The following is a 55822-nucleotide window of genomic DNA, read 5'->3' as shown; positions in this document are numbered from 1 at the left end:
GGTCGGCGGTGAGGGGGCTGAGGGTCACTGGGTGGGCGCTGAAGAGGATGAGGGCGAAGCGGTCGTCGGGCCGGCGCTGGACGAACTGGGCCAGGGTGCGGCGGGCCGCGTGCCAGCGGTCCTCGTCGGGCCGGTCGAGGATCTTCATGCTGCTGCTGCCATCCAGCACCACGGCGAAGTCCACCACGGGAGCCTCGCCTCGCACAGGTCTACGCCACTCGGGGCCCGCCGCGGCCAAGCCCAGGGCCAGGGCCAGCACCGGCGGCAGCCAGTGGGAGCTGAGGCGCGCCAACGCGCTGGAGGGCCGCGACGAGGGGATGCCCCAGCGGTAGACCACCCGCCAGGCCCAGACCAGCAGGGGCACGGCCACCAGCAGCAGGAGGGGCTGGCGCAGGGCGATCACGCGTCCCCCTTCTGGTCGCCGCGGGCGTCCAGGGCCGCCACCAGCGGCTCCGGGGCCGGGAAGGGCGGCTCGGTCCGACCGAAGCGGGCCGCATCCAGGCTCCTGGTCCACTGGTCCCAGGGGCCCAGGTTGCGGGCCTGGAACTCCGCGGGACCCCAGGCGCGCGCGGCATCCCCGAAGCGGGCGGCCAGCAGGTCGCGGCCCAGGGCGTGGGCGGCGTCGAGGGCGGTGCGATCCCGCCGGGCCGGGGGCCAGTGCCGGCGGAAGACCTGGGCCGCGTGGTGCAGGCGGCGCTTGGCCGAGCCCTTCCGCCAGCGGCGGATGATCCAGAAGGCCAGCGCGAGGGGGGGCAGCAGCAGGAGGCTGGCCCAGGCCCAGGGGAAGGGGATGGCGGGCAGGAGATCCTCGTTCCCGCCGCCGAAGCCCACCCAGGGTCCGCCATAGGGGATGGTGCGGGGCACGTCCAGCCGCAGCTCCGGAGCCCGCTGGCCATTGCCCAAGTCCAGGGCGGGGATCACCGCCAGCCCCGGCTCCAGGGCCTGCACCTGGAAGCGCCAGCCCCGCCCGTCCGGCAGGGGCTCCATGGAGCGCAGGCGCAGGGGCCCCAGGCGATCCTCCACCGTGGGCCGCGGAGGGGCGGGTGCCGCAGGATCCTCCTCCCGCAGCTCCAGCACCTGGAGTTCACCCAGCTTCAGCGGACCGGCCGACTTCCATGTGGGCGCGGCACCGGCCCACAGGCCCATTGCCAGCAAACATGCGATCTTTTGATATCTCGGAATCCGCGCGCGGATTCCGAGCCAGGACAGGCGAAGGACGGAACCACCCATCTCCATACCTACGCCCCTCCCGCCCGGAGCCAGGCGTTCAGCTTCACGATGGGATCCTCCAGAAGGTCCCAGCGTTGCCGCTCGATGGCGGGGGAGAAGCCGGGGTCGGGCCAGGTCGGGGCCTTGGGCCCCTCGGGCGTCTCCGGCTGGAACCACACCAGCCGGTGTCGCGTGGCCAGGGGCTTCAGGAGGGGCGCCAGGCCCTGCAGGCCCGCGCCGTTGCTGAAGAGCCAGAGGCGGTGCCCCTTGCCATGCTCGCCCCAGTGGCCCAGGGCCTCGCGCCAGGCGGCCTCCGTGGGGATGGAGGGACCGCGCTCGGCCAGGGTCTCCAGGATGCGGAGGCCGTGGATGCGGCCCCGCTTGGGCGCGATGCGCAGGGCCGGGGTGCGGCCGTCGCCGGGGACGATGAGGCCCAGGCGGTCGCCGGTGGCCTGGAGGGTGGCGAAGGCGGCGCCGCAGAGTTCCAGGGCCCAGCGCAAAGGCGAGACCGGATCGCCCAGGAACATGGAGGGCGAGGGGTCCACCACCAGCCACAGCACCAAGTCGCGGCTGCTCTCGAAGCGCTTCATGATCGGCTCGCCCGTCCGGGCGGTCAGGGGCCAGTTGATGAAGCGGGGATCGTCGCCCGGCACGTAGGGCCGGTTCTCCACGAAGGTGAGCCCCGCGCCCTTGAGCTTCGAGGGATGCAGGCCCTCGGTGCCGCCGCCCAGCCGCCCCCGGAGGCGCAGGGGCAGGCGTCGCAAGCGGGCGAGGAAACGGGCGGGGAGGGGCATGGCAGTTCAGTATGGCGGAATTCGGGGTCAGCCCTCAGTCTTCAGTCCTCAGGTAATGCTTTCCGTGGCGGCGCTTCGCGCTGCGCCATCCTTTTCCCTCGGTGTCGACCCATCCCTTTGGAGTGGCCTCATCCAAAGGCAAAATCAAGGCGCGGCCAGAGGCCGCTCCGGGATCTTTTACTGAGGACTGAGGACTGAGGCCAGGAGACTGCCCCTACCACCGCACCCGCACGCGGTACGTCAGCGTGGCCTTGCCTTCGGCGGGGACGGCCACCTGGAACTTACCGGTGCCGGCGGTGGCCTTGGTGCAGGGATGGCTGCTCTGGAGCACCTCCCAGTCGCCGGGCATGGGCTCCAGCACGGTGACGGTGACAGGCTCCTTCTTGGCGTTCTTCAGCTCGATCTCGTAGGCGGATTCGTGCACGAAGCCGAACTTCCCCTGCTTGCCGAGGCTCTTGTAGTCCGTCTGCTTCCGCCGGGCGGTGACGTCGAAGGCCTCGCCCAGCTTCAGGCGCACCAGCTCGTTCTTCGGGGTGTGGTCGATGCTGTCCTCGCCCACGAACTGGGCCCGGCCCTCGCCGTCCCGCTTGTAGACGCGGATGATGCCCTTGGGCAGCGGCATGCCCAGGCGGCTGGCCTCCTTGTTGTCGAACTCCACGAAGACGCCCACCTTCTGCTTGTCGCCCAGGTCGCCGTAGCTGCCGGAGTAGTAGTAGGCCTGACCCTGGAGGAGGTAATCCTTCCGCACCGGCACCGCGCTGGCGCTGAGGAGGGCCACCTGCTTGGTCTGGTTCACCGCCAGCGTCGTGGGGCGGTCCAGGGTGTAGAGGTGGTATTCGAAGAGGCTCTCCTCGGCCATGCGGGGTGCAGGTGGAGCGGCCTTCGCGGCCATCTCCGCCATGGCGTAGACGCGCTCAGGCCTGGGTTGGACCCGGTTCACATCCCCCGCCACCAGCTGCAGGGTGGCGTTGGGGTAGGCGGCGCCGCTCTGGTTGGTGAGGGTCACCCAGCCGCTGAGGTCGAGGGTCTTTTCGTCCGGCGCCAGATTGGCCACATAGTCGGCGCGCCAGGAGAGGCCGCCCGTGAGGTAGCTCAGCTCCAGCTTCTGCTCGCGGTCGGCGCCGCTGTTGAGGCTGATCACCAGGGTGGGCCGGGCCCGGAGGTTGCCGGGAACCTTCGGGAAGACGAGGCGGCCGGGGACGCTGGTCTCGATGCGGTCCGCGAACTGGAGCACCGTGCCGTTGTTGGTGGCCAGCACCGTGGCCTCCTCCCGCACCTCTTTGGCCCCCGCGCCGGATTCGTTGGGCACGCTGCGCACCACGGTTACTTTCTCGCCCACGTACTTCTCCAGCAGCTTCTGGGGCGTGAGCAGGTCGAAGTCGAAGTTCTGCTCCGCCACCCAAAAGTCTTTCGGGTGCGTCAGGTTACGCAGCAGGGCCGTTTCCGGCCGGATCTGGGCGGACACCTCCTGGAAGGCCAGCCGGGACTCGCCCTTGGGCAGCCGCACCTCCCGCGTGTCCTTCACCAGGGCCAGGTTGTCGTTGTAGATCGTGACCGCCAGAGCCTTCTGGTCCTTCAGTGTGGTAACGGCCTCCTGGGCGACCAGGAGCGAGGGCAGGGCGGCAAGCAGCAGGGCGGGGCGCATGGAACCTCCGGGGTCGGGCGCATCAGGGGCCCGGTAACTGGGTGATGCCGGGATTGACTGGATCCTTTCACGGTTTGGTAGAGCAAGCTGGCTCAGTGGCTTTTCGCGACATCTTCCTATGGGCTGGTCTGGACCTCGTAGGTGAGGATCGCCTCGCCACCAGGGGAGATCATGACCGTGAAATCCCAAGAGGTTGCGCCAGATCGGTGGCCAGCGTGATTTGTGCCTACGACTTGCCAATTCGGCAAGAGGGGCTCTCTGACAATCACTTCCGCAGGTTCCCTCAGAACACTTCGGATCCTCACCTCGACTCGGTACCTCCAGTAGAAGCTGGAGGCTCCCCGCAATCCCAGCCTGGTCAGCCAACCTGCCGGTAATCGCTTTTTATCCATGCCTCGTCGTTCCACATGAGGTCCCCGAGCGAGTCCGAAGTCAATCTCGATGCCCCCTCCAGGCGGGGTCTCGGGAAACTCGCTCAGTTCACCCTCCCCGGAGTCCGGCAGAAGGTATCCCAGATGGATGGTCCGCGCCCATCCTCCCGGGCAGCGCCCCGGACCAGGTAGCTGGCTGTGGCCGTGTCGAAGAAGAAGGAACGGGGGAAGCCCCGGATTTCGGCGCGGCGCCTGGTCGCCGGAAAGGGCAGCAGCGTGCCTGCCGCGCCCGTCAGGGCAGCCTTGAGGAGGTCTCGACGACCCAGATCTGGAAGCACGGGATTTCCTTAGTGGGGGCGGGACTATTCTACGAGGGGGAACCTCGGAGGCCCATGGCCTTCAGAACGTCAAAATAAACATCCGTGGCCTCGTCGGAGGTTGATAAATATTTCATGAGTGCCTGGGAACATCGAAACGTGGGAGAAACACCGTCGATGTCAGAGATCTCCAGGTCCCATTGTCGCTTCTGCGATAGCAAGTTGGTGTCGGACGAAATCAATGATCTCTGGGCAGGAACGTCGGCTCAGGTTGGCAATCTTCATCACGAGACCATCCAAGGCATGGCAGAGATTCATGGTGATTTCATCCTCCAGGAGATGGAGGTCATCGATGTCCCAGAAGAACATCCAGCAGTGCTCAGTGTGTGTCCGCAGTGTGGCTGGTGGATGGTTTCAAAAGATATTTTTCTTATTACGCGGAATCAGGACTGGCTCGCCATCTATGGTTCTGCAGCTCTGCTTCGGCCGTTCGACTTGTTAGACATTCGTCTGCCAACCGCCGAGGTACGACAATACTTAGCCGCAAAGTACCAAGATCGCAATAACGTGCACCCACGTCATTTCGAGCAAGTCGTCGCGAGTGTCTTTGCGAGCTGCGGTTTCCGCGCAGAAGCCACCGCCTACTCGGCTGATGGCGGCGTTGATGTCATTCTCAGCGATTGTTCCGGTCAAACCACGGCCGTTCAAGTGAAGAGGCGTAAGGGGGCGATCGAAGTCTCACAGATTCGGGAACTGCTTGGTGCCATGGTTCTGGGTCGACACACCAAAGGCATCTTTGTGACAACATCGCGCTTCAGCGCTGGCGCCTTCCAGGCGGCAAGTATCGCAACATCCCAGGGCCTTCCGATCGAGCTCGTTGACGGGCAGGAATTCCTTCGCCGCCTTCGCCTCGCGCAGGTGACTGACCATGCAAAGTACCGTGAGGACCTGATCGCAAACGTGACGAGTGGGCTTGCCCTTGGAACAGGCATCGAATTCCATCTCAACTCGTTATGAGGGAAAGCCAGATCCTTTTCCCATATTGGCCCATTCGATCAAGGATCCTCGTGATCTGTTCTTATCAAAGGCCCAGCCTCTTAACGAGATCTGTCCCTCGCTCGTCTATGAAATGAGTCGAATCGATGGTGTGAGGTCTGTGCTGGGGATGGCCGGTGGCCCAAAGTGGTGGCAGGCGCGCCTAGGGCTGGTCGCGGGGCTGCCACGGAGTATCGGAGGAAACCCCGGATCCCAGCCCCTTCAAGATCCGACTCCACGCCTGGTATAGCGCCCTCCCGGTGGCCGACAGCTGGTCAAAGAGCACTGCCGTTCGGACTTTGAGGTGTAGAAGATGCGGAATCCCAAGGCCATTTCGGCGTTCCAGGAGGTCATCTCCCTTCGGCCTCTCGCGAACTGAGGCTGGATCAGATCTTTTCTTCGTCCACCAGTTCCCGGATGCGCGCCAGGGCCGTGTCGAGCTGGCCCTGGAGCAGCTTCTCGGCGCCCATCATGGCCATCATCATGGGGATGTCGGCCTCGTCCACGAGGCACAGGGTGCAGCCTTCGCTGCTCGAGGCAATCTCGAAGCGCAGCTCGTGGTCGAACATCTTCTTCGCACCGGGCACCAGCACCACCCGCTGGCCGGGCACGCGCTCCTTCACCACCAGCTCCTGGGGCATCTTCATGCCCATGACCTCGATGACGTAGCTGTGCCGGTCGGCGTCGCCCTGGAAGTTCATGGCGGCCGGCTCCAGGAAGGCCCGGTGCTTCGACAGGTCCGAGAGGAACGCGAACAGCGCGTCGGCGGAGACGGGCAGCGAGGCCGTGGCGGTCTTGATCGTGGTCATGGGGACTCCGGGGACGAAGGAACCATCGAACCACGAAGCGGGCGGGGCCGGGAGGCCCTACCTCCGGACAGGATGGCTCACCGGATGTAGACCCGCTCGCCGAAGAACGCGGTGCCGATGCGGATCTGGTCGGAGCCCGCGGCGATGGCGGCCTCCAGGTCGGCGCTCATGCCCATGCTGAGGCGCAGGGGACGGCCCAGGTCCTGCTGCAGCCGCTCGCGCAGGGTGGTCAGCTGGGCGAAGGCGCCTTCGTCCTCGGGCGGGGGAATGGCCATGAGGCCGCGCAGGGGCAGGCGGGGATCGTCGCCCAGGGCCTCGATCAAGGCGGGCAGATCCGCTTCGGCGCAGCCGCCGAGCTTGGTGGCCTCGTTCCAGAGGTCCACCTGGATCCAGACGGGGCGCACCACGTCCAGCTCCTCCGCCAGGCGCCGCAGGCGCTCGGCCAGCTCGGGGCGGTCCAGGCTCTGGATCTCGGTGAAGTGCTGGAGGGCGGGCTTGGCCTTGTTGCGCTGGAGCGGGCCGAGGAGGACGAAGGCCAGGTCGGGCAGGGCCGCGGCCTTGTCGGCGCCTTCCTGCACGTAGTTCTCGCCGAACCGCGTGAAACCCAGGGCAGCGGCCTCCTGGATCAGCTCAAGGGGCTGCTTCTTCGACACCGGCAGGAGTTCGATGCGTTCGGGATCCCGGTTCCCAGCCTCGCAGGCACGGGCGATGCGGGCCCGCAGGGCTCCGACCCGGTCCGCCAGGCTCACGGCAGGAAGAGGATCCGCTGGCAGGATTCGCAGGCCACGGGACCCTTGGCCTCCTTCAGCTGGAAGAGGAAGGGGCCACGCAGCTTGACGTGGCAGCCGGTGCAGGCGCCGTTCTCCACGGGCACCACCACCCGTCCCTGACGGGCGCCGGCGAGCCGATGGAAGCGCGTGACCTCCGGAGCCGAGAGCTTCGCTTCCAGTTGCGCCTGCTTGGTCTGGAGCTGCTTGCGCCCCTCCACCTGGTTGGCATGCTCGCCCAGGAACACCGAGTGGAGCTCGTCGAACTTCACCTTGAGGGTGGCCCGCTCGGCTTCCAGAGCCTCCAGGGCCTGCTCCAGGGCCTTCGCCTCGGTCTCCAGGGCCTTCAGGGGCTTGGCGATGGAGGCCTTCAGCCGCTCCTTCTCGTCCAGCTCGCGGATGGCCGCCGCGTACTGCACCTTCTGGCTGGTGGTCTTCACGGCGGCGCGGGCCCGGTCTTCTTCCTTCTGGGCTTGGGCCAATTCCTTGGTCTTCACCTGGATGTGGATCCGGGCCGAATCCAGGGCCTTGGTCTTTTCCGCCGTCTGCTTCTCGATGGCTTTGAGCCGAGTGTCCAGGACCGCCAGATCAGGAGGCAGGGCCGACAGGTCGCGCTCAATGGTCCGAAGGTAGTCCAGGGTGGCTTGCAGGTCGCGCAGGATGGCGAGGTGTTCCATGAAATTGAGGCTACACCCTGCCGAGGGTCCTGGTTCGCATTTGGATATCTGACATTTGATAGAAGAAAATATGAATTGAATACACTAAAATTTTGGACAATTCGGGAAGATCCTGCTTGACCAGGTCGTGGGCCGATGACAGACTTGGCACTCGCTGTGGCTGAGTGCTAACAGTCCCATTCGTTTCTTTCTCTTCTTTCCAAGGAGGTCCCATGGCCATCAAGCCTCTTTCCGACCGCGTCGTGCTGAAGCGCGTCGACGCCGCCGAGACCGTCAAGGGCGGCATCATCATCCCCGACACCGCCAAGGAGAAGCCCATGGAGGCCGAGGTGGTGGCTGTCGGCGAGGGCAAGATCAACGAGAACGGCACTCGCAATCCGATGTCCGTGAAGGCCGGCCAGAAGGTGCTGATCGGCAAGTACAGCGGCACGGAAGTGAAGATCGACGGCGTCGACCACGTGATCGTGCGCGAAGACGAGATCCTCGCGATCGTCGGCTAAGACACCTCAGAAACCAAGGAGACACACATGGCCAAGTCCATCATCTATGCCGAAGATGCCCGCCAGGCGATCCTGCGCGGCGTGAACAAGCTCGCCGACGCGGTGCAGGTCACCCTCGGCCCCAAGGGCCGCAACGTCCTCATCGAGAAGAAGTTCGGCTCCCCGCTCATGACCAAGGACGGCGTCACCGTCGCCAAGGAAGTGGAGCTCAAGGACAAGCACGAGAACATGGGCGCCCAGCTGGTGCGCGAGGTCGCCTCCAAGACCTCCGACATCGCCGGTGACGGCACCACCACCGCCACCGTGCTGGCCCGCGCCATCTACCGCGAAGGCATCAAGGCCGTCGTGAGCGGCGCCAACACCATGGAGATCAAGAAGGGCATCGACCTCGCCGTCGACACCGTCGTGGCCGCCATCGATGAGATCAAGAAGCCCGTGGAGGGCAATGCCATCGCCCAGGTCGGCACCATCTCCGCCAACGGCGACGCCGAGATCGGCAAGATCATCGCGGAAGCCATGGCGAAGGTCGGCAAGGATGGCGTCATCACGGTGGAAGAGGCCAAGGGCCGCGACACCGAGCTGACGGTGGTCGAGGGCATGCAGTTCGATCGCGGCTACCTCAGCCCCTACTTCGTGACCAACCCCGACCAGATGAAGGTCGAGCTGGAGAACCCCTACATCCTCGCCTACGAGAAGAAGGTCTCCAACATGCGTGACCTCCTGCCTCTGCTGGAGCAGGTTGTCAACAGCCGCCGCCCCCTGCTGATCATCGCCGAGGACGTGGATGGCGAAGCGCTGGCCACCCTCGTGGTGAACAAGATCCGCGGCACCCTGAACGTGGCCGCCGTGAAGGCCCCCGGCTTCGGCGACCGCCGCAAGGCCATGCTCGAGGACATCGCCATCCTGACCGGCGGCAAGGCCATCAGCGAGGACCTGGGCCTCAAGCTCGAGAACCTCACGCTGGCTGACCTCGGCAGCGCCAAGAAGATCGTCATCGACAAGGAGAACACCACCATCGTCGAGGGCGCCGGCGCCAGCGAGGCCATCCAGGGCCGCGTGAAGCAGATCCGTGCCCAGGTCGAGGTCTCCACCAGCGACTACGACAAGGAGAAGCTGCAGGAGCGCCTGGCCAAGCTCGTGGGCGGCGTCGCCGTCATCAAGGTGGGCGCGGCTTCCGAGACCGAGATGAAGGAGAAGAAGGCCCGCGTGGAAGACGCCATGCACGCCACCAAGGCCGCCGTCGAGGATGGCATCGTGGCCGGCGGCGGCGTCGCGCTGCTCCGCAGCCTGCCCAAGCTCACCGCACTGAAGGCCACGGGTGACCAGGCCACCGGCGTCGAGATCGTCCGCAAGTCCCTGGAGGAGCCCCTCCGCCAGATCGCCAACAACGCCGGCGTCGAAGGCTCCGTGGTCGTGAACACCGTCCGCGAGGGCAAGGACAACTACGGCTACAATGCCGCCACCAACGAGTACGGCGACATGGTGAAGTTCGGCGTGGTCGATCCCGCCAAGGTGACCAAGTCCGCCCTGCGGAACGCCGCCTCCGTGGCCGCCATGATGCTGACCACCGAAGCCATCATCACTGAGCTCCCCGAGCCCAAGGCACCCGCCCCTGCGGGCCCCGGCATGGGCGGCATGGAAGACATGTATTGATCAGAAGCAGCTGTCAGCCATCAGCTTTCAGCTGTCGGAGAAACGCCCCGCGCATGCGGGGCGTTTCTCGTCTCAGGCCGGAATAAAGGGGACTTTGACGTCCCAAGAACACGTTGCGATGTGACAAAACCCCACCCGCAGGGGGGATGAGGGACGGAAGCGGAAAACCTCTCCCGATGGGGTGGGCTGGCGGGAAGATCCGGCAGGCCTAACCCGCGCCGTTCCTGGGAACTGCCTCGCGCAAGTGAGGCTTTTTTCTTATATCAGACAACATCGTCATTTTTAATTGCTACCAAGGGGTTGACTATGGTCCCGACCGAATGGATGCTTCTTCCGAACCCCCGGGAATGTCTCCCGGGCACCTTGAAAAAGCAGGAGAACCCATGGGCATGGGCCTTCTCTTTGACGCGACGCGCTGCATCGGATGCGGCGCCTGCAGCTCCGCCTGCAAGGAGCAGAACAAGCTACCGGGGAAGGTAGAGGAGGTGTTGACGGCCTATACCTGGACCACGGTCCAGGAGCGGGAGGGCCTCAACGTCCGGCGCCTGTGCATGCACTGCGAAGTGCCCACCTGCGCCTCCGTCTGCCCCGTGGGCGCCCTGAAGAAGACGCCGGAAGGCCCCGTGGTCTACGATGCCGAGCGCTGCATGGGCTGCCGTTACTGCATGATGGCCTGCCCCTTCGAGATCCCGAAGTACCAGTGGGACCGGCCCGTGCCCGTGGTCGGCAAGTGCATCATGTGCGCGGGCCGCCTCAAGGAGGGCAAACCCACCGCCTGTGCGGAGGCCTGTCCGGCGGAGGCCACCATCTTCGGGAAGAAGGAGGACTTGATCTGGGAGGCCCGGACGCGCATCCGCCAGAAGCCCGGCGCCTACGTCGACCACATCTACGGGCTCACGGAGGCCGGCGGCACGTCGGTCCTGATGATCTCCAACGTGCCCTTCGACAAGCTGGGGCTGAAGTCCAACCTGCCCGGAGAGCCTCCGGCCATGAAGACCTGGCAGGTGCTGTCCAACATCCCGGACTTCGTCGCGGTATGGGCCGTCTTCCTCTACGGGGTGCACTGGATCACCGCCCGGCGGGAGGAGGTGGCGAAGGCCACGGCCAATGGAAACGGGAACGGTCGCGACGGGCAAGGCCACGGACGGGAGGACCGGTCATGAACACCACGCTCACCACGCCCGCCACGCTGGCCGGACGCCGCTTCCGGCCCGGCTTCTGGACCGCGGTCTTCGTGCTCCTCTTCCTCGCGTTCTGCGCCGTGTCCGTGATCCGCTATACCAAAGGGTTGGGCGCCGTCACCAATCTGAGCGACCAGTTCCCCTGGGGTCTCTGGATCGGCTTCGACCTCCTCTGCGGCGTGGGCCTGGCCGCCGGCGCATTCACCCTCACGGCGGTGGTCCATCTCTTCAACCTGCGCCGCTACGAGCCCATCGTGCGCCCCACCATCCTCACGGGCTTCCTGGGCTACGCCTTCGTGATCGTGGCGCTGCTGCTGGACCTGGGCCAGCCCTGGCGCATCTGGCATGCCATCGTCTACTGGAACACGCACTCGGTCATGTTCGAGGTGGCCTGGTGCGTGATGCTCTACACCACGGTGCTGGCGGTGGAGTTCTCGCCGGTGGTCTTCGAGTACTTCGGCTTCCACGCGCCGGCGAAGTTCATCCACCAGCTCATCACGCCCCTGGTCATCCTCGGCGTGATCCTCTCGACACTCCACCAGTCCTCGCTGGGATCCCTCTACCTCATCGTTCCCAGCAAGCTGCACCCGCTCTGGTATTCGCCGATGCTGCCGCTGCACTTCTACATTTCGGCCATCGGGGCGGGCATCGGCATGATCATCCTGGAATCCTACCTCAGCAAGCGGGCCTTCCACCGCCACCTGGAGATGGATCTCCTGGAGCCCCTGGCCCGGGGCATGGTGGTGGCGCTCGGCATCTACGGCCTCATGCGGCTGCAGGGGATCGCCCGCAACCATGCGTTCGGGACGATCTTCGACCTCAGCTATGAAGGGCGCATGTTCCTCCTCGAGTTCGCGCTGGGCGTGGTGCTGCCTGTGGTGCTGATGTCCTTCCGGAAGCTTCGCACGAATCCCGATTGGCTGGTGGCGGGCGCCTTCCTCGCGGTGCTCGGGTTCGTCATGAACCGCCTCAACGTGAGCATCACGGGCATGGAGGCGGCTTCCGGCACCCGCTACCTTCCCTCGGCCATGGAGATCACCGTCTCCCTCGGCCTCGTAGCCATCGGCATGGCGGTCTTCGCCTTCGCGGTCCGCACCTTCTCGGTCTTCCCCGAGGGTCCGGTCGCTGGCGCCAAGGAGCTCTCCAGGAGGAGCTAGCATGCGAACCCGCATCGGCACGCGGCTCGTCCTGGGCGCTGGCCTCGCGACCGCGGTGGTGATCGGAGGCATGGCCTTCGCCGTCCTCCGATCCCACACGGCGCAGCTCCTCGCTGAACGCACCCGCAGCGCCGACCAGCTCAGCGAGACCATCAAGAGCGCCACCCACTTCGACATGCTGGAGAACCGGCGGGAGAACCTGCACCGCCAGATCCGGGCGGTGGGCGACCTGCGCGGGGAGGGCATCCGGAAGGTGCGGGTGTTCAACAAGGAGGGCCGCATCATGTTCTCTTCCGCGGAGGAGGAGATCGGCACCAGCCTGGATATCCGGGGCGAGGCCTGCTACGCGTGCCATGCCGAGGGTCGTCCCCTGGAGCGTCTCGGCATCCAGGCCCGGGCCCGCACCTTCCGCGCTCCGGATGGGACTCGCGTCCTGGGGCTCATCAACCCCATCCCCAACGAGCCTTCCTGCTCGACGGCGGCCTGCCACGCCCACAGCGAGAAGCAGAGCTTGCTGGGGGTCCTTGATGTGAACGTCTCCCTGGCCGAGGTGGATCGCGAGATCAGCCACAGCCGGACGCTGATGTTGCTCTCGGCCACCGTGGCCATCCTGGCGGGCGGCCTGATCCTCTGGTTCCTCAACCGGAGCCTGGTGGTCAAGCCCGTCGCGGCCCTCGTGGCGGGCACCCGCCGGGTGGGCGAGGGGGACCTTGGCACCACCATCCCCGTGAGCGGCAACCACGAGCTGGGCGAACTGGCCGGCGCCTTCAACACCATGTCCCAGCGGCTGGCGGAAACCCAGCGCCAGCTGGCCCAGGCGGACAAGCTGGCCTCCGTGGGACGGCTGGCCGCCGGCGTGGCCCACGAGATCAACAACCCGCTGACCGGAGTGCTGAGCTACGCCTCCCTGCTCCGCAAGCGGCTGGACGGCGACAAGGACTCCTGCGATGACCTGGATGTGATCGTGCGGGAGACCGTCCGGTGCCGCGGAATCATCCGTGGGCTGCTCGACTTCGCCCGGCCCACGCCGCCCGCCCGCAAGCCCATGGATCTGAATGAGGTGGTGCGACGGGCCGTGTCCGTGGTGATGACCCAGCTGTCCCTGAACCAGGTGGATCTGTCGCTGGACCTGGCTCCCCAGCTCCCCGTGGTCCACGCGGACGCGAACCAGATCCAGCAGGTGGCCGTGAACCTGCTGCTGAATGCCGGGGATGCCATCAACGGCGAGGGCGGCACCATCAAGCTCACCACGCGGGCCGGCGCAGAGGGCTCCGTGGAAATGCTCGTCCAGGACAACGGCCGCGGCATCCCGGCGGAAGACCTGCCGCGCATCTTCGAGCCGTTCTACACCACCAAGGGGAGCCATGGCACAGGCCTGGGCCTTGCCGTGAGCTGGGGCATCGTGGAAGCCCACGGTGGAACCCTGGAGGTCCACAGCGACCCGGGCCAGGGCACCTGCTTCACCCTCCGCATCCCCGCGTCCGCCGGCTCCGGCGAGGGCACCGGCCCACTCCCCATTCCCACCACCACCTAGGAGGTTCCCATGACCGCCCTGCTGATCCTTTTCATGTTCGTCGCCTTCGTGGGCATCGACTTCCTGGTGCGCACGAGCCTCCGCCGCATGCGCGAGAAGCGCGAGCGTCAGGCCCGGGAAGCGGTGCTGAACACAGCCATCCACCTCGACTTCACCTACGAGGCCAAGAGCCTGAAGCGCGTGGAGGTCCCCAATCCCAAGGCCAGGATCCTGGCGGTAGACGACGAGGCCGTGGTGCTTGACTCCTTCCGGCGGATCCTGGTACTCGAAGGCTTCAGCGTGGACACCGTCGAGCACGGCCCCGAGGCCCTGGGCCTGATCCAGCGCCACGACTACGACTTCCTCTTCACGGACCTCAAGATGCCGGACATGGATGGTGTGGATGTGGTGAAGGGGGCCAAGCACCTGCGGCCGGACCTCGACGTGGTGGTGATCACCGGCTACGGCAGCATCGACACCGCGGTGCAGACTCTCCAGTTCGGGGCCTGCGAGTACGTCCAGAAACCCTTCACCGCCGACGAGCTGGCCGAGTTCGCGAAGAAGATCCTCATCAAGCGCGAGGCCCGCATCGAGGCCCAGCGGCGCCCGAACGTGCGCGTGGTGGCGCCTGAGATGGCCGAGGTTTTGTCCGCCAGCGAGTTCTGCGTGCCCGGCGGCGCGTTCCTGTCCACGGGCCACGCCTGGGTGCGCATCGAGCCCGAGGGCCAGATCCGCGTGGGCATCGATGACTTCGTGCGGAAGGCCCTCGGCTCGGTGAAGGGCGTGGTGCTTCCGGAACGCGGGAAGACGGTGCGGCAGGGCGACATCCTGTTCACCCTGAAGGGCGCCTCCGGCGAAGTCCACGTGGCCGCGCCGCTCAGCGGAAGCGTCGAGCACCACAATGAGGGCCTCCTCTCCACGCCTTCCGACCTCATGCACAGCCCCTACGATCGCGGCTGGGTCTGCCTGATGACGCCCAGCGACCTGGCCGGCGAGCTGGCGGACCTCAAGATCGGGCAACCCGTCATCGACTGGTACCAGGACGAGATCACCCGCTTCAGGACCGCGGAGACGCCTCTGGCGGCCGGCACCCTGGACTGGTCCACCTTCGAGAAGCAGTTCCTGGGACAGAGCGAGCACGCCCGGGCCTGAGCCTCGGCCGCCTGCCGGGGAGAGCCTGTCGGGAGAGCTTCGGGGCCTAGCCCTCGAAGCTCTCCTTCGCGTGGTAGCTGGACCGTACGAGCGGGGCGGACTCCACCCGCTGGAAGCCCATCTCCAGGCCCTTCCGGCGGTACAGATCGAACTCGGCCGGTTCCACGAAGCGGTCCAGGGGCAGGTGCAGCTCCGAAGGGGGAAGGTACTGGCCGATGGTGGCGATGTCCACGCGGCTCTTCCGCCAGTCGGCCATCAGCTCGAGCACCTGCTCCGGCGTCTCCCCCAGGCCCACCATGATGCCGCTCTTCACGCGCATGGCCGGGGCGTGGACATCGCGCCACTCCGCCGTCCGGCGCAGCACCGTGAGGCTCTGGGCGTAGTCGGCGTCCGGCCGCACCCGCCGGTAGAGGTGGGGCACCGTCTCGACGTTGTGGTTCAGCACATCGGGCCGGGCCTCCAGCACCGTGAGCAGGTCCGCCTCGCGGCCGCGGAAATCCGGGATGAGCACCTCCACCCCGCAGTGGGGCGACAGAGTGCGGATCCACTGGATGGTGGCGGCGAAGTGCGCGGAACCCCCGTCCGGAAGGTCATCGCGGTTCACGGAGGTGACCACCGCGAACTTCAGGCCCAGGCGGGCGACGGCTTCGGCTACGCGCTGGGGCTCCTCCGGGTCCAGCTCGCCCGGGCGGCCCTTGCCCACGTTGCAGAAGCCGCAGTGCCGGGTGCAGACGTCGCCCATGAGCATGAAGGTGGCCGTGCGATGGACGCCCCAGCACTCGTGCAGGTTGGGGCAGCGGGCCTCCTCGCAGACCGTCACCAGCCGCTGCTCGCGGATGAGCCCCTCGACCTCCGCCACCACCTCTGGCGCTGGAACGCGGATCTTCAGCCAATCGGGACGGGGGCCGGGGAGGACGGGAGGGCGGGCCATGGCCTTCCATTGTCGCTCAAGGGCGCCCGATGGCGAGGTAGAATGGGCCCATGTCCGACACCCCCCAGGAAGTCCCCGAATCTGTGGCTGAAGGTGCGCCCGCGCCGGAGGTCCCGAAGACGTTCGAGCCTCCCAAGGGCTTCGAGACGAAGTTCCGCGGGCTGGCGCTCCATCTGTCGGCCTTCGAAGGCCCTCTGGACCTGCTTCTGCACCTCATCCACGAGCAGAAGCTGGACATCCTGAATCTGCCCATGGCCGAGGTCACGCGGCAGTACATGGAATACCTCAAGCTCATGGAGGAGCTGAATCTGGAGATCGCGGCGGAGTTCGTGGCCATGGCGGCCCAGCTGCTGCAGATCAAGTCGCGCCTCATGCTGCCCCGACCGCCCCAGGAATCGGGCGAGGAGGACCCGCGCGAGGCGCTGGTGCAGCGCCTGCTGGACTACCAGCAGGTGAAGGCCGCGGCCCAGGTCCTGTCGGATCGCGAGTCCGACTGGCAGAAGGTGGCCTTCGCCCCGGGCCTCGACCTGGAGGACCACAAGCGCGTGGAGGACGAGCCCATCCGGGCCACGCTGTTCGACCTGCTCGGCGCCTACCGCGAGGCACTCAAGCGCCTCCTCCCGCCGCCGCCGGTGGAGGTGCGGACCCAGCCCAAGACGCTGGAGCAACGGGTGATGGAGGTGCTCCGTGACCTCCAGGATGGTCTGTGGAAGCCCTTCCAGGGCCTGCTGGGCCCGGCGCGGACCCGGGAGGAGCTGGTGCTGACCTTCCTGGCCCTGCTGGAGCTGGTGCGGACCGGCCGCATCTCCCTGGTCCAGGGGGAGGCGTTCGGGGAGATCCGCGTCAAGGCCTCCGAGGCCGCGTGATCGAGGCGCCCGAGCACCTCCGGACGGCCTGCCGCCAAGCCCGCCTCGTGGGGTTGGCCCTCTGCCTGGGCACGCCCATCCTCATCGGGGCCCTGATCCTGTCAGGCCTCGTGCCGCCCGGGAACCATCCGCCGGAGGGGACGTATCTCCAAGTGGGCCATCTCTTCACTGGCCTGGTCTTCTTCTCCGCCGCCTGGGTGCTCTGGCGGCGCGGAGCCGTGCTGAAGGCCTTTCCCGGCGTCCCCGTCCCGCAGCAGGCCGGCGTGGTCCTCCGGGAGACTCTGCTCTACGCGGCGCTGTTCGAGCTGAGCAGCCTCTACGGACTGGTGTACTGGCTGCTGGTGGGGACCTATGCTCCGCGGCACGTGTTCGGCTTCATCGTGCTGTCCCCGCTCCTGTTCCTGGCCTTCGCCCCCCGGCTCCGCCACTGGGCGAAACCTCTGGAACCGGGTCCCGGGAGGGGCAAGTGAGCCGCCTGGCATTATCCTGAGTGTCGCCAGTCGAGATCCAGGGGGCCCCATGAGTGAACACGAGACGCGGCCAGGCCAGGAAGGCGCCCCGGACCAGACCCACAAGCTGGTCCTGCCTGTGACGTCCGATCCAGTCCAGCGAACGCAGAAGATCTCCATCCAGGCCGGGACCTCCGGGCAGACGCAAATGCCGGGCGCCCCGGAAGGTGCTTCCCGGCCGTGGACCTGGAAACTGCTCCTGGGCTTCGGGGGCATTCTCGCCGTGGGGGGAGCGGCGCTTCTGCTGTCCTCGCGGGGGCCGGAGCTCGGGGTGCCCAAACCCCAGGGTGGGGCTCCGGAGGCGGGGGCGCCGGACGCGATCCGGGCCTACCTGGACCAGGCCCAGGCCGGGGACGTTCACGCCATGCGGATGCTCGGCGTGATGTACTACTACGGCCTCAACGTGCCGCAGGACCGGGAGAAGGGCCTCCATTGGTACCGCCAGGCGGCGGAGAAAGGCAGCGACGCGGCCCGCGAGGATCTCGCCAGGCTCCAGATGGGGGCCGCGAAGTAGGCCTCAGAAGCTGACCACCACCTGTAGGCTGCCGCCCCAGAAGTGGTAGGTCGAGGCCTTTTCGCCCCAGGTGGCTTCCGCCTTCAGGGCCAGGGATGGATTCAGCGGCCAGTGCCCGGAGAGACTGGCGAGACGCTCCTGGGGGCGGACGCCAGGCAGGAAGGCCGCGACACCCGTCGTGCCGCCCATCATGGACGAGCCGGTACCGCCAGATCCGAACCGGCCTCCGTACCCGCTGCCGCCCGTGGTCATGGCCGTGGTCGTGGAGGCGAGACCGCCCCCGGAGGCGGTGCTTTCGATGATGCCCCGCCCCCAGGCCAGCCGCAGGTTGTGCCACATGGCGAGATCGTTTCCGCCGAACCTGAGGTTCAGGATGCAGCCGTCATCGGAATCCCCGTAGGGTTCGTATTGGAGCCGCTGGTACCAGACCGAGGCGCTCCAGGACCGGCCCTGGTAGCCGGGGCCCGCCTGGAGCAGCCGGACCTCCTGGTCCCCATCGAAGCGGCTGAGCGCGCCGGCCAGGTCCACCTTCCATCCGTGGGTGACGTCCAGGTGGAGACCCACATCCACCCGGCCTCTCGGCAGGATGTCCGTGTTGGTGCCGCCGCTGACGCCCAGGTAGACCGAAGAGGCCTTGCCGACGAGCAGGTACTTGCCCACGGAGAAGAGCGTCCCCTTGCCCTCGGGCCGATCAAATCCCACGGCGGCGAGCTGCCAGGGCCCGCCGCGGGTGGGGTAGATGGTGCCTTCGAGCGCCCACCCCTTCCACCGGCCGTAGCCATCGGAAAACGCCTGATCGTATCCCCCGATGGCCACGCGCGTGAGGGTGGTGGGCTGGGGAAGGTCGAAGTCGAACGGATCCTCCTGAGCGGATAGCCCCAGGCAGGCCAGCAGGAGGAGGACGCGTCGGATCATCGGGGCTCCGGATGGGCCTAGATGCTATCGTCCGGGCGAACCTGTTTCCATGCCTCGATACGCGCGGTGGCGGCCGGGCCAACCGCCGCCGCCAGGTCGGCCACGCTCGCTTCCCGAACCCGGGTGGCGCTGCCGAAGGTCTGCAGGAGCTTCTTCGCCGTGGCGGGGCCGATGCCGGGGATCTGCGTGAGTTCGGTCTGGAGGGTGCGCTTCGCCCGCAGGGCCCGGTGGTAGGTGATGGCGAAGCGATGGGCCTCGTCGCGGATGCGCTGGAGCAGCTGCAGCACGGGGGATGACTTGGGGATGCGCAGGGGCTCGCTGGAGACCGGCCGGAAGACCAGCTCCTCCTTCTTGGCGAGGGAGCCCAGCTCCAGCTGGTCGATGCCGAGTTCCTTCAGGGCGGCCTCCGCCGCATGCAGCTGTCCCAGGCCGCCGTCGATCAACACGAGGTCCGGGAATTCCTGCCCCTCGTCCCGCATGCGCTTGTAACGGCGCGTGACGGCTTCGTGCATGTTGGCGAAGTCGTCGTTCTGCTCGTTCGTCATCTTGAAGCGGCGGTAGCGGGCCTTGTCCGGAGTGCCTTCGCTGAACACCACGCAGCTGGCCACCACCTCGCGGCCCTGGCCGTGGCTGATGTCGAAGCACTCGATGCGGCGGGGCAGGTGGCTGAGGCCCAGGAAGGCCTGCAGGCCCTCCAGCACGGCCTCGTTGAGGCGTGCAGGCTCGAACTTGCGCTCCAGGGCCAGCCGCGCGTTCTCCTGGGCCATGGCCAGCAGGTCCACCTTCTCGCCCTTCTTCGGCACCTGGATCTGGGGTCGCGATCCGCGCATGCCGCCCAGCCAGTCCCGCAGCAGCTCCGCGTCCTCCGGCTCGACCTCCACCAGGATGCGGCCGGGCACGGGATCGGCACTGTAGACGCGCTGGAGCACCTCCGCCAGCACGGCGCCATCGAAAGCCTCCACGTCCTGCAGCACGTACTCCTGGCGCCCCATCATGCGGCCTTCGCGCAGCATGAGGCGGTGGACGCAGGCGCGGCCGTCCAGCACGGCGCTGCCGTACACGTCCAGGTCCTCCAGGTTGGGGCTGGCGGCTTTCTGCCGCGTGAACCAGGCGTCCACCTGCTGGAGGGCGTCCCGGTGCTGCGCGGCCTGCTCGAAGGCGGCGGCTTCGGCGGCCTTCCACATGGCCGCCTCCAGCCGCGCCTTCAGCTCGTCGCGCTTGCCCTCGAGGAACAGCCGCGCTTCCTTCGCCTGCTCCCGGTAGGCCTCCTGGCTCACGGCGGCGATGCAGGGGGCCGTGCAGCGGTGAAGCTGGTATTTGAGGCAGGCCCGGCCTCGCTTGCCGTCGATCTCGATGTCGCAGTCGCGGATCTGGAAGAAGCGGTACACCAGCTCCGCTGTGCGGTAGGCGGTGCTGGCGGGGAAGAAGGGGCCGTAGTAGAGGCCGCCGTCCTTCCGCACCTTCCGCGTGACGAAGACCTTGGGGAAGGCCTCCTTCCAGGTGAGCTTCACGTAGGGGTAGCTCTTGTCGTCGCGGAGCAGGATGTTGAAGGGCGGCAGGTGCTCGTTGATGAGGTTGTTCTCCAGCACCAGGGCTTCGAGCTCCGTCTCGCAGACGATGAACTCCAGGTCCCAGATGCGGGCCACGAGGCGCCGCGTCTTGGCGTCCAGGTGCTTGTTCTGGAAATAGGACTTCACCCGGTTCCGCAGCACCTTGGCCTTGCCGATGTAGAGCAGGTTCCCCTTCTGGTCCCGGTAGAGGTAGCAGCCCGGGCGCAGGGGCAGGTCCGAGAGCTTGCGCTGGAGGGCGGGGGACTTGTCGAGGTTGTTCCGGATCGCGGCCACAGTTCAGTGTAGCTATCAGCTATCAGCTATCAGCTATCGGCTATCGGCGAGGGCGGATCTGGGACAATGGGGGGATGCTGAACCTCGAGACCTTCCCCGTGGGCCCGCTGGGCTGCAACTGCTCCCTGCTGTGGGATCCGGACACGAGCCGGGGCGTGGTGGTGGACCCGGGCGGCGATGCGCCGAAGATCCGGAAGCGCGTGGAGGCCCTGGGCTTCCGGGTGACGGCCCTGCTGCACACCCACGCCCACTTCGACCACGTGGGTGCCACGAAGGAACTGCAGGACCTCTGGCAGTGTCCCGCCCACCTGCACGGAGACGACACCTTCCTCATCGAGGCCCTGGCCCAGCAGACGGCGATGTTCGGCATGCCGGCCATCCCCCAGCCCGAGATGACGGGCCTGAACGCCGGGGACCGGCACATGGACCTCGCCACCCTGCACACCCCGGGCCATACGCCGGGTTCCTGCTGCTTCCATGGCACCTTCGAGATGGGCCAGGTGCTGCTGGCCGGCGACACCCTCTTCCGCGGCGGCGTAGGCCGCACGGACCTCTGGGGCGGGAACTGGGACGCCCTGGAGCAGAGCATCCGCCGCGAGCTCTACGTCCTGGAGGGCGCCACGCTGGTGATCCCGGGACACGGGCCCGCCACCACCCTCGGCGAAGAGGCGGCGAGCAATCCCTTCGTTCGGAAATAGACTATCGGCCGAAGCGGAAGACGGCGCTCACGGCCAGCCAGCTGATCGAGTCCATGCCCAGGCCGTCGGCCCCGTTCTTCTCCACCGACACGCTGTTGAGGTGGCCCTCGAGGCTGAAGAGGCGGGAGAAGGTGTAGCCTCCGCCGATGCGGAGGCCGATGCGGCCGGACTGATTCGCCTCCACGTCCGGGAAGCCCGCGAGCTCGTAGGTGGCCTTCACCTTGTTCACGTTCAGGCCCACGAGGAAGTAGCCCCCCAGGGACGGCGAGATGGCGTTGAAGACGTAGTCCGCCCCGAACTGGGCCACGCCGAACGTGTTCCGCTGCGTGCTTCCGAAGATCGTCTGCTCCTTGCTCGCGAACCCGTTCGCGTTGAGGACCAGGCGCATCTGGTGGTGCTGGGTGAAGTTGAAGTCGATGTGCCCGCCGACATGGGCGCCAAGGCCCTGGTTGGCGCCGAGGTAATAGCCCCCCTCCTTCTTATCGGCGAAGTCGCCAACGGGGAAGCCGAGGCCCGCCTGCAACCCCCCGTTCAGGGTGGTGGTCTGCGCCACCAGGCTGGTTCCGGCCGCAAGCAGGAATGCCAGGATCTTCACGCTCATAGCCCCTCCTGGAAGAAACCGCCCAAAGGATAGCCGAGAAGCGGGTTGTCTTTCCCGGCTTTCTCTGGTGGCATGATGGGCATCCCCTCGGAGGCCACTAATGCCAGACCTGTTCGCCACCTCGTTCGGCTGTTTCGGCCCGATCGCGCTCGTCCTGCTGATCTACTTCTTCGCCTGCCTCAAGGTGGTGAACGAGTACGAGCGGCTGGTGGTCTTCACCCTCGGAAAGGTGGAGGACCGGCCCAAGGGGCCCGGCCTCTGCTTCGTGTGGCGGCCTTTCCAGACGGCCGTGACCGTGAGCCTGCGCACCGTCGTGATGGACGTCCCCAGCCAGGACATCATCACTCGCGACAACGTGAGCCTGAAGGTGAGCGCCGTCGTCTACTTCAAGGTGCTGGATCCCAAGGCGGCCATCGTGGGCGTGGAGAACTACTACTACGCCACCAGCCAGATGGCCCAGACCACGCTGCGCAGCATCCTGGGCGAGGTCACGCTGGACGAGCTGCTGGCGGACCGGGAGAAGCTGAGCCAGCGCCTGCGGGAGATCATCGACCGCTCCACCGAGCCCTGGGGCATTGAGGTCACCAGCGTGGAACTCAAGAGCGTGGACCTGCCCGAACAGATCCAGCGGGCGATGGGCAAGCAGGCCGAGGCGGAACGCGAGAAGCGCGCGAAGATCATCGCCGCGGAAGGCGAGCTCATGGCCAGCCAGCAGCTGCTGGAGGCCGCCAACAAGATCAGCGAGAACCCCACGGCCATCCAGATGCGCTACCTGCAGACCCTGGCGGAGATCGCCACGGAGAAGAACAGCACCATCGTCTTCCCGCTGCCCATGGAGTTCATGAAGGCCTTCGAGAAGTTCACCGGGAAATAGGAGCCTTCCAGCCCCGCCAGGCTGCGGCCTCCGCCTTCGCCAGGGCGGAGGCCGCGCTGTTCCGGCCGCCGTAGGCCTCGGCGTCCACCCGGCCCGCGAGCTCCAGCAGGGCCCCGGAGCGCTCGGGCCGCAGGGTGGCGAGCCGCAGCAGCCATGCCCTGGCTGTCTCTCCGGCCAAGGGGGCGGCCACGCGCCGGGTCCGGGCCAGCAGGGGGCGCAGGGCCCGGACGGCCCCCGGGCCCGCTGGCGCAGGTCGCCATAGCCGCCGCGTCCGCCAGGCGATCCAGGCGGCGGCCGCCAGGGCGAGGCCCCAGGACAGGCCGGTCGGCGGCGCCTTCCAGCGCCACTCCCAACCCTGGATCCGCGCCTGGATCCAGGAGAGGCCTGCCACCTGGTCCTGGTCCGAGAAGCGCACCACATGGCGGTCCCACTGGTAGCGCAGCGTGTCGAGCCAGCGCGAGAGAAAGCCCAGGCTGTGCGGGCCTTCCCGGGGATCCAGGCCCGCGGCGGCCGGCGTGGGATCCGCCACATGCCAGCGGCCCTGATCCCAGTACTCCACCCAGCTGTGGGCCTGGTCCTGGCTCACGCGGAAGTAGCCGCCCTCGGGGATCCAGGGACCCAGGCGGAAGCCGTTCACCACCCGGGCAGGCACGCCCCGCGCTCGCAGCATCAAGGCCATGGCCGAGGCGAAGTACTCGCAGTGGCCGGCCTGCGTGCGGTCCAGGAAGTCCTCCAGAGGATTTGCTGCCCGGCCGGAGGGGTTGTCGAGGGTATAGCGGAATCCGCGAAGGGAGCGCTCCAGGGTCCGGGCCAGCTCCGGCGTGGGCAGGATGCCCGGCGCCAGGCGCAGGCTCCAGCGCCGGGCGGCCTCATGCTCGGGTCCCAGCTCAAGCAGGTGGCCGAGCCGCCGGGAGGACAGCGCGGCCTCCGCCGGACCGGCGTTCCCCGGGCTCCAGGTCACCTCCAGGGGCATGGGGCTGCTCCGGGGGAACCGCCATCGGATGCTGCCCCCTCCGCCCCGACGCAGGGGCATGTCGGGGGTCAGGCCGGTGGTTCCGTAGGGCAGGGTGAGGATGCCCTGGGCGCTGGGATAGAACAGGAACTCCGCCTGTCTGGCGCCGGCTCCACCCTGCGGGCTTCTCCCACCGGCGGGCGTCAGGTCCCAGACGCTCCAGCGTGGGCCCTGGACCGTCTCCAGCGCCAGGCCGCGCAACAGGTCCAATCCAGGCACGGTCGCCGGATCCGTGCCGGATGGCGGCGCGATGCGAAGGACCACCTCGGGGTTGGGTTCGATGGGGCCGCCGGCGGCCAGGTCCACCTGGTCGCCGAAGCCCGCCCGGCCCGCGGCCGCCGCGGTTCCCATGAACGCCGCGGGGCGGAACCCGGCCTGGAGGCGGGGCAGGATGAGGAAGAAGGTGGCGCCGATCAGCAGGGTGGCGCCGATCCAGCCGGGGATGCGGGCGTAGGGCGGCGGGGAGAGCACGCCGCGACGCAGGCTGGCGGAGCCTTCCCAGCTCTGCTGGAGCAGGGCCGCCGCGGCCGATCCCAGCCAGAGCAGGGCCCACGCCAGGAACACCAGATCCGTGGTGCTGACGGCCGTGGTGAGGAAGAGCAGGAAGCCCATGAGCACCAGCTGGCGGCGCTGCGGCAAAGCCCTGGGCAGGACCAGCCTCATGCCCGCCAGCAGAAACAGGGTGTGGATGGCCACCGGGAAGATGCCTCGGCCCCGGGCGAGATCGGCCAGGAAGAATACCAGGGCGCCAGCCTCCAGCCAGCGGTGGTGCCGGCCCAGGTCCCAGCGCAGGGCCTCCACCACGGCCGCGGCCACCAGGGGCAGGGCCATGACCGCCAGCTCGCCGGGATCGTAGATGTCCGTGGACACGGCCGCGCCGAAGGCCACCCAGAGAGGCAGGTGGTCGACCCAGCGGGCGAGCCTCACGGCCAGACCCAGCTGCCGAGCACCACGGGCCGCGCGGCGCCGGTCACCTCCGGCAGGTTTCCGGGCAGACCCAGAGCGCTGGCGGCGCCGAGCAGGGCCCAGCTCACGGCCTCCCGGGCGCCGCTGGGGAAGGCCGCGTCGTCTTCGAGGGGCAGCGGCAGGCGGGACGCCAGCTCCGCGCGCAGGCGACCATGCAGGGCCCCGCCGCCGCTCACCAGGCCGCGGGCATCCGCCGCCAGGGGCTTGAGACGCGCCGCTTCCCGAGCCACGGCCTCGGCGCTGAAGGCGGCGAGCGTGGCCAGGCGATCCGCCATCGGAAGGGATTCCAGTCTCCCGGTCTCCGCCTCGAGCCAGGCCTCGCCGAAGACTTCCCGGCCGGTGGACTTGGGGGGCATCGCCTGAAAGTACGGATGCGACAGCCAGCATTCCAGCAGCTCGGGATGCGCCTCTCCGGTGGCCGAGGCGCCTCCGGGATCGAAGGCCAGGCCCAGCCAGCGCCGGGCCGCGAGATCCAGGAGGGACATGCCCGGACCCGTATCCCAGGCCCGGAGCCGATGGCCGTCCCAGTAGGCCAGGTTCGCGATGCCGCCCAGGTTCAAGGCCAGCCATGGCTCCGGGCCCCGCAGCCAGCGCTCGGGCAGGGGCACCAGCGGAGCGCCCTGACCGCCCAGGGCCATGTCGCGGCGGCGGAGGTCCCACACCACGGGGCAACCCAGGACCTCGACCAGCACGTAGGGGTCTGCCAGCTGAAGCGTGGCGCCCTCCGCGGGCCGGTGCTGGACGGTCTGGCCGTGGAGCGAAGCCAGGTCGGGTTTCAGGCCCAGGTTCGCGCAGAGCTCTGCCGCCGCGCGGGCGTGGTGGTCCCCCAGGCGCCGCTGGAGGATGCAGAGTTCCGCGGGAGCCAGCCGGTTCGAGGCGGCCGCGAGGACCAAGGTTTTCAGGCCCTCGGGATAGGGTGTCGCCTGGTGGCCCAGCAGGGCGCGGAAGGGCCGTCCGGCTTCGAAGCCCCGGGGGTCCACCTCCACCGCCGCCACATCCACGCCGTCGGCGCTGGTGCCGGACATGAGGCCCAGCACGCGCCAGGGGCGGTCCTCCGGGAGCGGGATGCGGGAAGGCATGATGCTGATCATGCCAGCAAGTACCGCCTTGGGGTTTCGAGGTACCCTTGAGGTTCCCCGGGGGTTCCCATGTTCTGGATCATCCTCATCATCGGCATCGTGCTCTTCTTCGTCCTCCGCGGGAAGAAGGACCGCCCCGAGCAGCTTGGCGCCTCCCGTCGGGCCCTCCCGACGGCGCCGCTGGAACCCCACACCTTTCCGTGCCCTTATCCCAAGTGCCCCGCCTGCGGCGCGACGGGAGACAAGATGGTCCAGGAATGGGATGGTCTCCGGGCTGTGAAGTGGACCTGCGGCTACTGCGGCGCCCTGGCCGGCGTGCAGACCCTCAAGGATGAGGAGTTGCCGCCCTCCGCGCGGCGGCGTCTGGGCCTTGATGCGCCCATGCAGGGAGCGGCCCCCATGCAGCAGGGCGGCTACGGCCAGCCGGGCGGAGGCATGGGCGGCCTGCTCACCGGCATGATGATCGGGAGCATGATGGGCGGCGGAAACCACCACCATCACGATGGGCAGAGTGGCGATGACGGCTGGGGCGGCGGCGCTTCCGGCGGCGGCTCCAGCGACTGGGGCGAGTCCAATGGGGGCGACTGGGGCGACTCCGGTGGCGGAGGCGACTGGGGCGGCGGGGATTCCGGCGGCGACTCTGGCGGTGATTGGTAATACGGAACCAGGGATCAGCGCACAGATCAGCGCACAGATCAGCGCATGGAAACCCGGACGGCCGGGTTGGCTGATCTTGTCTTTATTCAACTAGATGACTGTACCGGCATAAATAACGATCTTTGTATCGCTAATGGATGTTTTGGAAATTTTCCTTGATGCAGACATTCAAATGTCCATGATGAAGCCACTTCTTTTTTTGAACCTGGCCATCCGATGGTGGCCATTCCTTTTGGAGCGGCCATGGCCAGCCGTCGCATGCGCTATCTGACCCTGCTTCTAGCCTCCGGGGCCATCCTCTCGGCCCAGACCACGGGCGCCCTCCAGGGCCGGGTGCTGGACACCAAGGGACGGCCGGTTGTCGGGGCGCGCGTGGTGCTGAGCGGCAACACCATGCAGGGCGGACGTTCGGCGGTGACGGATGAGACTGGATCCTACCGGTTCGGGCTGCTGCCTCCGGGACCCTGTGTCGTCACTGCCACCAAGGAAGGCCTGAACACCGCGAAATCCCAGCTCCAGATCGGCCTGGATCGCACCGCCACCGTGGATCTGACCATGAATCCCGTGGCCACCGCGACGGTGGAAGTGACGGATGCCACCACCAACGTGGACATGAAGGCCACCACCGTAGGGGCAAACTACACCACGGACACCCTGGCGAAGCTGAACGTCTCCCGCGACTTCGCGAACATCGCCCTGCTCGCCCCCGGTGTCAGCCAGGACAACGCCGGCTTCAAGGTCTATGGCGCCACGGGCGCGGAGAACAACTTCGTGGTGGACGGCATCAACGCCACGGACGTGGAGTTCGGGACCAAGGGCAAGAAGGTGCCCATGGAGTTCATCCAGGAATTCCAGGTGAAGACAGGCGGCTACGAGGCCGAGTACGGCAAGGCCATGGGCGGCATTATCAACGTGATCACGAAGTCCGGCGGCAACGACTTCACCGGGGATGTGTTCGTCTATTCCGAAGGCGCCCTCCTCAAGACCGGCAACAAGCACCAGAACGACGGCAACCTCTCCAAGCCGCTGGTCCTCGAGGACAAGACCCTGGAGTTGGGCTTCGACGTGGGTGGGGCCATCATCAAGGACAAGCTCTGGTACTTCATCGCCTATGACCGGCGGAAGGAGGACCAGACCTACGGCATCCGCATCGGGCCCGAGGCCGGCCAGCAGGCTCCCCAGAACTCCAAGCGTGACCTCTTCGCGGCCAAGCTCACCTGGCGGGTGACCGAGAGCCAGAGCCTCATCGCCTCCATCGTCGGCGACCCCGAGACCATCACGGGCGCCGTGAAGTCGCCCCAGGGCAGCGTGGGCACCTGGGACGGCGAGAACAAGGTGGGCGGCACGGACCTGAGCCTGCGCTACGAGGTCACCGGCGAGAAGTGGTTCGGCCAGCTCCAGGTGAGCCGGCACCAGCAGACCAGCTCCATCCTCCCCGGGGTGGGCGGAAGCCAGACCCAGCTGGTGGATCAGGTGGGCGGGGGCGCCCAGAGCGGCGGCTTCGGGCGCTGGGACGACAAGAAATTCACCCGCGACAACATCACCGGCTCCCTCACGGGTTTCCTTGGTTCCCATGAGGTGAAGGCCGGCTTCGACCTGCAGTACGACAAGGCTGACATCCACCGGAGCTACACCGGAGGCCAGCTGGTGACGCTCCTCCAGGACGATGGCTTGGGGACGGCCACCTCGAAGGTGTACTCCCACTACTGGTGGACCACGGCCGCGGGCCAGCTGACGCCGACCTTCGACGCGCCCAGCATCGTCTTCGCCTCCAAGCCCAAGCACGAGAGCCAGGCCTTCTTCATCCAGGACAAGTGGACCGTGATGCCCACGCTGACCGTGAACCTGGGCGTCCGCACGGACCAGACGGACATCAAGGACCAGTTCGGCGCCAAGGTGATCTCGCTCAAGGACGAGTGGGCCCCACGCGTGGGCGTCATCTGGGACTTCCGCGGAAAGGGCCAGGACAAGGTCTACGCCAGCTTCTCGCGCTACTTCGAGCAGCTGCCCCTGGACCTGGTGATCCGCTCCTTCAGCGTGGAGCGCAACCCCACCACCTACAACTACAGCCCCACCAGCTACGCGCCGGATCCCGCCGCCGAGGCTGCCATCGGATCGACCTCCTCCATCGTCGGGTCCTACGTCGAGCCCGTGGACAGCAACCTCAAGGGCTCGTACACGGACGAGATCATCGTCGGCGCCGAGTCCACCTTCCGGAACCTCTACGTCCTGGGAGCCAAGTACATCCGCCGCTACCTGGGCCGGGCCATCGAGGACGGGCTGGACGTGAACTCGCCCCTGGGCGACTACTTCATCATGAACCCCGGCGTCAGCTCCCCGGCGGGCGTGACCTATCCCAAGGCCGTGCGCGACTTCACGGGCGTGGAACTGACGGCGCAGCGCAAGCTCGCGGACCGCTACACCTGGCAGTTCAGCTACCTCTGGAGCCAGCTCAAGGGCAACTACGAGGGCGCCTACCAGGGCATCGGCGGCGTGGACGGCACGGGCCAGCTGGATCCCAACATCAACAGCGCCTTCGACCTGCCCGAGTTCATCACCAATAGCTATGGCCGCCTCAGCGGCGACCGCACCCACCAGATCAAGGCGAACGGATCCTACGAATGGGATTTCGGCCTCAGCGCCGGCGCCTCCATCACCTACCAGACCGGCACGCCCATCAGCCGGCTGGGGTACCACGACGGCTACGGGCGCTATGAGCTGTTCCTCGTTCCCCGGGGCACGGAGGGTCGCACCCCCGACAACACGCGCCTCGACGTGAACGTGGCCTACACGATGCAGCTGCCGCGCAAGCAGCGCCTGCGCTTCGTGGCGGAGATCACCAACCTGCTGGATTCCCAGACCGCCACGGTCATCGACCAGCGCTACAACTTCGCCCAGGCGGACGTGGGCCAGACCAACCCGAACTACAAGGGGGCGTTTGCATTCCAGGTCCCGCGCTCAGTGCGTCTCGGCGTTCGCTATAGCTTCTGATCTCGGCAGAGTTTCAGCGGGAAGCGGCTCCTGCGGGGGCCGCTTTCCTTTTGGTCACAGCACCTTGGGGACGACGAAGTGCCCCCGATCCTGCTCTGGCGCGTTGGCCAGGGCTTGGGCCTGCGTGAACGTGTCCCGCGGTTCGTCCTCGCGGCGGGGCAGGGGGTGGGCCAGGGCCTGGAACATCGGTTCCACGTCATCCAGCGGAAGGTCATCCAGGCTGGCCGCATGGGTGAGCATCCGGGCCATGGCCAGCCGCATGGGCTCGATCTCCTCCTCCCGAAGGCTCAGGTGGGCCAGGGTGGCGCAGCGCAGCACATCCTCTCGGGTGACGTCCATGTCAGGCTCCAAGCTTGAGGTCGGCGTCGGCGTTCTGGATCCAGGGCTCGGCGTCTGGCTCCAGCAGGGCGCCGGCGGCGGCGATCATGGCGCCATTGTCCGTGCAGAGGCGCGGTTCAGGGATGGCCAAGGCCAGGCCGGTCCGGGCGGCCACAGCCTCCGCATCGGCGCGCAGCCTCGAGTTGCAGGCCACGCCGCCGCTGATCACGAGGCTCCGGGCGCCATGCTCTTTGGCCAGGGCGGGCACGGGCTTCAGCAGCCAGGTGCTGATGGCCTCCTGAAGGCTGCGGCAGAGGCCCTGGACCTCGGGATCATCAGCGCCCGCCGCGGCCAGGCGCGGGTTCCTCTCCACCCGCAGCTTCACGGCGGTCTTGAGGCCCGAGAAACTCCAGGAGGCCTTGCCGTCGCGGAACTTCGGCGGCGTGAAGGGATCCGCGGCCCTTTTCGCGATGCATGCGCAGGCGTCCACCACCGGGCCGCCGGGATAGCCCAGGTTCAGCATGCGGGCGGCCTTGTCGAAGGCCTCGCCTGCCGCGTCATCCCGCGTTTTCTGGAGGAGCTGGAGCGAGGTCCAGTCCTTCGCCAGGTAGAGGTGGGTGTGGCCGCCGGAGACCAGCAGCACCAGGGCCGGAAAAGGCAGGCCGGGCGCAGAAAAGCGGGTTGCGTTGAGGTGCCCCAGGAGGTGGTGGACCCCCACCCATGGGATTCCTTCCCGCCAGGCCAAAGCCTTGCTGGCGCTGAAGGTGGCCAGCAGGCTGCCGACGAGGCCGGGCCCGCGGGTGACGGCGATGCGGTCCAGATTCTTCAGTCCGATTCCCGCCTGCGCCAGGGCCCCGGCCATGACCGCGCGCACCTGCAGCAGGTGCTCCCGCGCGGCGAGCTCGGGCACCACGCCGCCGAAGGGCCCGTGGATGGCGTCCTGGCTCTCCCGCACCAGCGATTTCAGCACCGGGCCCGCGGCCGTCTCCTCCACCACCGCGGCGGAGCAGTCGTCGCAGGAGGATTCCAGGCCGAGGACCAGCATCCGGATAGTGTAACTTGGCACCTGGAGCCCACCCCATGCGCGGTCTGACGATACTGCTGCTGCCCGCCCTGCTGCTGGCCCAGCGTCCGCCCGCATCTCCCGCGGGCGCCTTCGACCGGGAACTGAAGCGGAACCGGTTCGGCACCTGGGTCGTGCTGGAGGACGATGGGGCCGCCTGGGGCGCCACCATGCGGTCGGCCCTGGACGAGGAACCCATGATCCTGCTCAACCTGCCGCTGAAGGTGGTGGCGGGGGGAAAGAAGGCCGACGCCCTGGCCCCGGTCCTCCGGGAGCGCTTCGGCTGGGCGAAGGGAGCCCACTGGGCCCTGGTGGACGCGAAGGGCCGCGTGAAGGCCGAGGGGGCCGAGACTCCCATGCCGGGGGCTCTGAGCCGGGCCGTGGAGCAGGCTGGGACCTCTTCCCGGGCGCAGGAGCTGGAGGCCTTCCTCCGGCAGAACCCGGACCGCCTGGATGCTCGGGCGGCCCTGGTCCAGGAATACCTCGCCGTGGCGACCCGGCGGACGCAGAAGGCCCTGAATCTCCCCGGATCCAACCCGGCGCCCGCCGAACCGGCGCCCGTGAAGCTGCTCGATCCCGAGGCGGACCTGAAGATCTGGGCCTCGGCGGCCCAGCAACTGGACACCATCCTCCGGGAGGCCAGCGGCTCTCCCGATGGGTCCCTGGGGTACATGCTCGGACCTCGGATCCGGAGATCCGCGGCGGAGTTCTCCCCAACCACGATCGCTGTGCTGGCGCGCCACAAGGCGGACCTGGAGGAGATGCTTCGCCGGTCGCCGGAGAGCTTCGCGACCTGGCAGGTCTGGATCGCCGCCTCCCAGAAGTGCGGCGGGTGGCCTCTCCAGCCCCTGCTCGCGACCATTCCGGCCTTGCCTGGAACTGCGCCGGGATCATGGCCACCCGCGGGCATCTTCGAGGCGTATCTGAAGGACGCGAAATCCCGAAGCGACTGGACGACGATCCGGGAGGTGCTGGAACCCCGTTGGAGTGGCCTCCGCGACGCCGTCCTGGATGGGCAGATGCACTTGGGGAACAACGCCATCTCCTGGGACTGGAGCCTTGGCCCCTTGCTGGAGGCACAGGTTTCCCAGGGAGACATCGGCGCCGCCGATCAGGTGCTGAACGAAGCAGCCGAGGTGGTGGGCTGGCCCGGCCTTCCAGGAAAGGCCCGGGACCTTGCCACGCGGCTGAACCGCCCCGACCTCGCGGCCCGCTGGGGCGCTCTTGCCGTGAAGGGCCGATGAGCCTCGTCCCCACCCGCGTCCAGCTCAACCGTCCCCTGCCGCCACTCACCTACCTGGCGCCTGAGGGTCTTCCCGTAGGCGTGCGGGTGCGGGTGAGGGTGCGGAACAGCTTGGCGGTGGGCCTGGCCATGGGGCCGGATCCGGCGCCGCCTGCGGCGAAGCTGCGCCCGGTGGAGGCTGTCATCGATCCCTTCCCCCTGCTGCCGCCGAAGCTGCGGGAGCTGCAGGCCTTCGCCGCCCGCTACTACGGGTGCCTGGAGGCCCACCTGCTGCCTCTGAGCCTGCCCCAGGCCCTGTTGCCCCACTGGGAGGCGGACGAGGATGGCCAGCGGCTGTCCTTCCATCGCGATCGAGGCGCCTGGGACGTGCTGGCGGATCTGGGCGAAGCCTGGCACCGGGATCCGTCCATCCTGCCCACGCTGCTGCACCGGCCCGTGTTGCGGGGGGCTGGCTTCACGGAGGTGCGCCTCACCGGCGCGCCCCACCCGCCCCGGGTGACGCCCGCCCAGGCGAAGATCCTGCTGGCCCTGGAGGAGGCCGGTGGCGCCCTCATGGAGCCGGAGCTGCTGGAAGCCGCCGGTGTGGGCGCCTCCGTGCTGGGCACCCTGGAGAAGCGAGGCCTCGTGGCGCGCATGAAGCGGGTGGACCTCCTGGCCCAGCGCCGGGAGGCCGGCGCGGATCGCACGGTGATCCTCAATGACGAGCAGGGGGTGGCCCTGGAGGCCGTGGCGCCCGGGACCTTCGGCGTCCACCTGCTACAGGGCGTCACAGGCTCCGGCAAGACCGAGGTCTACCTTGCCCTGGCGGAGCGGGTGCTGGCCGCAGGGCGGCGCGTGCTCTGGCTGGTGCCGGAGATCGGCCTCACGGCTCGGCTGCTGGACCGCCTGGAGGCCCGCTTCCCCGGCCGCATCGCCGTGGGCCACGCGGGCCTCAACGCCGGCGAGAAGCACGGCGACGTGGTGCGCCTGCTCTTCAACGGGGCGGATCTCTTCGTGGGGGTGCGGAACGCGGTGATGGCCCCCCTGCGGGACATCGGGCTCATCGTCGTGGACGAGGAGCACGAGGGCTCGTACAAGTCCGAGGAGCACCCCCGCATCCACGCCCGGGACTTGGCCATCAAGCGCGCCCAGCTCGAGGGCTGCCCCATCGTGCTGGGCAGCGCCACCCCCAGCCTGGAGAGCTGGCAGGCCGCCCAGAGTGGGCGCTACCGGTTGATCCAGCTGAAGCAGCGGCCGGCGGGCATCACCCTTCCGGCCGTGGAAGTCGTGGACCTGAGGGACGCCTACCGGGAGATGCGGCGCAAGGTGATCCTGACGCCGCTGCTGATGCGGGCCCTCATGGACGTCCTGGCACGGGGCGAGCAGGCCCTGCTCCTGCTGAACCGCCGGGGCTACGAGAACTTCTGGATGTGCCGGGCCTGCGGCCGGACGCTCGGCTGCCCCCACTGCGCGATCTCCCTCACCTACCACCGGGGGGACTTCCGCCTCCGTTGCCACCTCTGCGGCCACGAAACCGTGCCGCCGGAGGCCTGCCCGGACTGCGGAGCCGACCACCTGCGGGGCGTGGGCGAGGGCACGGAACAGGTGGAGGAGCACCTGAAGCAGCTCTTCCCCGCCGCCCGCATCCTGCGCCTGGACCGGGACACCACGCGCCGTCGGGGCTCTTTTGAGGCGGGCCTGCTGGCCGCCGAGACCGGCGAGGTGGACATCCTGGTGGGCACCCAGATGCTGGCCAAGGGCCACACCTTCCCCAAGCTCACCCTGGTGGGTGTGCTCAACGCGGACCAGGGCCTGAAGGTGGCGGACTTCCGGGCCTCGGAGCGCACCTTCCAGCTGCTCACCCAGGTGGCGGGCCGTGCAGGCCGGGCCGAGCTGCCGGGCCGCGTGATCCTCCAGACCTACTCGCCGGAGCACCCAGCCATCACCTTCGCCCTGGCCCAGGATTTCGAGGGCTTCGCCGCCTCGGAGCTGCCCTTCCGCGAGGGTCTGGGCTACCCGCCCTTCACGGCCCTCTCCCTCTACCGCGCCGAGGCGGACACCCCGAAGGAAGCCCGCGAGGCCCTGGAAACCTTCCGGCAGCACCTGAGCGTTCCGGGCCTGCGCGTGCTCGGCCCCCTGGAGGCCCCCGTGCCCCGCGTGCGCGATCGCTGGCGCATGCACCTGCTCCTCAAGGGCACCCGCGGCGCCCTGGGCGAAGTCCTTGCGCGCCATCCCTTGGACCCTTCAGGGCCCATCAGCCTGGACCGGGATCCCATCCAGTTCGGATAAAAAAGGGGCCCCCGAAGGGGCCCCTGGTTGCGGAAACCGAGTGGGCTACCGGACGATGCGCCAAGCGCGGATGCGGATGCCCTTGGTCAGGTCGGAGTCCTTCACGCTCTGGATGCTCGGGGTGTTCTGGCTTGCCTGGGTGTCGGTATTGATGGTGTTGCCGAGGGTGGACTGGCCCTGGGTGAGGGCCCCGCCCTGAAGCACGCGGTTGCCCGCGTCCACCAACTGGCTCGACAGGGAATTGAAGTAGAACGCAAGCCCGGAGCACCCGGAGGTGTTCTGGGAGGCGCTGCCCTGGATATTCCCCACCACGGTGAGGTCCGTGGTCTGGAGGTTCAAGGCCAGCGGGCGGGTGATGTCGCACTGGCGGAACGTGCGGGTGAAGGAGTTCGGTGAGCAGTTGAATCCACTGGCATTGGCGATGTCGTAGACCGAGAAGAACAGGAGTCCCTGCTTGATCAGAGGGCTCACCAGGACCTTGTCGAAGGAAAGGCCGCCGTTCCAGTTGTTGGCCGGGAGTGAGCCTGTGCCCAGGTTGATGTAGTAGCCATTGTGCTTGTCGTCATTCTTCAGCACATAGGACGGGTTGCCCGGGACCACTCGCGAATCGCTGTAGCTGGTGGCCCAGCCAGTGCCGTCATTGGGAATCCCGGTCATGTCCGAATCGGGGATGCCCGTGCCCGTTCCAATGGAATCGTTGTTGTCGTACCCGATGCGCTTGCTGTCCTGCCGGTCGGCCAGCACCATGAAACGGTTCAGCTTCGGGGGGTACTGGGAGGTGATTGTGCCTCCGACCCAACTGCCATTGGTATAGGTGCCTCCGACGTTGTAGGTCTCATCCCGGTCCGTGGGGTTGTTCCGGTCGCCGGCTCCGATGGCCAGGATCACGGTCAACGGATTCGGATTGGGATTGGTGGAATCCGTCGAGGGCGAGGGGAAGCCGCCCTGGAGGTTGAAGACATCTGGTCGGGTCGTGAAGCGCATGTACACCGACTTGCCATTGCTGTCCTTGTTTGCGGTGGCTTTATAGACCGGCCTCACCGCGTTCCAATCATTCATATAAGAGGCATCGATCCGGTAGCCGTCCGCCAGGCTGAAGTCGGTGGGCTTTTTATCGTTGTCGATGCACCAGATGCCACCAAGCGTGTCGGCGAAGTAGAGTCGCTGGCTCTGGAGGCCAGAGAAGATCTTCAGCGGGGTGACGCCTTCGGCGACGGCCCCGGCGATGCCGCGAAGGTCCCAGCTCCGGAGGATCGCTCCGGTCATGGGGTCGAGGCCAAGAACCAGGCGACCCATGTGAACGGTACTTCCCTGGTCGTAGCTGTACCGCGCATCCATCTCTGGATTGCTATACCCTCCGCCGAGGAAGAGGACGTCCCGTGTGGTTGGCGGGGTGGAGACTGGCGTGTCGACGTGCCCTGGGTAATTGACGCTGGCGATGGCGGGAACGGAAGTGCTCATGCCCATGGCCGAGATGAGGGCGGCATCATCCGTGGACGGCGCGGTCTGAGGCAAGGGCTGGGTGGTGCCCATCGGGTCCTGTGGATTGATGACCCAGGCGATCTTGAAATTAGCCGGCTTGATGGTTCCGTCCGCGGGATCGGAGAACTGGAGCCCGTAGTAGCTTCGCGCCCCCTTCCGATTCCCGAAGATCACGACGGCCTTTTCCCCGGAAGACACACGTCCGTCTGGGAGAGCGTTGCCTGAGGCGGAGGAGGGGGGGAGATCCACGTGATAGAGGGCGGGATCCCCATCCACCATGTAGCTGTGGTTCAGGTAGGGATACGCGAGGGGATCCTTGCTGGGGGTATTGCGGGTCGCGTAGAGGCGATAGAGGGCCTGCCAGAAATCGGCGGGGATGAAGGACCACAATTCCATGGCCTTGGCATCCACATAATTGATCGGGTTTTTTCCGGCATCGTTCGCACCGGAGTAGTAGCTGGCGGACCACTCCATGAAGCACTCCAACTGGCCCACATTGGTGCCGACGAGGATCAGGCGGGCGTGAGGGTCAAAGTAGGCGTTCCCCGTGGTGGCCTGATTGCCGGTGAACGGATTCCCGGGAACAGTGATGTCCGAAGGAACCGCCTTCACGCTGGTTGGAACGAGTGGGTCGGGGCCGACCATGCCTGTGGCGTCGACATCGCTGATCGTCAGCTCGATGGCCAAGGGGGCGGAGTTCACGATGTCGCCCATGATGTCCAGGCGGTTGCTGGTGAGGTTGTTCGGGTCCTGGAGGTTGGCCGCATTTTGCACACCCCGGACCCAGGCGATGAAGTTCAGGGCCTGGTCCGCCGTGATGTTCGTGCCCAGGAGGGTCCCATCGAGGGTGTTCACATCCTTGACTGCCTTCACGAGGGCCGGAATGACGTTGTCGGGATCGTCGGAAGTGGGGGTGATTTTTGGGTCACCCGGATTCTTGACGTTGGGCCAACGGACTTTCTTGCCTGCCACCATGGTGAACATGGCCCGGGAACGCCACAACATGGTTCCACTTCCGTAAAGGAGACCGGAGGTGTGGGGTGTCGGGGCCGAATTGTTCGTGAGGTCCGCGGCGAGGTAGGAACCGAAGAGGTCGTAGGTATCCCAAAGGTGGGCATTATTGAAGTTGGGTACGCCGGTGGCGATGTCCGCCGGGTCCGTTCCGTTGTGGCCCTGGAAATCGTAGCCATAGAAGCTCAGCACATCGTGGGTGCCGAGTCCGCTGTTGGTGGAATCGATCAGCTGGGTGCTCTGGAGGACACCCATTCCGTAGAGGTTGCCGGACCAGAGGGGCGTTTTGTTGATGGTGGCGCCGGAGCCCAGGGAAGTCTTAAAGATTCCGAAATAGGCCGCATTGGCGGCACGGACGCCGGTGGCCGGGGTGGCGGGAGCGGACAGGGCCGCGCCTGCGGACACGATGTACTGGGCTACCTGGTTGAAAGCATCTTCGAGATTCTTGGGATCGGATCCCGTGAAGTAGTAGACCTTGGTGTACTGGGTGGCGTTCCCGGAGACATGACCCGTGAGCTGGATGGGAAGGTCCGGCTGTTTGGAGGATCCGTTGGAGGGCTGCCAGGCGGGACGGCCCGGGTCGCCCCACTGGGCGATGCGGAAAAGCTGCTCGTGCGGCGAACGGGAACCGGGGTTGGTGTTCTTGAACCGGTAGGCCCCTGGGACACCCACGCTGATAACAATGGTCTGGATGCGGCGGGTGTTGCCGTTGATGCTCAAGGTCCACGGCGCCTTCCAGTTCGGGATGCCTGTCCCGGTACCGAAGGCGGCGACGGAGGAAAGGATCGCAGAAGAGAAGCTGGAGTCCGTGGGAGACAGGCTGGCAGTGTTGTTTCCGGTCCCGTAGGCGCCGTTGGCGTTGCCACCCGCGGCGTTGTTGCCGTTTCCGGGAACGTGGGCGGCATCTCCCTGCAGGACCGCGGACACGCTGTCGCTGAAACCCTGACCCGGGAAGAGAACGACGTAGGTATTGGCGCACCCCGAGTTCTTGGCATCCCGCTTGTAGCCCGGCACGTTGTCCACGATCTGCCGGTAGGTGTTGGCCAGCGCGTAGTTCAGGGCCTCGGGCGTGAAGGGGTCGGGCGAGCTGTTGTCGTAGGTGGTGAAATTAGTGTAGTTGGTAAGATCCCAGTCCCAGCCACGGGGGCCCCAGGCCTGGAGGGGTTCCGTCTGGCTGAGAAGGTTGGCGAGGCTCATCATGCGGAGGGTTCGCATGCCCTGGCTGGTGCCGCTCGTCGAGGTGTCACCCCCGAAGCTTGAGAATGAAGCGCCTTGGGTTTCCTCGTGATCATTCGAATCGCCAGGATACCGGGGGTCCAGGAACCGATAGGCGAACTGCAGTGTTCCCATCTTCTCGAGCATCACGTTGATGGAGGCGTACTTGATGGCCTGATAGCGGGTCATGTTGGGGAGGCCGTTGGCCCAGCCGGCGAATTTATCGATGAGTGCATCCGGGATCGCGTAGCCGTAGGTGTACGTGGTCGGAGGATAGCTCGTGCCATTCAGGGAGGAACTGCCGGCGTCTACCCAACTCACCTGGCCGTTGGTTGGGTCGATGTAGCGCACCTGGGTGCCGCCGAAGACCCAGATCAGGAAGTCGGGGGTGTAGTAGAACTGGCCGATCCGGAAATCATCGTTATTCTTGTCGGCGTTGATGAGTCCGCTCACCCATTTGGTGGCGAGCAGGGCAGTGTCGCTGCTTGGGTAGGTCGTATTCGGGCCAAGGAGGGAGCCATTGATGAGGAATGAATTGCTGGTGGTGCTGACATTGTTGAGGTTCTGAGACCAGGGATCGTAGGGAGCCGATCCGGAGGAGGATGTGAAGGCATTGGTCTGGGCGCCGAATCCGGAATCATAGGAAAGGCCCTTCGCGATGAAGTCCGCAGCCGTCGGACTGTCCCAGATCTTCCAGGGGCAGGGCAGGTCGACGGTGCGGGCTCCGTGGCTGCCGGTAATCGTGAACCGGACATGCGTGGTCAGGGCGATGACCTGGGCTGGCGACATTCCCGGGGTGATGATGGGTATGACATTGCCGGCGGTATCGGCGTAGAGGGGGATGCCGACGATGTCCGATGAGGTCGAGGGATCCTTGATCGCGCTGACCGGAGATTTGCTGTTGCTCTGGGGCCACCAGTACATCCGCACCTGAGGGCCGCCGACCGTGGGGATCCGAAGCCCGAACACGATGCCGGCCGCATAGGACTTGCCCGGGTTGTTCCCGTTGCCAGCGACGGCCACTCCGGCCGTGAAGGGATTGAAGACCGCTTGGATCTTGGTATCGGTGCCCGAAGGGATCTGGCCGCTGGGGGCGGTGCCAATCCAGGCGGTCCGCGCCTGGTAGGTGAGGTACTTGTAAGGCTCGAACACAGCCCGGGACACAGGCGTGAAGTCGTAGATGGCCGCGACCTCGGACTTGGAGGGGACCTGCTGGTAGGCGTCGCTCAGGTCCGTGACGGTCCTGAGGTTGCGCTCCACCTGCGCCGCGAGGGGGAGGAAGGCCAGCAGAAGGAACGGGGAGAGCAGCTTGGTAAGGCGCATGGATGACTCCGTCAGGCGGGCTGCGTGTCTGGTGAGGCTAGAACGTGATGTCGACGATGGCATCGCGCCGGGCGATGAAGGACTGGCCGGTGTTGCCGACATTGGCCCGGCCCGTGGAGCGGACGAGGAAGAAGAACCGCCGGGAACCCGTCGAACCGCCGCCGCTGGTCTTGCTGGAGGTGATGGCTCCGGTGTTGGCAAGTGGGTAAGGTCCCAGGTAGCGGACTTCCGTCTCCATGGCCTGCTGAACCACGGATTGCTGGGTGTAGCCACTGGTGGAAGGGCTCAGGTCCACGCCGGCCGTTGAAGGATAGATGTAGGCCCGGAGGATGCCCGTACCCGTGTTGCTCATGTACCCGGTGCCCTTGCTGTTGGTGGTGGCGTCGGTCCCCTGGGTCCGGAGGGCCGGATCGGCGATGGCGAGCGAAAGCTGGTTGATGGCCGAGTAGACGGCTTGCTGGTCCGCCGTGGTGCCGTTGCCCAGTCCCCACATGACGGTCCAATCGATGCCGCTGTCGGCGGCCTCGGCCGCCTTCCTCCCCAGGGACTCGTTGCCGGTAATGGCGATCTCCCGGAGGGAGTCCCGCCCGAGTCCGAAAACCATGGCTCCAAGCAAGGTGAGAAGGACGAGCGCGAGCAGGATCGTGATGCCCCCCGCTTCCCGCCGTCTGGATGATTCAGAGCGCCTCATTGCGAGCCCCCGTGTGCGAAATTCTTGGGCGAGATCATCATCGTCACCGTGCGCGTGCGGAACCCGGCCGTGCCCGGAGTGGCTCCGTACTCGGCGCGCGCAAGCCGAGTGCGGGTCTCCACGTCGAGACGGAAGGTGACGGGAAGGTAGTTGGTCCAGACGGGATCGATCGGGTTGCTCAGGCCCTGAGAGGTGTAGGGGTAGAGGAGGCTGGAACTCGAAAGCGCTCCCTTTACGGCCGTGTCGAGCTTGCCATACACGTTATTCCAGGTGTCCCAACCGGCTTGCAGCGTGCCGTCGGGCTTGTACCGCAGGAACGTCTTCCCACCGTCCAGGCTCATATCCACTCTGAATCCGGTGACGCCCTCCACGAGGATCCGTTCAGTCCAATTGTCGGTGGGCTTCGGGCCAGCGGCCTTGTCGGGTGCGAAATACGCGTTTCGGCTCAGTGGGGTCGTTTGCATCACCAGACAGGGAATCATGTGCTTCGGATCGGCGGGGTCGAGGGCCCGGGGGACCACGGTGTAGCGCACCACCTGGAGGGTGGCGATGAACGTGCAGGGGGCCTTCGCGTTGTGCGGGTTATTGAACATTCCGGTGAAGAACCCGCCGCCCAGGATGTTGCCGAATTGATCAACACCGGTGCTGGCGGTATCGAGCGTCGCCGTGTAGGCGCCTCCGCTTCCCTCCAGCGAGGCGAGGCGGAGCATGTCCACCTGATTGATCTGGGAATCAAGCATCACCATGATCAGCGGGGTGGTGGGCGTAACCTTCGTGTAGTTGTCGAGGACCGATTTCCCGCTCGGAATGGACACGGTAGCCGAGGTGGCGCCGACGGCGACATCGGCTCCGAGGCTGCCCTCCACCTCCAGATTGAGATCCTGGACGAATTGGAGTTCGTCCACGTTGGGGAGGGTGATGGTGGTGCCGTTCGGATCCGACCAAACCGGCTGGTAGTCGGTTTGCTGGACCAGCACGGGCGGCTGCACGCCGCTGCTGCCAATGCTCAAGTCGCCCTTCAGGTTCCGGGGGGGGAAGAGGTAGCCCGCTTGAAGGACCTCATCCTCCACGGTCCCCAGCGCGAAGCGGGAGGCCCGCTGGAGGCCCAGAGACTCCTGCTGGGTATAGAACCCACTGACGCTGGAGGCGAAGATGCGGAGCATGCCGGTCGTGAGGATCGCCGTGAACACCAGGGCGACCAGCAGTTCCACCAGGGAGAAGCCGGCTTGGGGGAGACGGGGCTTAGATGCGGACATAGCGGCTCACCGAAATCGCTTTGGTATCAAGGGCGGTCCCCTTCTTGGGATTGGCTTCCTGCCAAGTCACATTCACGACAAATTCCTGGAGGGCGGAGCGGGTCCCGACGTTCACTGAACCCGTTCGACTGAACCAGGTGGCGGTGAACACGACCGGGGTGGTCTTATCGGCCGCATCGATGGGACGCCCGTTGATGTCGAAGAGGAGGGCGGCGCCATCTGCCTTGGCGACGGCATCGGCCGCTCCGATGAACGTCCACGAGGTTGTGCTGTTGGGCAGACCATTGGTGTTCGCCTGCCTCTCCGCGGCCGTGACCTGTCCTTCGGCGGCGGCCCGATCCAGGACGCTGTGGGCCAGGAAGGCCGCTGTGCCTCGCAGGCGGCCGCCGGCACCCTGGCTGATGCTTACGACCTGCAGGGCCGCCAGCCCCAACATGCCGATGGCGAAGATGGCCATGGCCATCAGGAGCTCGACCATGGTGAAACCGCGCTGGCGGAGGGCTTTGGTGGGGGATGGGATCAATGCCGTCATGGGCCTACTCCAGCCTTTGCCATTGGTTGGCCGTGTCTGTCAGCAGCGCATCGGGCTTGTAATAGGCGGTGATGAGCCCGTTCTCAAGCAGGAAGACGCAGCCGTAGGGAAGTCCCTTGTCCTTGATGGTCAGTCCCTTCACACCGACCCAAGTACCTCCGCTGATGGCAGAGCGCGCCTTGGTGCCTTTGTCGACGAACTGTGGGGCTCCCTGAGGGGAGAATCCAAGGTAGGAGGAGGCATCGGCGTCAGGTTTGATGGGGGTGGTCCAGCCCGTGAAGCCAAGGGTGGCGAGCGCGGTCAGATCCTTGACCTTAGTGGTGCCCTCGTCGGAAATCGGTGGGTCGCTCGTCGTGAAATCGGCATAGCGGCGCCAGTCCTGGCCGATGGCGACATCCATGAGGGCGGGTGTCTTCTCCGTGCCGTCGTCGTTCAGGTCCACAGCCGTCATCCGCGCGATGTTCCCGGAGAGGATGATGTGGACATTGATGTTCTTCCCATTGGCGAGGGCGATCCCCCGGGCCTGCTGCAGGGAGGCCTTGAGATCCTGGAGGCCCGACCGCACGGCCTTGGGGGACTTGGGCCCCAGGTTCGGGACCACGAACATGGTCACGATCGCCAGGATGGCCAGGACCACCAGCAGTTCGATGAGGGTGTACCCCCTTTGAGGGGATCTGGCTCGGGGATGGAATCCCATAGGCGCCTCTTTAGTTAAGGAAGGATAGGTGGCTCGTGTTGAGGATGTCTTCAATTCTAAAACCAGTCAAAACAAGTCAATAGCGCTGTGATTCGATGGGTCGGGCGAGTTTGTGGGTCGAATGTGTATAAAAAGAATACACACTCTTTACGGCCGCCATGGACCGAAAGATCCCCGTGATAACCTGAATCGTGTCCGAATCCGCCCAGCTTCCGAGACTCCGGGCAAAAAAGCGGCTCGGTCAGAACTTCCTGGTGAACGAGGGGGCCATCGCCACCATCGTGGGGGCGGCGCTGGGTTCGAAGGCGCCGAGGCTGCTGGAGATCGGGCCGGGTCCCGGGGTGCTGACGGAGCGGCTGCTGGCGGACGGACGGCCCCTGTGGGCGGTGGACCTGGACCCGGAGGCCTGTGCCCTGCTGCGGGAGCGCTTCTCGGCCTCGCCTCATTTCCACCTGCTGGAGGGCGATGCCGTGCAACTGCCCTTGCCGGAGGGTGACCCCTGGTCCGTGGTGGGGAACCTGCCCTACAACGCGGCGACGCCGATCCTGGCGCGGCTGCTCACGGAGGGCATCCACTGGGACCGCATGGCGCTCATGTTCCAGCTGGAGGTGGCCCAGAAGCTCATGGGCGAGCCCGGCACCAAGGCCTACGGGCCGCTGTCGGTGCTGGCGCAGCTCTGCGCGCGGTTGACCCGCCTGGTGAAGCTGGGACCCGGCTCCTTCCGCCCGGCTCCCAAGGTGGATTCCGCCGTGGTGCAGTTCGACCCCAGGGTGGATGCCCCCAGCCTGGCGGAGCGCCGGGCCCTGCTCATAGTGCTGCACCGGTCCTTCGGGCACCGGCGGAAGACCCTCGCGAACAACTGGCAGGGCCTCCTTCCGGCGGAAACCCTCTCGAGCGTAGGACTGGCCCCAGCGCTTCGCGCTGAAGTCATCGCACCTGCGGTGTGGCTGATGGCCACACGCAAACTCATCCAATCGCACCCGGAGGTGTTCCCATCGTGACGCCCGTCGCGCCCGAATTCACAACCTGGACCGAGGTCCCCGCCGACGACGAGCTGCGGCTGATCCCCATCGGCGGACTCGGCGAGTTCGGCATGAACGCCCTGGTGGTGCACAGCGCCCGCAGCCTCTTCCTGGTGGACTGCGGCCAGCTCTTCCCCTCGGACGACCAGCCGGGCATCGATTCCATCGTGCCGGACTTCGCCTACCTGGAGCCCTTCGCGGACCGCCTCCAGGCCGTGCTCCTCACCCACGGCCACGAGGACCACATCGGCGCGCTGCCCTACTTCCTGCGCCGCTGGCCCGTGCCCGTCTACGGCACGGCCTTCACCCTGGGCCTGGTGGAGGGCAAGCTCCGCGAGCACGGGATCGATACCGACCTGCTCCATCCGGTGCCGGACTTCGGCCGCGTGAAGGTGGGCTGCGATGAGGATGGTGGCGAGATCGAGGCCGAATGGATCCCCGTCACCCACAGCATCCCCGATGCCTGCGCCCTGGCGCTCCACACCCCGCAGGGCGTGCTGGTGCACTCCGGTGATTTCAAGATCGATCCGGACCCGCCCGACGGCCGACACACAGGCATGGACCGGCTGAAGGCCCTGGGCGACGCCGGCGTGCGGCTGCTCATGGCGGATTCGACCAACGTGGGCCGCCCGGGCCGCTCACCCTCGGAGTCCGCTTGCCGGGAGGGCCTGGAAGCCGCGTTCGAGCAGACGAAGGGACGGCTCTTCGTCACCACCTTCAGCTCTAACATCCACCGGCTCCAGACCCTGATCGACCTGGCCTACGAGTTCCGGCGTCGGGTGGTGCTGTTGGGCCGCAGCCTCGACAGGAACCTCGCCCTGGCGCGCTCTCTGAAGCGCCTGTCCCTGCCGGACGACCTTCTCACCGATCCGAAGGACGCCCACCTGTTCGATCCCGACGAGCTGCTGGTGCTCTGCACCGGCAGCCAGGGCGAGCCCATGAGCGGCCTGGCGCGCCTCCTCCGCCGGGAGGTGAAGGGCCTGCCCATCCAGCCCGGCGACCGCCTGGTGGTGAGCGCCCGGGCCATCCCCGGCAACGAGGTGGCCATCTCCCGGATGCTGGACGAGGCCGAGCGCCTGGGCGCGGAGACCTCGCTCGAGGGCCCGGGGCCCGTGCATGCCTCAGGTCACGGCAGCCGCGACGAGCTGGCGGACCTCATCCGCGCCGTGCGCCCCGCGCAGATGGTGCCCGTGCACGGCACCTACCGGAACCTGCGAGCCCACGGGAAGCTCGCCGCCTCGCTGGGCTGGGCGCCGGAGCGCATCTCGCTGCTGGATGGCGGTCTCTGCCTGCGGCTGTTCGGGGAGGACCGCATGGACATGCCCGGGGCCGTCCCCGTGGGCAAGTGTTTCGTCAGCGAGGGTGTGGACCACATGGTGGACGCCCGCGTGGTGAAGGACCGTCTCATCCTCCAGGAGGATGGTGTGGTGTTCGCCACCCTGCTGGTGGACCCGCAGACCCGCGACCTTGTGGCTGATCCCACCATCCTCAGCCGCGGCTTCGTGATGCTTTCCGACGACGAGGCCTACACGGAGCTGCTGGCGGGTGTGGCCCGCAAGACCTACGAGGAGGCGCCGCCGGAGATCCGGAAGGATGGCGAAGCGCTGCGGGACACCCTGCGCCTGGCCCTGCGGCGCGTCATCCGCAAGACCACCCAGACCCGGCCCCTGGTCATTCCCGTGGTCCTCGAGGCCCCTGGGATCTGATCAGCGGCCTCCCCGGCGCATGCCGCCGCCCAGACCGGGGCGGAACAGCCCGGGGCGACCGCCCACCCCGCCCTGCCTCAGGGCCTCCAGCATGCGCCGCTGCATCTCCTCCACATGGGTGATGAGGCGGACCTGCTGGGCGGGGCTCAGGCGGGCGCGGATGTCCTCTTCGAACTTGAACTTGAGGTCAGCCTGCTGGCGGCGCAGCTCCACGAACTGGTCGAGGAGGGGCCGGACCTTGGCATTCTTCTCGTCCTCGCTTCCGGGCCCCAGGAGGATGTCATTGAACTTTCGACGGATCTGTTGGATCTGCTGAGTCTTGTCGAACTGTTCGCGGTCATAGCGGGACCAGCGCTCCACCACGGTCCGGGCCTGGTCCTCGGGAAGGCCGACGGTCTGCTGCAGCTGCTCCATGCGGAAGCGGACCAGCGGCCGATCATCTTCGGCCTGGCCCCGCATGGGCAGGCCGGCGAGCAGGAGGAAGGTCAGGAAAAGGGTCGGTCGGGACATGCATCACCTCGTCGGCGCCGGAGTTGTATCCAGGCGCTCCAGGAGGGCCTTCATCTCCTCAGGGCTGAGGGCCTGCACCTGGGCGGCCTCCTCCTCGCCGCTGTGGAAGGGCGTATCGGTGGTGGAGACCTCGAGGATATCGGGCTGCCGGGGCAAGTTGGCTTCCACATAGGGCGTCCGGTTCGCGCGCCCGGCCAGGAACGCGCCGGCACCCACGGCCATGAGCAGGCCTGCCGCCGCAGCCCAGGCCAGGGGACCCAGACGGTGGTGCAGGGCCGGACGGGCGGGCAGCTTCCGGAGGATGCGGCCGGGAAGGCGCTCGAAGTAGCCAGTGGGCGCCAGTACCTCGGGGCTGTCCTCCATGGCCAGGAACTGGATCCGGGCCTCGGCGCAGGCGGTGCAGGTCTTCATGTGGGCCTCCGCGGCGGCGCCGGGATCCAGAGGGCTGGCCTCGATGGCGGACAGGGCGGAGACACAGGCTTCGGGGAGGGGTAGGGGCTCGGCGGTCATGCTCGGCCTCCTTTGACATGGCGGGTGAGGTTCTGGATGGCGTGGAAGATGTGGGCCTTCACGCTGCCCACGGAGGTGCCCATCTGCGCTGCGATCTGCTCGTATTTCCAGTCGTGCTGCAACTTCAGCGTGAGGGCTTCCTTCTGGCGGCGGGGCAGCTTGGGCAGGGCCTCATGCAGGAGGCGCCGTGCCTCCTGGTCCAGGAAGGCGGCCACCTGGCTCTCTTCGACGCGTAGGGCGGGGTGGTCCAGCGTGCCCTCCGGGCCATCGAGGCTCTCGTGCTCGCGGGCCATCCGTTCCCTGAAGTTCAGGGCCTGGCGGGTGGCGATGGTGATGAGCCAGGTGCGGAAGGAGGACTCGAAGCGGAAACCAGGAAGGGACCGGAAGACGCGGATGAAGGTCTCCTGCACGACGTCATCGGCGTCCTGGTGGTTCCTGAGGATGGAGAAGGCCTTGCCGTAGACGTCCCGGGAGAACAGGCGCACCAGGTTGGCGAAGGCGGCCTGGTCGCCCTGCTGGGCAGCTTCCACCCAGGCCAGCACCTCCGGCGTATGGTAGGGCGAGGCCGGATCGGGGATCCGGTCGACGGCCCGGGGGGCCGGCTGGGGCATCAGGGGTTCGTTCAAGGTGGCAACCGCCATCATCGTAGTCTCCGGCGCCGGAGTTCGAGGAGAAATACGCCGTCATCGGATGGACCCCGGAAGGCCTTCTGGGGTTGAATGGAAATGACCTCGGAACGTCGTTCCAGCCCATCCCTTTCAGGAGTTTCCATGCGCGATCGCATCAGCCCGCTGCTCACGGAGGGGCAGATCCGGACCCGGGTCCAGGAACTGGGGGCCCAGCTGTCCAGGGACTATGCGGGCCAGGACCTGGTGGTGATCGGCCTCCTGAACGGGGTGTTCCCCTTCTTCGCGGATCTCGTGCGGGCCATGGAACTGGATATCGACGTGAGCTTCATGCAGGTGTCCAGCTACGGGGCGGGCACGGAAAGCACCGGCGAGGTGCATATCCTCAAGGACCTCGATCGCTCCATCCAGGGGCGGCATGCCCTGGTGGTCGAGGACATCGTGGACACCGGCCTCACCCTCTTCAAGGTCCGCAACCTGCTCCACGACCGGGAACCCCTCAGCCTCAAGATCTGCACGCTCCTGGACAAGCCCAGCCGCCGCAAGGTTGAGGTCCCCGTGGACTACATCGGCTTCACCATCGAGGACCATTTCGTGGTCGGCTACGGCCTCGACTTCGATGGCAAACTCCGGAACCTGCCCTACGTGGGTATTTATCATCCATGACGGAAAAAACTGGACACGGAACTCACGGAAAAAGGCTGAAAGACGCAGAAGAGGCTCTTCCCGGGGCCTCGTGGGCCGGCGGCCCCCATGCTGAACTGACGGAGGCCGTGATCGGCGCCGCGATCCGCGTTCAACGCGCGCTCGGGCCCGGGCTGCTGGAATCCGCGTACGAAGCCTACATGGCCCATGAATTGTGTCTGGGTGGGCATCGGGTCGAACGTCAGGTCGAACTCGGCCTGACCTACCGTGGCCTTTTGATTCCGCAGGCCTTCCGGCTAGACCTCCTGGTGGATGATCTTGTGGTTGTAGAGTTGAAGGTGGCTCAGGCGTTCACGGATGCCCACAAGGCCCAAATCCTCAGTTATCTCAGGTTCTCGAATAAACCTGTCGGTCTGCTTCTCAACTTCGGGGTCTACCCCATGGCCAATCACGGCATCCGGCGCTTCGTTCTCTGATGGGATCCCTCTTCCGTGGGTTCCCGCCTTTTTCCGTGTCTTCTGTGACCAGAGCTTTTTCCTTGTTCATGTTTGGGATATTCGCCCTGGGCTGCGGGTACCACCGCCTCGACCGGCAGCCCCGGCCGGTGGCCTGGGCGAAGCAGGGGGAGACGATCCGCCTGGCGCGGTTCCGCAACCTGACCCCCCGGCTGGGGCTGGAGGACCGCTTCACCAAGGCGCTGGAGAACCGCATCGTGGCGGCCAGCCCCTGGCGTCTGGTGGGGGCCGGCGAACCTTCCCGCTGGGTGCTCCAGGGCACGCTGGAGGGCTACACCTCCCGGCCCCTGGGCCTGTCCCTGGGCAATGACAAGCTGAAAGCCAGCGCCGGGTCCGCCTCCCGTGTGGAGGTGGCCGTGGTGGCCAGCGTGGAGTTGCTGGACGGCCAGACCGGCGCGGTGGTGCTGTCCCGGCGGGGCATGACGTTCTCGAACCAGTACCGGGTGGACCAGAACTTCGCCAGCTTCGACAGCCGGGAGCTCCAGGTGCTCGAGAGCCTGGCGGATGATTTCGCCGAGAGCTTCCTCACCCAGCTGCTGGAAGGCACGGACTGATGGCGGCCCCGGCCTGGGTGGACCACGCCTTCGCCCTGGTCCACGGCGAGGATGGCGACGGGCGGCGGAAGGCCGTGGAAGACTGGAAGGCCCGGCACGTGGACCCGGAGTGGGCCGACTTCACGCTGACGATCTGCGCCGAGGGGTGTCCCTGGGCCGAAGTGGTGGCCGCCATCCAGGAAGCCGCCCCCCTGGGGGCCGAGGCCCGCACGGTGGTCGTTCCCGCCGCGGACAACCTCTTCGCCCGGGCCAAGGATCTGCCAGGGGCGGTGAAAACCCTCCTCGAGAAGCCTCCCCAGGGCGTGAACCTGCTGCTGGTGGCTTGGACGACGTTACCGGCCGCCCCGGGCAAGGCCATCGGCGCCAAGCCCTGGACGGATTGGGCCAAGGCGGGACGCATCCTTAAAGTGGGGGCCCTGGAGGCCGCCGAGATCCCCGGGTTCATCGAGGCCGAAGCGCGGCGCCTGGGCCTGTCCCTCCAGGGGGCGGCCACCACCCTGCTGGCCCAGCGCCAGGGCGGGAAGCCCGGCCTGCTCAAGCGGGCCCTGGAGGTGCTGGACCTGCTGGCGGAGGACCGGCGGGTGACCGAGGCCATGGTGGACCAGGTGACCTTCCGGCTGGCGGAGCAGAAGGCCTTCGCCTGGTCCGGCGCCTGGCAGAAGGGGGACGCGGCCGGAGCCCTGAGGGCCCTCCGCATGGCCCTGGAAGACGGGGACGAGCCCCTGATGCTGCTCGGCCAGGCCCGCCGCGAGGTGGATCGGCTGTTGAGGTACGCCGAAGCGCAGGCCGCCGGGCTCAAGGGACCGGAATTGACCTCCGCCCTGGGCCTTTCCCCCAAGCAGGCCTTCCTGATGGATGGCTACCGTGGTGCCTTCGATAAGCTGAAGCCGAAGGGCGTGAAGGCCCTGCTGGGGCGACTGAACCAGTGCGAGCGTGACCTCAAGGGCCTGGCCATCTCCCGGAGCGAAGCCCCCCTGCTGGACCTCACCCTCGCCCTGTGCCGGGCCTGGGGGCGCTAGAAGACCAGCACCTGGTCCGCCCACAGCGTCCAGTCGGCCAGTTCCTCCAGGGTGCTCCGCCGGCAGTCCTCGGCCAAATCGGCCTGGGTGAGGCCCCTGGCGTCCATGCAGGTGCCGCAGACGCCGACGAGGCCGTGGCGGGTGGTGACGCCCTTCAGCATGCGCTCCAGGTTGTAGTAGCCATCGGGAGTCTTCTGGCCTTTATTGGCGCAGGCGGCGGCGTCGCCCATGAGGAAGACGCGCACGTCAGCGCCCTCGCGCTTGGCGGTGGCACCCGCCAGGCGTAATCCGTTGTAGCTGCGCTCGGTGCCGTAGGGGGGATCGTTGAGGATGAAGAGGATCTTGCTCATGGTGGCCCCGCGGATGAGGCCCCCAGGATACCTGGCGAGGGGTTCCACGCCGGTGGCAGGGGAACCGGGCATTGATCACTTGAGACTCGGCTTCGGCGGGCGGATGATGGGGGTCTGGATTCCGGAGGGCCCATGTCCGAATGCGTCATTCCCACCCTGACCTCCAACGAGGTGGTGGCGTCCAAGTCCGTGCTGCCCGCCGGGTGGAAGCCCAATCTCAAGGATCTCAAGTCTCTGGATCTCACCCTGCCCATGCTGGAGCTGCTCCGCCGCAGCACCAGCCGCCTCCCTCAGGACGTGATCGACGCCCTGGTGAAGGGCCGCGACGCCGAAGAAGAAGGCAGCCGGGCCTTCAACACCCTGAACGACATGGTGCGCAACATCATCCTCGCGGACGGCCATGTGACACCCCTCTGCCAGGACACGGGCACCATCATCGTCTGGGTACGCCACCCCTACGGCCTGAGCCAGCGTGCCGCCAAGCAGCAGATCCGGGCGGCCGTGGCCGAGGCCACCAAGCGCTCCTGGCTGCGCCCCAACTGCGTGGAAGCCCTCAGTGGCAAGAACACCGGGACGAACATGGATCCCTTCCATGAGGGCCACCCGGCTGTCCACTTCGAGGAGTGGGAGAAGCCGGAGGTCGAGATCGCCGTCATGCAGAAGGGTGGCGGCTGCGAGAACGTGGGCGCCCAGTACCGCCTGCCGGACGCCACGCTCGGCGCGGGCCGCGACATCAAGGGCGTGCGCAAGTGCATCATCGACGCCGTGGTGAAGGCCCAGGGCCAGGGCTGCAGCCCCGGCATCCTCGGCGTGGCCATCGGCGGCGACCGCGTCAGCAGCTATGAGAAGAGCAAGGAGCTCATCCTCCGGAAGCTTGGCACCTCGAACCCCGATCCGAAGATGGACGCCTTCGAGAAGGAGATCACCGCCGACCTCAACACCCTGGGCATCGGCCCCATGGGCTATGGCGGCAACACCACTGTGCTGGGCGTCATGGCGGAGGAGATGTACCGCCACCCGGCCAGCTTCTACGTCTCCATCAGCTACATGTGCTGGAGCAGCCGCAGGGGCTCGATCACGCTCAAGACCAACGGCGAAGTGTCCTTCGACTGACCGCGACGACGAGGCTCAACATGATCCGTCTCACCACCCCCATCACCGAAGACCAGATCCGCCAGCTCAAGGTGGGCGACGAAGTGCTGCTCAACGGCCGCGTCGTCCTCAGCCGCGACATGGGCCACAAGTACATGAAGGAGCAGAAGCCCGAGTGGCTGAAGCCCATCCTCGAGAACATGGTCATCTACCACTGCGGCCCGGTGGTGAAGAAGCACGAGGACGGCCACTACAGCTTCGTGGCCGCAGGCCCCACGACCTCCATACGCGAGGAGCCCTACCAGGCTGACGTCATCGAGACCTACAAGGTCCGCGGCGTCATCGGCAAGGGCGGCATGGGCAAGAAGACCAGCGAGGGCCTCCAGAAGACCGGGGCCGTCTACCTCCACGCCACGGGCGGCGCCGGCAGCCTGCTGGCCGAGCGCTGCAAGCGCGTGGTGGACGTGAAGATGCTGGAGGAGTTCGGCAGCCCCGAGGCCTTCTGGATCATCGAGGTGGAGGACTTCCCCCTCGTGGTCACCATGGACAGCCATGGCGGCAGCCTCCACGAGATCGTGGCCCAGCAGAGCCAGGAGCGTGCCAAGGCCCTGATGGGATGAATTCTTTCCGGGGGTTCTCCTCGCGGCGCATGCGTCGAGAGGATCTAGCGTCGTGCTTCGCACACACCCCCGGAACCCCCGCGCCGTGTCCTGGCCGGGGCCAGGCCACGACTTGCCCAGGATCGGAGTTGGGGCGCGCTTCTTCCGCGCTAGGCTGGAGGGATGGTCCAGACGTACCGACAGCTCCGCCTCGATCTGGGCGCCGCCTTGGCCGGATTCCTGGACCACGCGGAGGCCCATGCGGAAAGCCTCCGCTGGTTCGAGGAGGGGCTGGGCCTCTCCCGGTCCTGGATGGCCGCCCACGGGGGCGACCTTGTGCCCGACGAGGCGCGCGCGCAGGTGAGCGCCTGGGTGCGCCGGCGAAGGATGGGCGAGCCCTGGGCCTACATCCTGGGGTGGTGCTTCTTCCGTGATCGGCGCTTCAGGGTCACCCGGGAGACGCTGATCCCGCGCCCTGAGACCGAGCTGCTGGTGGAGGCCGCCCTCGATGTGGGGACGCGGCTCGGGGTGAGCCGCTGCGTGGATGTCGGCACGGGTAGCGGCATCATCGCCGCGAGCCTGGCCCTGGAGACGGATTGGCAGGTGTCCGCTTCGGATCTGAGCCCCGGCGCCTTGGCGGTGGCCCGGGAGAACATCGCCGCCCTGGGCGCTCCCGTGACCTTCTTCGAGGGCAGCCTGCTGGATCCGGTTCCCGATCCCCTGGGCCTGGTGGTGGCGAACCTCCCCTACGTGGACCCCGCGGATGAGCCAAGCCTCCAGCGGGAACTGGCGTTTGAGCCCGCCTCGGCCCTCTTCGCCCCGGACCGGGGATTGGCCTTGTCGGCCCGCCTGCTGGAACAGGCCCGGGTGCGCCAGGCGCCGGCCTGCCTGCTGGAGATCGGGGCGGGCCAGGGTGGCGAGCTGTGCCGGCGGGCGATGGGAGCGGGATGGCCCAAGGCGATGGTGCATCAGGATCTGGCCGGCCATGACCGGATCCTCGTGGCCCTGGGTGCATCGAACCTCGCGGATGATCGCCCGGCCGTCTCAGGAGCCAAAAAATCAGGGCCGGGCGCTTGAGTTTGGGCAACTGCGTGCCGATAAGGCACCGTCAAGGGGCGAGCGCATGAGCAACCAGGGCAGATCGCGCAAGGGTGACAGCCACAGCAGCCACAAGAGCACAGGCTCAGGGGATGCCACCGCCGACCATCTCGTCGAAGTGGCCCACGAGGTGCTGGCCGAGACGCCGGATGTGCGCGCCGAGAAGCTCAAGGCCCTCAAGCGCCAGTTGGAGGCGGGAACCTATCATCCCGATGAGGGGGCGGTGGCCGAAGGCCTGATCCGCGAGCACCTGGCCAACGAGAAGCCCCAGGGGAAGTCCCGGGGGCGCTGAGGTCACCGGGGCCGGAGGGCCTTCAACGGAAGCCACCAGGTACGGTCGGGACCGCCACAGAGCAGGGCCCCGGCCTCGGGACGCAGGTTCCCAAGTCCAGGGAAAGTGGAGGCGCTCGGGGGCGGCGCCAGCCGTTTCCAGGCATCCGCGAGGAACACCACCTTCATGCGCTCCTCGCCGGGTTTCCACAGGTACAGGCGATCCAGTCCCTTGTCGAGGTAGGCCCCCCAATCCTCCCGCGAGGGCTGAAGGGTGGAGGCCGCCGCCGGAAGAACGGCGGGCGTTGGGGGAGCCTGGCCGGAGTCGTCCGGGACGGGAGGCGCGGCCGTTGCGGAAGGCGTCGCGGAAAGCGCGGCGGAATCCAGTGCGGGAGCCGGCGCGGGAAGGGCGGGTCGCGTCAAACCGAACCACAGATGGCCGTCCGGTTCTTCGCCCAGAAGCTGGAGCAGGCTCGCATCCAGGCTCGATGGGTCAGGAAGGAGGGCCTTCAGGTCGCGCGAGGGACCGGTTTTCCCTCCAGGGCCAAGGGGTATCAACACGCCAGGTTCTGGCTGCCACCAGCCGCCCTTTGCGTCGCCAGCGATCCGGCCGAGCCCATGGGGAAACCCGAGGGGCGAGGGCGCCGGTGCCGGTACGTGGGTCCAGGCACCCTCCCGCCAGGTCGAGAGTCCCGAGTCATGGGCCACCACGAAGGCGCGGCGGCCGACCGGGAGGAGGCTGGAAACCGCCTTCACCTCCGGTGGAAGGTCCACCGAGGTGGAAGCGGGTTTCGGCTGACCGGGGCGACCGGCAAGTTCCAGGATGCCCACGGGTGTCGAGGCTCCGAAGAGGAACACGTGGTGGTGGTCCGCGGACAGGGCCAGGTGCTCGCCGGGCGCGCGGAGAGACCAACGGACCTGCTGGGAATGCAGATCGCAGGCCAGGACCAGCGAGGGTGAGGCGGGATCCGTCGAGCTACGGTAGAGCAGGACCAGGGCGTCGTCCGGCGCCAATGCCGCATCCACCAAGTCCGCGAACTGGAAGAATCCATCGGGCACGCCCGGAGGTTCCGGCAGGGAGAGGACCGGGCCTGGCACGCCCTGCTGGAAGACCACCGCCTGCTGCCGGCCGGTCTGGGTCAGGATCTGGGCTACGGCCACGCCCCCAGGAAGGGGCGGGGTCCATCGAACGCTCCTGAGGGGCATGGACGGGGGTTGAAGGTCAATGAGCTGGCCGATGCCCATCGGTTCGGAGCGGAAGGGCTCCAGGGTCTCCTCCTGGGGCGGAGTTCCCGGATCCCGACGGGTCAGCCACCAGGCCCCGGTTCCCAGCACGAAGATCAGGGCTGCGGCCCCCAGGGCGAGAGCAGGTCGCGTCATGGCAGGCCTCCGGCGAGGATCAGATGCTGTTCCAGCGAACCGAGCGCCCGTTCGCGATGGGCACGGCCCTTGGCGGATTTCACGGCCCGGGTCCCACCTGCGCGCTTGAGGGTGCGCAGGTCCAGGAGGCCCTCGGGGAGCGGCGGCAGCAGCCCCAGCATGGCGTTGGTCGGCCCGAAATCCACGCTGGAGGCGTGGGCCAGGTAGTGCAGCAGGCTGCCGAGCATGGTGTCCGGCGGGAACGGCATGGGGGCCAGGCCGCGCACGGCGCGATCTGCGGCGAACGCGGCGGCCAGGCCGCCCGCGGCGGATTCCAGGTAGCCCTCCACGCCTGAGAGCTGCCCGGCGATCCAGAGGCTGGGGATGGATTTGACAGCTAGTGTCGCATCGAGCACCGCCGGGGCCTGCACGTAGGTGTTCCGGTGGATGCTGCCAAAGCGGACGAACTCCGCGCTTTCCAGGCCCGGGATGAGCCGGAAGACCTCCTTCTGGGCGCCCCATTTCAGGCGGGTCTGGAAGCCCACCAGGTTGAAGAGCTCCCCGGCGAGGGTGTCCTGGCGAAGCTGGACCACGGCGTGGGGCCACCGCCCGGTGCGGGGATCATCCAGTCCCATGGGTTTCATGGGACCGTGGCGGAGGGTTTCCCGGCCGCGATCGGCCATGACCTCGATGGGAAGGCAGGCCTCGAAATAGGGCGTATCCAGCTCGTGGAGCGGGACGCGTTCCGCGCTGAGCAGGGCATCCAGGAACCGCTCGTACTGGGCCTTGTCCAGAGGGCAGTTGATGAAGTCGGCACCCCCCTTGTCGTAGCGGGCTGCCATCCAGGCGATGCCCATGTCGATGCTCTGGCGCTCCACGATCGGTGCGATGGCGTCGTAGAAGTGCAGCCGGGTCGTGCCCGTGTGCTGCGCAAGCCAGTCAGCGAGCGGGTCCGCGGTCAGCGGTCCCGTGGCGAGGATGGTCGGGACACCCGGTTCCGGGGCAATGATCTGAGCCTCTTCCCACTGGATGCGGGGGTGCGACTTCAGCGCCTCCGTGACCGATCGGGAGAAGGCCTCCCGATCCACCGCCAGGCTGTTCCCCGCGGGCACGCGCGTGGCCTCGGCACAGCGGAGGATGAGAGAGCCCATGCGCCGCATTTCAGCCTTCAGGATGCCCGTGGCCGAATCGGGGTCGTCGCTCTTGAAGGAGTTGGAGCAGACCATCTCCGCGGCCCGATCGGTTGCATGGGCCGGGGTTGCCCAGCGCGGGCGCATCTCCGTCAGCCGGACGTCATGTCCACGCGAAGCCAACTGCCATGCGGCTTCCGACCCGGCCAGACCCGCCCCGACGATATGAATCACGCGCCCTCCCGGTCCTCGATTCTACGGCAGGGATCATCGCATTCCGGCTGGCCCCAACGGATTCCAGGGGGCCTCGCGAAAATTCCTCTTGCACTTTCGGTCCGGGGTGTTAGTCTGAATGTCCTGCGCAGTTGAGGCTGCGGGGTGCCGGGAAGGGCTGGAAGGTTCTTCTGGACCGTGTGGAAACGCGGTGGGCGTCTTTGAAAACCGGATAGAAGATAGGAAGCCTTTGAGGGTTCCGCGGGAC

At 67.2% G+C, this 55822-nt stretch carries 52 protein-coding genes and 1 pseudogene (1 of these 53 cut by a window edge); 26 read left to right on the top strand and 27 right to left on the bottom strand.

Translation table 11 applies throughout. The annotated features are described in order from the left end of the window. The 5 genes and pseudogenes from MLE64_RS05780 to MLE64_RS16020 form a co-directional block, all read right to left on the bottom strand. On the bottom strand, positions 1-403 hold the 5' end (the start) of the coding sequence (locus MLE64_RS05780; protein ID WP_243316843.1) for a VWA domain-containing protein. 554 nt of this gene lie to the left of the window's left edge; only the first 403 of its 957 coding nucleotides appear in the window; its start codon is at positions 401-403; its stop codon lies beyond the left edge, outside the window. Next, positions 400-1155, bottom strand: a complete 756-nt coding sequence (locus MLE64_RS05775; protein WP_243316842.1) for a hypothetical protein — start codon at positions 1153-1155, stop codon at positions 400-402. Before MLE64_RS05775 ends, MLE64_RS05780 begins: the two co-directional genes overlap by 4 nt. Before the next feature lie 83 nt (positions 1156-1238). Beyond that, positions 1239-2003: a DUF58 domain-containing protein gene (locus tag MLE64_RS05770; protein ID WP_243316841.1), complete on the bottom strand. Its 765-nt coding sequence runs from the start codon at positions 2001-2003 to the stop codon at positions 1239-1241. 214 nt (positions 2004-2217) lie between these two features. Beyond that, a complete protein-coding gene (locus MLE64_RS05765; protein WP_243316840.1) occupies positions 2218-3648 on the bottom strand; it encodes a DUF4139 domain-containing protein in 1431 nt (476 codons plus the stop codon). A gap of 481 nt (positions 3649-4129) precedes the next feature. Continuing rightward, positions 4130-4258: pseudogene (locus tag MLE64_RS16020) on the bottom strand (family 1 glycosylhydrolase); the annotation flags it as partial. Positions 4259-4471: 213 nt separating this feature from the next. Here MLE64_RS16020 and MLE64_RS05755 point away from each other — a divergent pair. Continuing rightward, positions 4472-5353, top strand: coding sequence for a restriction endonuclease (locus MLE64_RS05755; protein WP_243316838.1), 882 nt, complete (start codon positions 4472-4474; stop codon positions 5351-5353). A 404-nt stretch (positions 5354-5757) separates the two neighbouring features. Here the strand turns inward: MLE64_RS05755 and MLE64_RS05750 are convergent, their stop codons facing one another. The 3 genes from MLE64_RS05750 to MLE64_RS05740 form a co-directional block, all read right to left on the bottom strand. Beyond that, a complete protein-coding gene (locus MLE64_RS05750) occupies positions 5758-6180 on the bottom strand; it encodes a hypothetical protein (RefSeq protein ID WP_243316837.1) in 423 nt (140 codons plus the stop codon). A 77-nt stretch (positions 6181-6257) separates the two neighbouring features. Then, a complete protein-coding gene (locus tag MLE64_RS05745) occupies positions 6258-6929 on the bottom strand; it encodes a YggS family pyridoxal phosphate-dependent enzyme (protein WP_243316836.1) in 672 nt (223 codons plus the stop codon). Then, entirely contained in the window at positions 6926-7624 is a 699-nt protein-coding gene (locus tag MLE64_RS05740; protein WP_243288642.1) for a zinc ribbon domain-containing protein, read from the bottom strand. The genes MLE64_RS05745 and MLE64_RS05740 overlap by 4 nt, the downstream gene beginning before the upstream one ends. Positions 7625-7836: 212 nt before the next feature. Between MLE64_RS05740 and MLE64_RS05735 the strand changes: the two genes are divergently transcribed. From MLE64_RS05735 to MLE64_RS05710, 6 genes are all read left to right on the top strand, one after another. Continuing rightward, a complete protein-coding gene (locus MLE64_RS05735) occupies positions 7837-8124 on the top strand; it encodes a co-chaperone GroES (RefSeq protein WP_026852886.1) in 288 nt (95 codons plus the stop codon). Between the two features lie 27 nt (positions 8125-8151). Beyond that, a complete protein-coding gene (gene groL, locus MLE64_RS05730; RefSeq protein WP_243288641.1) occupies positions 8152-9777 on the top strand; it encodes a chaperonin GroEL in 1626 nt (541 codons plus the stop codon). 383 nt (positions 9778-10160) lie between these two features. Further along, entirely contained in the window at positions 10161-10940 is a 780-nt protein-coding gene (locus tag MLE64_RS05725) for a 4Fe-4S dicluster domain-containing protein (protein ID WP_243288819.1), read from the top strand. Beyond that, positions 10937-12115 carry an NrfD/PsrC family molybdoenzyme membrane anchor subunit gene (gene nrfD / locus MLE64_RS05720; protein WP_243316835.1) on the top strand — a complete coding sequence of 393 codons (1179 nt, stop codon included), beginning with the start codon at positions 10937-10939 and terminating at the stop codon, positions 12113-12115. Before MLE64_RS05725 ends, nrfD begins: the two co-directional genes overlap by 4 nt. A gap of 1 nt (position 12116) precedes the next feature. Continuing rightward, positions 12117-13649: a sensor histidine kinase gene (locus tag MLE64_RS05715; protein ID WP_243316834.1), complete on the top strand. Its 1533-nt coding sequence runs from the start codon at positions 12117-12119 to the stop codon at positions 13647-13649. A 9-nt stretch (positions 13650-13658) separates the two neighbouring features. Further along, a complete protein-coding gene (locus tag MLE64_RS05710; RefSeq protein WP_243316833.1) occupies positions 13659-14780 on the top strand; it encodes a response regulator in 1122 nt (373 codons plus the stop codon). A gap of 46 nt (positions 14781-14826) precedes the next feature. On the opposite strand, the gene lipA is transcribed toward MLE64_RS05710, so the two are convergent. Further along, positions 14827-15711 carry a lipoyl synthase gene (gene lipA, locus MLE64_RS05705; RefSeq protein WP_243316832.1) on the bottom strand — a complete coding sequence of 295 codons (885 nt, stop codon included), beginning with the start codon at positions 15709-15711 and terminating at the stop codon, positions 14827-14829. Positions 15712-15761: 50 nt separating this feature from the next. Between lipA and MLE64_RS05700 the strand changes: the two genes are divergently transcribed. The 3 genes from MLE64_RS05700 to MLE64_RS05690 are packed head-to-tail and all read left to right on the top strand — an operon-like array spanning position 15762 to position 17600. After that, positions 15762-16577 (top strand): segregation and condensation protein A, encoded by an 816-nt coding sequence (locus MLE64_RS05700; protein WP_243316831.1) that lies wholly within the window; start codon positions 15762-15764, stop codon positions 16575-16577. Next, positions 16574-17047 (top strand): hypothetical protein, encoded by a 474-nt coding sequence (locus tag MLE64_RS05695; protein ID WP_243316830.1) that lies wholly within the window; start codon positions 16574-16576, stop codon positions 17045-17047. Before MLE64_RS05700 ends, MLE64_RS05695 begins: the two co-directional genes overlap by 4 nt. Positions 17048-17096: 49 nt before the next feature. Next, positions 17097-17600, top strand: coding sequence for a tetratricopeptide repeat protein (locus MLE64_RS05690; protein WP_243316829.1), 504 nt, complete (start codon positions 17097-17099; stop codon positions 17598-17600). A 3-nt stretch (positions 17601-17603) separates the two neighbouring features. Here the strand turns inward: MLE64_RS05690 and MLE64_RS05685 are convergent, their stop codons facing one another. Both MLE64_RS05685 and uvrC read right to left on the bottom strand, forming a co-directional pair. Continuing rightward, positions 17604-18515, bottom strand: coding sequence for a YaiO family outer membrane beta-barrel protein (locus tag MLE64_RS05685; protein WP_243316828.1), 912 nt, complete (start codon positions 18513-18515; stop codon positions 17604-17606). A gap of 17 nt (positions 18516-18532) precedes the next feature. Next, positions 18533-20359 (bottom strand): excinuclease ABC subunit UvrC, encoded by a 1827-nt coding sequence (gene uvrC, locus MLE64_RS05680; protein ID WP_243316827.1) that lies wholly within the window; start codon positions 20357-20359, stop codon positions 18533-18535. Positions 20360-20433: 74 nt separating this feature from the next. Between uvrC and MLE64_RS05675 the strand changes: the two genes are divergently transcribed. Then, a complete protein-coding gene (locus MLE64_RS05675) occupies positions 20434-21057 on the top strand; it encodes an MBL fold metallo-hydrolase (protein ID WP_243316826.1) in 624 nt (207 codons plus the stop codon). Between the two features lies 1 nt (position 21058). Here MLE64_RS05675 and MLE64_RS05670 read toward each other — a convergent pair whose 3' ends face one another. After that, positions 21059-21658, bottom strand: a complete 600-nt coding sequence (locus MLE64_RS05670) for a hypothetical protein (protein ID WP_243316825.1) — start codon at positions 21656-21658, stop codon at positions 21059-21061. A 100-nt stretch (positions 21659-21758) separates the two neighbouring features. On the opposite strand from MLE64_RS05670, the gene MLE64_RS05665 reads away from it, so the two are divergent. Then, positions 21759-22532, top strand: coding sequence for a slipin family protein (locus MLE64_RS05665; RefSeq protein ID WP_243316824.1), 774 nt, complete (start codon positions 21759-21761; stop codon positions 22530-22532). Here MLE64_RS05665 and MLE64_RS05660 read toward each other — a convergent pair. Then, the gene (locus tag MLE64_RS05660; RefSeq protein ID WP_243316823.1) at positions 22519-24471 is read right to left on the bottom strand and encodes a transglutaminase TgpA family protein; all 1953 of its coding nucleotides are present in this window, start codon (positions 24469-24471) and stop codon (positions 22519-22521) included. The genes MLE64_RS05665 and MLE64_RS05660 overlap by 14 nt on opposite strands. Further along, positions 24468-25589 (bottom strand): anhydro-N-acetylmuramic acid kinase, encoded by a 1122-nt coding sequence (locus tag MLE64_RS05655; RefSeq protein ID WP_243316822.1) that lies wholly within the window; start codon positions 25587-25589, stop codon positions 24468-24470. Before MLE64_RS05655 ends, MLE64_RS05660 begins: the two co-directional genes overlap by 4 nt. Before the next feature lie 69 nt (positions 25590-25658). On the opposite strand from MLE64_RS05655, the gene MLE64_RS05650 reads away from it, so the two are divergent. Further along, positions 25659-26246, top strand: coding sequence for a hypothetical protein (locus MLE64_RS05650; protein WP_243316821.1), 588 nt, complete (start codon positions 25659-25661; stop codon positions 26244-26246). Between the two features lie 243 nt (positions 26247-26489). Further along, positions 26490-29237 (top strand): TonB-dependent receptor, encoded by a 2748-nt coding sequence (locus MLE64_RS05645; RefSeq protein ID WP_243316820.1) that lies wholly within the window; start codon positions 26490-26492, stop codon positions 29235-29237. 54 nt (positions 29238-29291) lie between these two features. On the opposite strand, the gene gatC is transcribed toward MLE64_RS05645, so the two are convergent. Together gatC and tsaD are read right to left on the bottom strand one after the other, a co-directional pair. Continuing rightward, positions 29292-29576, bottom strand: a complete 285-nt coding sequence (gene gatC, locus MLE64_RS05640) for an Asp-tRNA(Asn)/Glu-tRNA(Gln) amidotransferase subunit GatC (protein ID WP_243316819.1) — start codon at positions 29574-29576, stop codon at positions 29292-29294. Between the two features lies 1 nt (position 29577). Then, complete coding sequence (gene tsaD / locus MLE64_RS05635) at positions 29578-30621, bottom strand: tRNA (adenosine(37)-N6)-threonylcarbamoyltransferase complex transferase subunit TsaD (protein WP_243316818.1); 1044 nt, start codon at positions 30619-30621, stop codon at positions 29578-29580. Between the two features lie 14 nt (positions 30622-30635). Here tsaD and MLE64_RS05630 point away from each other — a divergent pair, with 14 nt between their 5' ends. Continuing rightward, on the top strand, positions 30636-31862 hold the full coding sequence (locus MLE64_RS05630) for a hypothetical protein (RefSeq protein ID WP_243316817.1): 1227 nt from the start codon (positions 30636-30638) through the stop codon (positions 31860-31862). Then, positions 31859-34129, top strand: coding sequence for a replication restart helicase PriA (gene priA, locus MLE64_RS05625; protein ID WP_243316816.1), 2271 nt, complete (start codon positions 31859-31861; stop codon positions 34127-34129). The genes MLE64_RS05630 and priA overlap by 4 nt, the downstream gene beginning before the upstream one ends. Positions 34130-34174: 45 nt before the next feature. Here priA and MLE64_RS05620 read toward each other — a convergent pair whose 3' ends face one another. The 5 genes from MLE64_RS05620 to MLE64_RS05600 all read right to left on the bottom strand — a co-directional run bounded on the left by MLE64_RS05620 (position 34175) and on the right by MLE64_RS05600 (position 42336). Then, the gene (locus MLE64_RS05620) at positions 34175-39160 is read right to left on the bottom strand and encodes a pilus assembly protein (RefSeq protein ID WP_243316815.1); all 4986 of its coding nucleotides are present in this window, start codon (positions 39158-39160) and stop codon (positions 34175-34177) included. A gap of 37 nt (positions 39161-39197) precedes the next feature. Further along, a complete protein-coding gene (locus tag MLE64_RS05615) occupies positions 39198-39764 on the bottom strand; it encodes a hypothetical protein (protein ID WP_243316814.1) in 567 nt (188 codons plus the stop codon). A gap of 83 nt (positions 39765-39847) precedes the next feature. After that, entirely contained in the window at positions 39848-41107 is a 1260-nt protein-coding gene (locus tag MLE64_RS05610) for a PilW family protein (protein ID WP_480031558.1), read from the bottom strand. Further along, entirely contained in the window at positions 41094-41639 is a 546-nt protein-coding gene (locus MLE64_RS05605; RefSeq protein WP_243316812.1) for a prepilin-type N-terminal cleavage/methylation domain-containing protein, read from the bottom strand. The genes MLE64_RS05610 and MLE64_RS05605 overlap by 14 nt, the downstream gene beginning before the upstream one ends. A gap of 4 nt (positions 41640-41643) precedes the next feature. Then, the gene (locus tag MLE64_RS05600; RefSeq protein WP_243316811.1) at positions 41644-42336 is read right to left on the bottom strand and encodes a pilus assembly FimT family protein; all 693 of its coding nucleotides are present in this window, start codon (positions 42334-42336) and stop codon (positions 41644-41646) included. Between the two features lie 191 nt (positions 42337-42527). Between MLE64_RS05600 and rsmA the strand changes: the two genes are divergently transcribed. Beyond that, positions 42528-43337, top strand: a complete 810-nt coding sequence (rsmA, locus tag MLE64_RS05595) for a 16S rRNA (adenine(1518)-N(6)/adenine(1519)-N(6))-dimethyltransferase RsmA (RefSeq protein WP_243316810.1) — start codon at positions 42528-42530, stop codon at positions 43335-43337. Continuing rightward, a complete protein-coding gene (locus MLE64_RS05590; RefSeq protein WP_243316809.1) occupies positions 43334-45064 on the top strand; it encodes a ribonuclease J in 1731 nt (576 codons plus the stop codon). The genes rsmA and MLE64_RS05590 overlap by 4 nt, the downstream gene beginning before the upstream one ends. On the opposite strand, the gene MLE64_RS05585 is transcribed toward MLE64_RS05590, so the two are convergent. Genes MLE64_RS05585 through MLE64_RS05575 form a run of 3 tightly spaced genes read right to left on the bottom strand, consistent with a single transcriptional unit; the run spans position 45065 to position 46728 of the window. Further along, positions 45065-45574, bottom strand: a complete 510-nt coding sequence (locus MLE64_RS05585; protein ID WP_243316808.1) for a hypothetical protein — start codon at positions 45572-45574, stop codon at positions 45065-45067. It lies immediately after the preceding gene. Positions 45575-45577: 3 nt separating this feature from the next. Next, positions 45578-46084, bottom strand: coding sequence for a hypothetical protein (locus MLE64_RS05580; protein WP_243316807.1), 507 nt, complete (start codon positions 46082-46084; stop codon positions 45578-45580). Beyond that, a complete protein-coding gene (locus MLE64_RS05575) occupies positions 46081-46728 on the bottom strand; it encodes an RNA polymerase sigma factor (RefSeq protein ID WP_243316806.1) in 648 nt (215 codons plus the stop codon). Before MLE64_RS05575 ends, MLE64_RS05580 begins: the two co-directional genes overlap by 4 nt. Before the next feature lie 126 nt (positions 46729-46854). Between MLE64_RS05575 and hpt the strand changes: the two genes are divergently transcribed. From hpt to holA, 4 genes are all read left to right on the top strand, one after another. Continuing rightward, positions 46855-47376 carry a hypoxanthine phosphoribosyltransferase gene (gene hpt, locus MLE64_RS05570; protein ID WP_243316805.1) on the top strand — a complete coding sequence of 174 codons (522 nt, stop codon included), beginning with the start codon at positions 46855-46857 and terminating at the stop codon, positions 47374-47376. A gap of 35 nt (positions 47377-47411) precedes the next feature. Further along, positions 47412-47831 (top strand): GxxExxY protein, encoded by a 420-nt coding sequence (locus MLE64_RS05565; RefSeq protein ID WP_423748247.1) that lies wholly within the window; start codon positions 47412-47414, stop codon positions 47829-47831. 68 nt (positions 47832-47899) lie between these two features. Further along, entirely contained in the window at positions 47900-48424 is a 525-nt protein-coding gene (lptE, locus tag MLE64_RS05560) for an LPS assembly lipoprotein LptE (protein ID WP_243316803.1), read from the top strand. Continuing rightward, positions 48424-49443 (top strand): DNA polymerase III subunit delta, encoded by a 1020-nt coding sequence (gene holA / locus MLE64_RS05555; protein WP_243316802.1) that lies wholly within the window; start codon positions 48424-48426, stop codon positions 49441-49443. The genes lptE and holA overlap by 1 nt, the downstream gene beginning before the upstream one ends. Here holA and MLE64_RS05550 read toward each other — a convergent pair. Further along, the gene (locus tag MLE64_RS05550; protein ID WP_243316801.1) at positions 49440-49793 is read right to left on the bottom strand and encodes a DsrE/DsrF/TusD sulfur relay family protein; all 354 of its coding nucleotides are present in this window, start codon (positions 49791-49793) and stop codon (positions 49440-49442) included. The genes holA and MLE64_RS05550 overlap by 4 nt on opposite strands. Positions 49794-49925: 132 nt before the next feature. Here MLE64_RS05550 and MLE64_RS05545 point away from each other — a divergent pair, with 132 nt between their 5' ends. From MLE64_RS05545 to MLE64_RS05530, 4 genes are all read left to right on the top strand, one after another. After that, positions 49926-50906, top strand: a complete 981-nt coding sequence (locus MLE64_RS05545) for a fumarate hydratase (protein WP_243316800.1) — start codon at positions 49926-49928, stop codon at positions 50904-50906. Between the two features lie 20 nt (positions 50907-50926). Beyond that, on the top strand, positions 50927-51505 hold the full coding sequence (locus MLE64_RS05540; RefSeq protein ID WP_243296043.1) for a FumA C-terminus/TtdB family hydratase beta subunit: 579 nt from the start codon (positions 50927-50929) through the stop codon (positions 51503-51505). Between the two features lie 162 nt (positions 51506-51667). Continuing rightward, positions 51668-52561 (top strand): peptide chain release factor N(5)-glutamine methyltransferase, encoded by an 894-nt coding sequence (gene prmC, locus MLE64_RS05535; protein ID WP_243316799.1) that lies wholly within the window; start codon positions 51668-51670, stop codon positions 52559-52561. Between the two features lie 46 nt (positions 52562-52607). Beyond that, complete coding sequence (locus MLE64_RS05530; RefSeq protein WP_243316798.1) at positions 52608-52874, top strand: flagellar biosynthesis anti-sigma factor FlgM; 267 nt, start codon at positions 52608-52610, stop codon at positions 52872-52874. A gap of 2 nt (positions 52875-52876) precedes the next feature. Here MLE64_RS05530 and MLE64_RS05525 read toward each other — a convergent pair whose 3' ends face one another. Then, positions 52877-54232, bottom strand: coding sequence for a hypothetical protein (locus MLE64_RS05525; RefSeq protein WP_243316797.1), 1356 nt, complete (start codon positions 54230-54232; stop codon positions 52877-52879). Further along, complete coding sequence (gene trmFO, locus MLE64_RS05520) at positions 54229-55575, bottom strand: methylenetetrahydrofolate--tRNA-(uracil(54)-C(5))-methyltransferase (FADH(2)-oxidizing) TrmFO (RefSeq protein ID WP_243316796.1); 1347 nt, start codon at positions 55573-55575, stop codon at positions 54229-54231. The genes MLE64_RS05525 and trmFO overlap by 4 nt, the downstream gene beginning before the upstream one ends. Positions 55576-55822 lie beyond the last annotated feature (247 nt).

The organism is Geothrix paludis, from assembly GCF_022808815.1.
Lineage (GTDB): Bacteria > Acidobacteriota > Holophagae > Holophagales > Holophagaceae > Geothrix > Geothrix paludis.
This window is presented reverse-complemented; position numbering and strand designations above follow the sequence as displayed.

What these genes read in the sequence shown, in the direction of transcription:
- MLE64_RS05770 (WP_243316841.1), bottom strand. Translation starts at nt 2,003, where the DNA reads ATGCCCCTCCCCGCCCGTTTCCTCGCCCGCTTGCGACGCCTGCCCCTG.
- MLE64_RS05765 (WP_243316840.1), bottom strand. Translation starts at nt 3,648, where the DNA reads ATGCGCCCCGCCCTGCTGCTTGCCGCCCTGCCCTCGCTCCTGGTCGCC.
- MLE64_RS05755 (WP_243316838.1), top strand. Translation starts at nt 4,472, where the DNA reads ATGAGTGCCTGGGAACATCGAAACGTGGGAGAAACACCGTCGATGTCA.
- MLE64_RS05750 (WP_243316837.1), bottom strand. Translation starts at nt 6,180, where the DNA reads ATGACCACGATCAAGACCGCCACGGCCTCGCTGCCCGTCTCCGCCGAC.
- MLE64_RS05740 (WP_243288642.1), bottom strand. Translation starts at nt 7,624, where the DNA reads ATGGAACACCTCGCCATCCTGCGCGACCTGCAAGCCACCCTGGACTAC.
- MLE64_RS05735 (WP_026852886.1), top strand. Translation starts at nt 7,837, where the DNA reads ATGGCCATCAAGCCTCTTTCCGACCGCGTCGTGCTGAAGCGCGTCGAC.
- groL (WP_243288641.1), top strand. Translation starts at nt 8,152, where the DNA reads ATGGCCAAGTCCATCATCTATGCCGAAGATGCCCGCCAGGCGATCCTG.
- MLE64_RS05725 (WP_243288819.1), top strand. Translation starts at nt 10,161, where the DNA reads ATGGGCATGGGCCTTCTCTTTGACGCGACGCGCTGCATCGGATGCGGC.
- nrfD (WP_243316835.1), top strand. Translation starts at nt 10,937, where the DNA reads ATGAACACCACGCTCACCACGCCCGCCACGCTGGCCGGACGCCGCTTC.
- MLE64_RS05715 (WP_243316834.1), top strand. Translation starts at nt 12,117, where the DNA reads ATGCGAACCCGCATCGGCACGCGGCTCGTCCTGGGCGCTGGCCTCGCG.
- MLE64_RS05710 (WP_243316833.1), top strand. Translation starts at nt 13,659, where the DNA reads ATGACCGCCCTGCTGATCCTTTTCATGTTCGTCGCCTTCGTGGGCATC.
- lipA (WP_243316832.1), bottom strand. Translation starts at nt 15,711, where the DNA reads ATGGCCCGCCCTCCCGTCCTCCCCGGCCCCCGTCCCGATTGGCTGAAG.
- MLE64_RS05700 (WP_243316831.1), top strand. Translation starts at nt 15,762, where the DNA reads ATGTCCGACACCCCCCAGGAAGTCCCCGAATCTGTGGCTGAAGGTGCG.
- MLE64_RS05690 (WP_243316829.1), top strand. Translation starts at nt 17,097, where the DNA reads ATGAGTGAACACGAGACGCGGCCAGGCCAGGAAGGCGCCCCGGACCAG.
- MLE64_RS05685 (WP_243316828.1), bottom strand. Translation starts at nt 18,515, where the DNA reads ATGATCCGACGCGTCCTCCTCCTGCTGGCCTGCCTGGGGCTATCCGCT.
- MLE64_RS05675 (WP_243316826.1), top strand. Translation starts at nt 20,434, where the DNA reads ATGCTGAACCTCGAGACCTTCCCCGTGGGCCCGCTGGGCTGCAACTGC.
- MLE64_RS05670 (WP_243316825.1), bottom strand. Translation starts at nt 21,658, where the DNA reads ATGAGCGTGAAGATCCTGGCATTCCTGCTTGCGGCCGGAACCAGCCTG.
- MLE64_RS05665 (WP_243316824.1), top strand. Translation starts at nt 21,759, where the DNA reads ATGCCAGACCTGTTCGCCACCTCGTTCGGCTGTTTCGGCCCGATCGCG.
- MLE64_RS05655 (WP_243316822.1), bottom strand. Translation starts at nt 25,589, where the DNA reads ATGCCTTCCCGCATCCCGCTCCCGGAGGACCGCCCCTGGCGCGTGCTG.
- MLE64_RS05650 (WP_243316821.1), top strand. Translation starts at nt 25,659, where the DNA reads ATGTTCTGGATCATCCTCATCATCGGCATCGTGCTCTTCTTCGTCCTC.
- MLE64_RS05645 (WP_243316820.1), top strand. Translation starts at nt 26,490, where the DNA reads ATGGCCAGCCGTCGCATGCGCTATCTGACCCTGCTTCTAGCCTCCGGG.
- gatC (WP_243316819.1), bottom strand. Translation starts at nt 29,576, where the DNA reads ATGGACGTCACCCGAGAGGATGTGCTGCGCTGCGCCACCCTGGCCCAC.
- MLE64_RS05630 (WP_243316817.1), top strand. Translation starts at nt 30,636, where the DNA reads ATGCGCGGTCTGACGATACTGCTGCTGCCCGCCCTGCTGCTGGCCCAG.
- priA (WP_243316816.1), top strand. Translation starts at nt 31,859, where the DNA reads ATGAGCCTCGTCCCCACCCGCGTCCAGCTCAACCGTCCCCTGCCGCCA.
- MLE64_RS05620 (WP_243316815.1), bottom strand. Translation starts at nt 39,160, where the DNA reads ATGCGCCTTACCAAGCTGCTCTCCCCGTTCCTTCTGCTGGCCTTCCTC.
- MLE64_RS05615 (WP_243316814.1), bottom strand. Translation starts at nt 39,764, where the DNA reads ATGGTTTTCGGACTCGGGCGGGACTCCCTCCGGGAGATCGCCATTACC.
- MLE64_RS05610 (WP_480031558.1), bottom strand. Translation starts at nt 41,107, where the DNA reads ATGTCCGCATCTAAGCCCCGTCTCCCCCAAGCCGGCTTCTCCCTGGTG.
- MLE64_RS05605 (WP_243316812.1), bottom strand. Translation starts at nt 41,639, where the DNA reads ATGACGGCATTGATCCCATCCCCCACCAAAGCCCTCCGCCAGCGCGGT.
- MLE64_RS05600 (WP_243316811.1), bottom strand. Translation starts at nt 42,336, where the DNA reads ATGGGATTCCATCCCCGAGCCAGATCCCCTCAAAGGGGGTACACCCTC.
- MLE64_RS05585 (WP_243316808.1), bottom strand. Translation starts at nt 45,574, where the DNA reads ATGTCCCGACCGACCCTTTTCCTGACCTTCCTCCTGCTCGCCGGCCTG.
- MLE64_RS05580 (WP_243316807.1), bottom strand. Translation starts at nt 46,084, where the DNA reads ATGACCGCCGAGCCCCTACCCCTCCCCGAAGCCTGTGTCTCCGCCCTG.
- MLE64_RS05575 (WP_243316806.1), bottom strand. Translation starts at nt 46,728, where the DNA reads ATGATGGCGGTTGCCACCTTGAACGAACCCCTGATGCCCCAGCCGGCC.
- hpt (WP_243316805.1), top strand. Translation starts at nt 46,855, where the DNA reads ATGCGCGATCGCATCAGCCCGCTGCTCACGGAGGGGCAGATCCGGACC.
- lptE (WP_243316803.1), top strand. Translation starts at nt 47,900, where the DNA reads ATGTTTGGGATATTCGCCCTGGGCTGCGGGTACCACCGCCTCGACCGG.
- holA (WP_243316802.1), top strand. Translation starts at nt 48,424, where the DNA reads ATGGCGGCCCCGGCCTGGGTGGACCACGCCTTCGCCCTGGTCCACGGC.
- MLE64_RS05550 (WP_243316801.1), bottom strand. Translation starts at nt 49,793, where the DNA reads ATGAGCAAGATCCTCTTCATCCTCAACGATCCCCCCTACGGCACCGAG.
- MLE64_RS05545 (WP_243316800.1), top strand. Translation starts at nt 49,926, where the DNA reads ATGTCCGAATGCGTCATTCCCACCCTGACCTCCAACGAGGTGGTGGCG.
- MLE64_RS05540 (WP_243296043.1), top strand. Translation starts at nt 50,927, where the DNA reads ATGATCCGTCTCACCACCCCCATCACCGAAGACCAGATCCGCCAGCTC.
- prmC (WP_243316799.1), top strand. Translation starts at nt 51,668, where the DNA reads ATGGTCCAGACGTACCGACAGCTCCGCCTCGATCTGGGCGCCGCCTTG.
- MLE64_RS05530 (WP_243316798.1), top strand. Translation starts at nt 52,608, where the DNA reads ATGAGCAACCAGGGCAGATCGCGCAAGGGTGACAGCCACAGCAGCCAC.
- MLE64_RS05525 (WP_243316797.1), bottom strand. Translation starts at nt 54,232, where the DNA reads ATGACGCGACCTGCTCTCGCCCTGGGGGCCGCAGCCCTGATCTTCGTG.